This window comes from Paraplanobispora siamensis (genome assembly GCF_016863175.1).
Taxonomy (GTDB): Bacteria; Actinomycetota; Actinomycetes; order Streptosporangiales; family Streptosporangiaceae; genus Planobispora; species Planobispora siamensis.
The window spans coordinates 1-57,671 of sequence record NZ_BOOJ01000078.1 but is presented as its reverse complement, the minus strand read 5'-3'; the positions used below and the strand labels follow the sequence as shown (position 1 = coordinate 57,671).

General features: G+C 73.0%; 53 protein-coding genes, 1 pseudogene and 1 riboswitch. Of the genes and pseudogenes, 39 read left to right on the top strand and 15 right to left on the bottom strand.

The window, feature by feature from the left end:
• Positions 1-91: 91 nt before the first annotated feature.
• The 7 genes from Psi01_RS38960 (at position 92) to alc (ending at position 7,814) form a co-directional block, all read left to right on the top strand.
• On the top strand, positions 92-508 hold the full coding sequence (locus Psi01_RS38960; protein ID WP_204069201.1) for an allophanate hydrolase-related protein: 417 nt from the start codon (positions 92-94) through the stop codon (positions 506-508).
• Positions 505-1,296 (top strand): hydroxypyruvate isomerase family protein, encoded by a 792-nt coding sequence (locus Psi01_RS38955; RefSeq protein ID WP_204069200.1) that lies wholly within the window; start codon positions 505-507, stop codon positions 1,294-1,296. Before Psi01_RS38960 ends, Psi01_RS38955 begins: the two co-directional genes overlap by 4 nt.
• A gap of 59 nt (positions 1,297-1,355) precedes the next feature.
• Entirely contained in the window at positions 1,356-2,228 is an 873-nt protein-coding gene (locus tag Psi01_RS38950; RefSeq protein ID WP_204069199.1) for an NAD(P)-dependent oxidoreductase, read from the top strand.
• Positions 2,229-3,947: a glyoxylate carboligase gene (gene gcl / locus Psi01_RS38945; protein ID WP_204069198.1), complete on the top strand. Its 1,719-nt coding sequence runs from the start codon at positions 2,229-2,231 to the stop codon at positions 3,945-3,947.
• A 96-nt stretch (positions 3,948-4,043) separates the two neighbouring features.
• On the top strand, positions 4,044-5,396 hold the full coding sequence (locus Psi01_RS38940; RefSeq protein ID WP_444980733.1) for a glycerate kinase: 1,353 nt from the start codon (positions 4,044-4,046) through the stop codon (positions 5,394-5,396).
• A gap of 18 nt (positions 5,397-5,414) precedes the next feature.
• The gene (allB, locus tag Psi01_RS38935; protein WP_204069197.1) at positions 5,415-6,737 is read left to right on the top strand and encodes an allantoinase AllB; all 1,323 of its coding nucleotides are present in this window, start codon (positions 5,415-5,417) and stop codon (positions 6,735-6,737) included.
• 123 nt (positions 6,738-6,860) lie between these two features.
• Positions 6,861-7,814: an allantoicase gene (alc, locus tag Psi01_RS38930; RefSeq protein ID WP_204069196.1), complete on the top strand. Its 954-nt coding sequence runs from the start codon at positions 6,861-6,863 to the stop codon at positions 7,812-7,814.
• Positions 7,815-8,095: 281 nt separating this feature from the next.
• Here the strand turns inward: alc and Psi01_RS38925 are convergent, their stop codons facing one another.
• Positions 8,096-8,851, bottom strand: a complete 756-nt coding sequence (locus tag Psi01_RS38925) for a class I SAM-dependent methyltransferase (RefSeq protein WP_204069195.1) — start codon at positions 8,849-8,851, stop codon at positions 8,096-8,098.
• A gap of 71 nt (positions 8,852-8,922) precedes the next feature.
• Between Psi01_RS38925 and Psi01_RS38920 the strand changes: the two genes are divergently transcribed.
• Positions 8,923-9,492, top strand: a complete 570-nt coding sequence (locus tag Psi01_RS38920) for a CGNR zinc finger domain-containing protein (protein ID WP_204069194.1) — start codon at positions 8,923-8,925, stop codon at positions 9,490-9,492.
• 178 nt (positions 9,493-9,670) lie between these two features.
• On the opposite strand, the gene pgeF is transcribed toward Psi01_RS38920, so the two are convergent.
• From pgeF to Psi01_RS38895, 5 genes are all read right to left on the bottom strand, one after another.
• Positions 9,671-10,396 (bottom strand): peptidoglycan editing factor PgeF, encoded by a 726-nt coding sequence (gene pgeF, locus Psi01_RS38915; RefSeq protein WP_373872542.1) that lies wholly within the window; start codon positions 10,394-10,396, stop codon positions 9,671-9,673.
• Positions 10,397-10,446: 50 nt separating this feature from the next.
• Complete coding sequence (pknB, locus tag Psi01_RS38910) at positions 10,447-12,387, bottom strand: Stk1 family PASTA domain-containing Ser/Thr kinase (protein WP_204069193.1); 1,941 nt, start codon at positions 12,385-12,387, stop codon at positions 10,447-10,449.
• Positions 12,388-12,461: 74 nt separating this feature from the next.
• Positions 12,462-13,220, bottom strand: a complete 759-nt coding sequence (locus tag Psi01_RS38905; RefSeq protein WP_204069192.1) for a thiazole synthase — start codon at positions 13,218-13,220, stop codon at positions 12,462-12,464.
• Position 13,221: 1 nt separating this feature from the next.
• Entirely contained in the window at positions 13,222-13,422 is a 201-nt protein-coding gene (thiS, locus tag Psi01_RS38900; protein WP_204069191.1) for a sulfur carrier protein ThiS, read from the bottom strand.
• Entirely contained in the window at positions 13,419-14,798 is a 1,380-nt protein-coding gene (locus Psi01_RS38895; protein WP_239128367.1) for an FAD-dependent oxidoreductase, read from the bottom strand. The genes thiS and Psi01_RS38895 overlap by 4 nt, the downstream gene beginning before the upstream one ends.
• Positions 14,793-14,906: riboswitch (TPP riboswitch) on the bottom strand. (Overlaps the previous gene by 6 nt.)
• Positions 14,907-15,167: 261 nt before the next feature.
• Here Psi01_RS38895 and Psi01_RS38890 point away from each other — a divergent pair.
• The 4 genes from Psi01_RS38890 to thiE all read left to right on the top strand — a co-directional run bounded on the left by Psi01_RS38890 (position 15,168) and on the right by thiE (position 18,317).
• Entirely contained in the window at positions 15,168-15,998 is an 831-nt protein-coding gene (locus tag Psi01_RS38890) for an SDR family NAD(P)-dependent oxidoreductase (RefSeq protein ID WP_204069190.1), read from the top strand.
• Positions 15,999-16,092: 94 nt separating this feature from the next.
• Positions 16,093-17,265, top strand: a complete 1,173-nt coding sequence (locus Psi01_RS38885) for an NAD(P)/FAD-dependent oxidoreductase (RefSeq protein ID WP_204069189.1) — start codon at positions 16,093-16,095, stop codon at positions 17,263-17,265.
• Between the two features lie 49 nt (positions 17,266-17,314).
• Positions 17,315-17,689 (top strand): Rv2175c family DNA-binding protein, encoded by a 375-nt coding sequence (locus Psi01_RS38880; protein WP_204069188.1) that lies wholly within the window; start codon positions 17,315-17,317, stop codon positions 17,687-17,689.
• The gene (gene thiE / locus Psi01_RS38875; protein ID WP_204069187.1) at positions 17,667-18,317 is read left to right on the top strand and encodes a thiamine phosphate synthase; all 651 of its coding nucleotides are present in this window, start codon (positions 17,667-17,669) and stop codon (positions 18,315-18,317) included. Before Psi01_RS38880 ends, thiE begins: the two co-directional genes overlap by 23 nt.
• Before the next feature lie 146 nt (positions 18,318-18,463).
• Here thiE and Psi01_RS38870 read toward each other — a convergent pair whose 3' ends face one another.
• The gene (locus Psi01_RS38870) at positions 18,464-19,531 is read right to left on the bottom strand and encodes a polyprenyl synthetase family protein (RefSeq protein ID WP_204069186.1); all 1,068 of its coding nucleotides are present in this window, start codon (positions 19,529-19,531) and stop codon (positions 18,464-18,466) included.
• Positions 19,532-19,651: 120 nt separating this feature from the next.
• Here Psi01_RS38870 and metF point away from each other — a divergent pair, with 120 nt between their 5' ends.
• Positions 19,652-20,584 (top strand): methylenetetrahydrofolate reductase [NAD(P)H], encoded by a 933-nt coding sequence (gene metF, locus Psi01_RS38865; protein WP_204069185.1) that lies wholly within the window; start codon positions 19,652-19,654, stop codon positions 20,582-20,584.
• 33 nt (positions 20,585-20,617) lie between these two features.
• Here the strand turns inward: metF and Psi01_RS38860 are convergent, their stop codons facing one another.
• The 3 genes from Psi01_RS38860 to Psi01_RS38850 all read right to left on the bottom strand — a co-directional run bounded on the left by Psi01_RS38860 (position 20,618) and on the right by Psi01_RS38850 (position 22,805).
• Positions 20,618-21,193 (bottom strand): GNAT family N-acetyltransferase, encoded by a 576-nt coding sequence (locus Psi01_RS38860; protein ID WP_239128366.1) that lies wholly within the window; start codon positions 21,191-21,193, stop codon positions 20,618-20,620.
• A 117-nt stretch (positions 21,194-21,310) separates the two neighbouring features.
• Positions 21,311-21,757, bottom strand: coding sequence for an SAV_6107 family HEPN domain-containing protein (locus Psi01_RS38855; protein WP_204069184.1), 447 nt, complete (start codon positions 21,755-21,757; stop codon positions 21,311-21,313).
• Between the two features lie 325 nt (positions 21,758-22,082).
• Positions 22,083-22,805, bottom strand: a complete 723-nt coding sequence (locus Psi01_RS38850; RefSeq protein ID WP_239128365.1) for a L,D-transpeptidase family protein — start codon at positions 22,803-22,805, stop codon at positions 22,083-22,085.
• Between the two features lie 204 nt (positions 22,806-23,009).
• On the opposite strand from Psi01_RS38850, the gene Psi01_RS38845 reads away from it, so the two are divergent.
• The 3 genes from Psi01_RS38845 to Psi01_RS38835 all read left to right on the top strand — a co-directional run bounded on the left by Psi01_RS38845 (position 23,010) and on the right by Psi01_RS38835 (position 25,115).
• Entirely contained in the window at positions 23,010-23,486 is a 477-nt protein-coding gene (locus Psi01_RS38845) for a YbaK/EbsC family protein (RefSeq protein WP_239128364.1), read from the top strand.
• Positions 23,483-23,833 carry an arsenate reductase family protein gene (locus Psi01_RS38840; protein ID WP_204069182.1) on the top strand — a complete coding sequence of 117 codons (351 nt, stop codon included), beginning with the start codon at positions 23,483-23,485 and terminating at the stop codon, positions 23,831-23,833. The genes Psi01_RS38845 and Psi01_RS38840 overlap by 4 nt, the downstream gene beginning before the upstream one ends.
• Positions 23,834-24,032: 199 nt before the next feature.
• Entirely contained in the window at positions 24,033-25,115 is a 1,083-nt protein-coding gene (locus Psi01_RS38835) for a DUF2332 domain-containing protein (RefSeq protein WP_239128363.1), read from the top strand.
• Positions 25,116-25,667: 552 nt separating this feature from the next.
• Here the strand turns inward: Psi01_RS38835 and Psi01_RS38830 are convergent.
• A complete protein-coding gene (locus tag Psi01_RS38830) occupies positions 25,668-26,798 on the bottom strand; it encodes a PP2C family protein-serine/threonine phosphatase (protein ID WP_239128362.1) in 1,131 nt (376 codons plus the stop codon).
• A 258-nt stretch (positions 26,799-27,056) separates the two neighbouring features.
• Positions 27,057-27,551, bottom strand: coding sequence for a transcriptional regulator BldD (bldD, locus tag Psi01_RS38825; RefSeq protein WP_068894204.1), 495 nt, complete (start codon positions 27,549-27,551; stop codon positions 27,057-27,059).
• Positions 27,552-28,070: 519 nt separating this feature from the next.
• Here bldD and pyrR point away from each other — a divergent pair.
• From pyrR to metK, 14 genes are all read left to right on the top strand, one after another.
• Entirely contained in the window at positions 28,071-28,640 is a 570-nt protein-coding gene (gene pyrR / locus Psi01_RS38820) for a bifunctional pyr operon transcriptional regulator/uracil phosphoribosyltransferase PyrR (RefSeq protein ID WP_239128361.1), read from the top strand.
• On the top strand, positions 28,637-29,569 hold the full coding sequence (locus Psi01_RS38815; protein ID WP_204069179.1) for an aspartate carbamoyltransferase catalytic subunit: 933 nt from the start codon (positions 28,637-28,639) through the stop codon (positions 29,567-29,569). The genes pyrR and Psi01_RS38815 overlap by 4 nt, the downstream gene beginning before the upstream one ends.
• Entirely contained in the window at positions 29,566-30,882 is a 1,317-nt protein-coding gene (locus Psi01_RS38810) for a dihydroorotase (protein ID WP_239128360.1), read from the top strand. The genes Psi01_RS38815 and Psi01_RS38810 overlap by 4 nt, the downstream gene beginning before the upstream one ends.
• A 102-nt stretch (positions 30,883-30,984) precedes the next feature.
• A complete protein-coding gene (gene carA / locus Psi01_RS38805; protein ID WP_239128359.1) occupies positions 30,985-32,133 on the top strand; it encodes a glutamine-hydrolyzing carbamoyl-phosphate synthase small subunit in 1,149 nt (382 codons plus the stop codon).
• Entirely contained in the window at positions 32,126-35,446 is a 3,321-nt protein-coding gene (gene carB, locus Psi01_RS38800) for a carbamoyl-phosphate synthase large subunit (RefSeq protein WP_204069178.1), read from the top strand. The genes carA and carB overlap by 8 nt, the downstream gene beginning before the upstream one ends.
• 77 nt (positions 35,447-35,523) lie before the next feature.
• Entirely contained in the window at positions 35,524-36,399 is an 876-nt protein-coding gene (locus Psi01_RS38795; RefSeq protein WP_204069177.1) for a dihydroorotate dehydrogenase electron transfer subunit, read from the top strand.
• The gene (locus Psi01_RS38790) at positions 36,389-37,363 is read left to right on the top strand and encodes a dihydroorotate dehydrogenase (protein WP_204069176.1); all 975 of its coding nucleotides are present in this window, start codon (positions 36,389-36,391) and stop codon (positions 37,361-37,363) included. Before Psi01_RS38795 ends, Psi01_RS38790 begins: the two co-directional genes overlap by 11 nt.
• A complete protein-coding gene (pyrF, locus tag Psi01_RS38785; protein WP_204069175.1) occupies positions 37,360-38,073 on the top strand; it encodes an orotidine-5'-phosphate decarboxylase in 714 nt (237 codons plus the stop codon). The genes Psi01_RS38790 and pyrF overlap by 4 nt, the downstream gene beginning before the upstream one ends.
• A gap of 186 nt (positions 38,074-38,259) precedes the next feature.
• Positions 38,260-38,583, top strand: coding sequence for an integration host factor, actinobacterial type (gene mihF, locus Psi01_RS38780; RefSeq protein WP_203879174.1), 324 nt, complete (start codon positions 38,260-38,262; stop codon positions 38,581-38,583).
• Between the two features lie 188 nt (positions 38,584-38,771).
• The gene (gene gmk / locus Psi01_RS38775) at positions 38,772-39,344 is read left to right on the top strand and encodes a guanylate kinase (protein ID WP_239128370.1); all 573 of its coding nucleotides are present in this window, start codon (positions 38,772-38,774) and stop codon (positions 39,342-39,344) included.
• Between the two features lie 13 nt (positions 39,345-39,357).
• Positions 39,358-39,621: a DNA-directed RNA polymerase subunit omega gene (gene rpoZ / locus Psi01_RS38770; RefSeq protein WP_204069173.1), complete on the top strand. Its 264-nt coding sequence runs from the start codon at positions 39,358-39,360 to the stop codon at positions 39,619-39,621.
• A gap of 8 nt (positions 39,622-39,629) precedes the next feature.
• Positions 39,630-40,868, top strand: coding sequence for a bifunctional phosphopantothenoylcysteine decarboxylase/phosphopantothenate--cysteine ligase CoaBC (coaBC, locus tag Psi01_RS38765; protein WP_204069172.1), 1,239 nt, complete (start codon positions 39,630-39,632; stop codon positions 40,866-40,868).
• A 285-nt stretch (positions 40,869-41,153) separates the two neighbouring features.
• Positions 41,154-41,522 (top strand): hypothetical protein, encoded by a 369-nt coding sequence (locus tag Psi01_RS38760; RefSeq protein ID WP_204069171.1) that lies wholly within the window; start codon positions 41,154-41,156, stop codon positions 41,520-41,522.
• A gap of 197 nt (positions 41,523-41,719) precedes the next feature.
• Positions 41,720-42,907, top strand: coding sequence for a methionine adenosyltransferase (gene metK, locus Psi01_RS38755; RefSeq protein ID WP_204069170.1), 1,188 nt, complete (start codon positions 41,720-41,722; stop codon positions 42,905-42,907).
• A 64-nt stretch (positions 42,908-42,971) separates the two neighbouring features.
• On the opposite strand, the gene Psi01_RS38750 is transcribed toward metK, so the two are convergent.
• Complete coding sequence (locus Psi01_RS38750) at positions 42,972-44,321, bottom strand: M14 family zinc carboxypeptidase (RefSeq protein ID WP_204069169.1); 1,350 nt, start codon at positions 44,319-44,321, stop codon at positions 42,972-42,974.
• Positions 44,322-44,385: 64 nt separating this feature from the next.
• Here Psi01_RS38750 and Psi01_RS38745 point away from each other — a divergent pair, with 64 nt between their 5' ends.
• The 7 genes and pseudogenes from Psi01_RS38745 to Psi01_RS38715 form a co-directional block, all read left to right on the top strand.
• The gene (locus Psi01_RS38745; protein ID WP_204069168.1) at positions 44,386-45,828 is read left to right on the top strand and encodes an amidohydrolase; all 1,443 of its coding nucleotides are present in this window, start codon (positions 44,386-44,388) and stop codon (positions 45,826-45,828) included.
• A 193-nt stretch (positions 45,829-46,021) separates the two neighbouring features.
• The gene (locus Psi01_RS38740; RefSeq protein WP_204069167.1) at positions 46,022-48,127 is read left to right on the top strand and encodes a primosomal protein N'; all 2,106 of its coding nucleotides are present in this window, start codon (positions 46,022-46,024) and stop codon (positions 48,125-48,127) included.
• 64 nt (positions 48,128-48,191) lie between these two features.
• Positions 48,192-49,823 carry a hypothetical protein gene (locus tag Psi01_RS38735; RefSeq protein ID WP_239128357.1) on the top strand — a complete coding sequence of 544 codons (1,632 nt, stop codon included), beginning with the start codon at positions 48,192-48,194 and terminating at the stop codon, positions 49,821-49,823.
• Positions 49,824-49,863: 40 nt separating this feature from the next.
• Entirely contained in the window at positions 49,864-51,264 is a 1,401-nt protein-coding gene (locus tag Psi01_RS38730; protein ID WP_204069166.1) for a hypothetical protein, read from the top strand.
• Between the two features lie 19 nt (positions 51,265-51,283).
• Positions 51,284-51,832, top strand: coding sequence for a peptide deformylase (def, locus tag Psi01_RS38725; protein WP_204069165.1), 549 nt, complete (start codon positions 51,284-51,286; stop codon positions 51,830-51,832).
• Between the two features lie 5 nt (positions 51,833-51,837).
• On the top strand, positions 51,838-52,767 hold the full coding sequence (gene fmt / locus Psi01_RS38720; protein WP_204069164.1) for a methionyl-tRNA formyltransferase: 930 nt from the start codon (positions 51,838-51,840) through the stop codon (positions 52,765-52,767).
• Positions 52,768-53,043: 276 nt separating this feature from the next.
• A pseudogene (locus Psi01_RS38715) lies at positions 53,044-54,492 on the top strand (RsmB/NOP family class I SAM-dependent RNA methyltransferase); the annotation flags it as partial.
• A 582-nt stretch (positions 54,493-55,074) separates the two neighbouring features.
• On the opposite strand, the gene Psi01_RS38710 reads toward Psi01_RS38715, so the two are convergent.
• Positions 55,075-55,374, bottom strand: a complete 300-nt coding sequence (locus Psi01_RS38710) for a methyltransferase domain-containing protein (RefSeq protein ID WP_204069162.1) — start codon at positions 55,372-55,374, stop codon at positions 55,075-55,077.
• Positions 55,375-55,710: 336 nt separating this feature from the next.
• Between Psi01_RS38710 and Psi01_RS38705 the strand changes: the two genes are divergently transcribed.
• Together Psi01_RS38705 and Psi01_RS38700 are read left to right on the top strand one after the other, a co-directional pair.
• The gene (locus Psi01_RS38705) at positions 55,711-56,331 is read left to right on the top strand and encodes a TetR/AcrR family transcriptional regulator (RefSeq protein WP_239128356.1); all 621 of its coding nucleotides are present in this window, start codon (positions 55,711-55,713) and stop codon (positions 56,329-56,331) included.
• Complete coding sequence (locus tag Psi01_RS38700) at positions 56,328-56,702, top strand: VOC family protein (protein WP_204069161.1); 375 nt, start codon at positions 56,328-56,330, stop codon at positions 56,700-56,702. The genes Psi01_RS38705 and Psi01_RS38700 overlap by 4 nt, the downstream gene beginning before the upstream one ends.
• 29 nt (positions 56,703-56,731) lie before the next feature.
• Here Psi01_RS38700 and Psi01_RS38695 read toward each other — a convergent pair whose 3' ends face one another.
• Positions 56,732-57,226, bottom strand: coding sequence for a MerR family transcriptional regulator (locus tag Psi01_RS38695; RefSeq protein ID WP_239128355.1), 495 nt, complete (start codon positions 57,224-57,226; stop codon positions 56,732-56,734).
• Positions 57,227-57,671: the final 445 nt, after the last annotated feature.

The following is a 57,671-nucleotide window of genomic DNA, read 5'->3' as shown; positions in this document are numbered from 1 at the left end:
GAGCCGGAGCGAGGAGGTACCGCGCTGCCGCATCCGGCAGACCTACGGGCCCCACCCCACCGGATCGATCCGACCCCGGGAGGAGCCTGCGATGGCCTTGATGTTCCTCAACGGCGGCGCCATGCGTGGCGGTCCGCTGCACCACCTGCTCGACGGCGCCCCCCTGGTGGCCGAGACCACCACGGCGCCCAAGTACCGCTTCTACTCGGTGGGCGACCGCTGCCCCGGCCTGGCGCCGGTGGCGCACGGCGGGGCCGCCATCGAGGGCGAGCTCTACGACGTCCCGATGGACGTCCTGCGCGACCGGCTGATGCCGGCCGAACCGCCCGAGCTGGAGCTCGGCGTGATCGAGCTGGCGGACGGCACGTCCTCGTTCGCGATGCTCCTGCGCCGCCCCTGCACCTCCCACGCCGAGCTGTACGACATCACCGAGTCCGGCGGCTGGAAGGTCTACATGGACATGGACGCCCGCGCGGACGTCCGCACAGACAGGGAGAAGACGTCATGACGCGGTTCGACGTCAACGCCTCGATCCTCTTCACCGACCTGCCGCTGCTGGAGCGCCCCGCCGCGGTGAAGGCCGCCGGGTTCGACGGCGTCGAGTTCTGGTGGCCGTTCGCCGAGGCCGTACCGTCCGACAAGGACGTCGACGCCTTCGTCGGCGCGGTCCGGGACGCGGGCGTGCGGCTCGTCGGCCTCAACTTCGCCGACGACATCCCCGACGGCGGGCGCGGGCTCGTCTCCAGGCCCGCCGACAGCGCGCGCTTCCGCGACAACGTCGACGTCGCGGTGGGCATCGCCGGACGGCTCGGCTGCAAGGCGCTCAACGCGCTGTACGGCAACCGCGTGGCCGGGCTGCCGGCGGCGGAACAGGACGAGCTGGCCGCCGAGAACCTCGCGATCGCCGCCGGGGCCGCCGCCGGGATCGGCGCGACGGTGCTGGTGGAGGCGCTCAACGCCTACGAGTCCCCGTCCTACCCGCTGGTCTCGGCCAAGGCCGCGATCGAGGTGATCGACCGGGTGGGGGAGCCGAACGTGGCGTTCCTGTGCGACCTGTACCACCTGGCCCGGATGGGCGAGGACCTGGACGCGGTGATCACCGAGCACGCGGCCCGGATCGGTCACGTGCAGATCGCCGACGCTCCCGGCCGGGGCCGCCCCGGCACCGGCGGGCTGGACTTCCGCCACCTGCTGAAGGTGCTCGCCGAGCACGGCTACGACGGCTGGATCGGCCTGGAGTACAAGGACCCGGCGCCGGACTTCGGCTGGCTGCGGGAACTGGACCGGCTCGCATGACGAGACCCCCGAACGCAACCCCCGGACACCCCCGGCCGGGCGCCGGGCGAGGAGAGCAAATGAGCAGGATCGCATTCATCGGGCTCGGCGTCATGGGCTCGCCCATGGCCGGGCACCTGGTCAGGGCGGGGCACGAGGTCACCGGCTTCGACCTCGGCCAGGAGGCCATGGCCCGGCTCCGGGCAGCCGGCGGCGCGAGCGCGGCGGGCGTCGCCGAGGCCGTCAAGGGCGCGGAGATCGTCATCACCATGCTCCCGGCCGACCCGCAGGTCGAGGCCGTCTTCCCGGAGATCCTCGGCAGCGCCGAGCCCGGGGCGCTCTACGTCGACTTCTCCACCATCACCCCGCAGACCTCGCAGAAGCTCGCCCGCGAGGGCGCGGCCCGGGGGCTGCGCGTGCTGGACGCCCCGGTCTCCGGCGGCGAGAAGGGCGCCGTCGACGCGGTCCTGTCCATCATGGTCGGCGGCTCGCGGGAGGACTTCGAGGCCGCGACGCCGGTCTTCGAGGCCGTCGGCAGGACGTTCAAGCTGGTCGGCCCCGCGGGCGCCGGGCAGTACGTCAAGGCCGCCAACCAGCTCGTCGTCGGCGGCACCTACGCCCTCGTCGCCGAGGCCATCGTGCTGATGGAGGCGGCCGGGGTGGACGCCGCCGCCGGGCTCGACGTGCTCGCCGGCGGCCTGGCCGCCAGCCGCATCCTCGACATCAAGCGCGAGTCGATGCTCGCCCGCGACTTCCGGCCGGGCTTCCGCATCGACCTGCACCACAAGGACATGGGCATCATCCTCGACGCCGCCCGCGGCGCGGATGTGGCCGTCCCCATGGGCGCGCTCACCGCCCAGCTCATCGCCGCCGCCCGCGCCCGGGGCCACGGCGGCCTCGACCACTCCGCGCTCCTCAAGGTCACCGAGAGCCTCTCGGGAAGGGACAGCTAGATGGCGAAGATCCCCGCGATGAACGCGGTCGTCGAGGTCCTCAAGTCCGAGGGCGTCGACACGGCGTTCGGCTGCCCCGGCGCGGCCATCCTGCCCCTGTACAAGGCGCTGGAGGAGGTCGGCGGCATCGAGCACCTGACCGTCCGGCACGAGGAGGGCGCCACCCACATGGCCGACGGCTGGGCCCGTACCAACGGCAGGGTGGGCGTGGCCATCGGCACCTCCGGCCCGGCCGGCACCAACATGATCACGGGCCTGTACACCGCGCTCGCCGACTCGATCCCGATCCTGTGCATCACCGGCCAGGCGGCCACCGCGCTGCTCGACAAGGAGGGCTTCCAGGCGGTCGACATCGTGGAGATCGCCAAGCCCGTCACCAAGTGGGCGGTGCAGATCAAGGAGGCCGCCACCGCCCCCTGGATCTTCCGCGAGGCGTTCCGGGTCGCCCGCTCCGGCCGTCCGGGGCCTGTCCTGGTGGACATCCCGGTGGACGTGGCCAGGGAGCTCATCGAGTACGACCCCGCGCTGGACGCCCCGCTCCCGGTCGCGGCCGTCGAGCCGCACCCGCCGCGCGTGGAGAGGGCCCTGGACCTGCTGCTGGCCGCCGAGCGGCCGCTGATCCTCGCCGGCGGCGGCGTGATCATCGCCGAGGCCGCCGACGAACTGCGCGAGCTGGCCGAGTACCTCAACATCCCGGTCCAGGTCACCCTGATGGGCAAGGGCGCCGTCGACGAGGACCACGGGCTTTTCTGCGGCATCACCGGCGTGCAGACCTCCCAGCGGTACGGCAACGCCTCCTTCCTGGAGTCCGACCTGGTGCTGGCCGTGGGCGCGCGCTTCGGCGACCGGCACACCGGGCGGCTCGACGTCTACCGGGGTGAGCGGAAGTTCATCCACGTCGACATCGAGCCGACCCAGATCGGCCGGGTCTTCGAACCGGACCTCGGCGTCGTCTCCGACGCCAAGCTGTTCCTCCAGGCCCTGCTCAGGGTCGCCAGGGAGCGCGGGGCGGGCCGCGGGCCCGGCGCCTGGGTGGACCGGGTCCGGCACCTGAAGGCGACCCTGGGCCGCCGCGAGGACTTCGACACGATCCCGATCAAGGCGCCCCGGGTCTACAAGGAGATCAACGAGGTCTTCGGCGAGGACACCTACTTCGTCACCGCCATCGGCCTCTACCAGATCTGGGGCGGACAGCACCAGAAGGCGTACAAGCCGCGGCACTATCAGATCTGCGGCCAGGCCGGCCCGCTGGGCTGGGAGATCCCGGCGGCGATCGGGGTCAAGAAGGCGCTCAAGCACACCGACCCGGACGCCGAGGTCGTGGGCGTGGTCGGCGACTATGGCTTCCAGTACATGGTGGAGGAACTGGCGGTCGGCGCCCAGTACAACGTGCCGTTCGTGCTCATCATGATCAACAACGAGTATCTGGGCCTCATCCGCCAGGCCTCGATCCCGTACGACATGAACTACCAGGTGGACATCCACTACGACGAGTACGGCACCGACAACGTCAAGATCATGGAGGCGTACGGCTGCTCGGGGCGCCGGGTCCTCGACCCCGCCGACATCCGCGACGCGCTCGAATGGGCGCGCAAGGAGGCGCGGGCGACCGGCCGCCCGGTGCTCGTCGAGATCATGATCGAGCGCGAGGCGAACACCCCCCACGGCCCGTCGATCGACGCGGTAAGGGAGTTCGAACCCGTTCCCGGACAAGTGTGATGATGGAGCGCCATCACACCGGGTGCCGGCACGCGCCCCTGCCCGCTCGCACCGGGCAGGGGCGCGTGTCCGCCCATTCTCCACCAGGGAGCAGGGTTGTCTGATTCGCCGCGCGACCTCATGCCGGGCGCCGAAGGCCTCCGTCCGGACGCCGGGGCTGCCGGGTCGTCCGGGCACGTCGTCATCGCGCCGGACAAGTTCAAGGGATCGCTGACCGCCGCCGAGGTGGCCGCCCGCGTCGCGGCGGGCCTCGGCCCGGACGTCGCCACCGTCGCGCTGCCGGTCGCCGACGGCGGCGACGGCACCGTGGCGGCCGTCGTCGCCTGCGGGTTCGAGCCCGTCGAGGTCGAGGTCACCGGCCCCGTCGGCGAGCCGGTCCGCGCCGTCTACGCCTGGCGCGACGCCGGGACGGGGACCTCCCCGTCCGGCGCCGGAGCGGCGGACGTGCCGACCGCCGTCATCGAGCTCGCCGAGGCCTCCGGCCTGCGGCGGCTCCCGGCCGCCGCGGCCGCCTCCCCCCAGGCGTCCGAGGGTTCCGAGAACTCCGAGGGCGCCGGGCCGGGACCGGCCGCGCACGGCGGGGTCGAGCTGGCCCCGCTCACCGCGACCAGCCGGGGCACCGGCGAGCTGATCGCCCACGCCGTACGGCGCGGCGCCCGCCGCGTCGTCCTCGGCCTGGGCGGCAGCGCCTGCACCGACGGCGGCACCGGGATGATGGGCGCCCTGGGCGTGCGCTTCCTCGACGCTGGGGGCGCCGAGCTGCCGCCCGGCGGCGGCGCCCTGCGCGCCCTCGAGAAGATCGACACCTCCGGTCTCCTGGAGATCGGCGGCGTCGAGTTCGTCGTCGCCAGCGACGTGGACAACCCGCTGCTGGGGCCGTACGGCGCCGCCGCCGTCTACGGCCCGCAGAAGGGCGCCTCGCCCGAGGAGGTCGAGCTGCTCGACGGCGCGCTGGCCCGCCTGGCCGCCGTCGCCGCGCACACCCACGGCCTGGTCGGGGCGATCGAGCACGACGACGTCGTGCGCCCCATGGGGGTGGCCGGGCAGCCGGGCGCCGGGGCCGCCGGGGGAGTGGGCTTCGCCGCCCTGGCCTTCCTGCGGGCCGAGATCCGCCCCGGCATCGAGTACCTGCTCGACCTGCTCGGCTTCCGGGACCTGCTCGACGGCGCCCGGCTGGTGATCACCGGCGAGGGTTCCCTGGACGAGCAGACGCTGCGCGGCAAGGCCCCCGCCGGGGTCGCCGCGGCCGCGGTCAAGGCCGGCGTCCCGGTCGTGGCCGTCTGCGGCCGCCGCGCCCTCGGCGACGAGGAGCTGCGCGCGGCCGGCATCGAGGCCGCCTACGCGCTCACCGACATCGAGCCCGACCCCGAGCGCTGCATCGCCGAGGCCGGTCCGCTGCTCGAACGCGTCGCCGCCCGGCTCGGGGCCGACCGGCTGCAGGTGTCGTAGGGAGACGAGGAGTCGCACATGCACGATCTGGTCATCACCTCCCGCAGGGCCGTACTGCCCGGGGGGGAGCGGCCCGCGGCGGTCGCCGTACGGGACGGCAGGATCACCGGGATCCACGCGCCGGAGGCCGCCCCCGAGGCGGCCGAGCGGGTGGACCTCGGCGACGTCGCGCTGCTGCCCGGCCTCGTGGACAGCCACGTCCACGTCAACGAGCCCGGCCGCACCCACTGGGAGGGTTTCGCCTCCGCCACCCGGGCCGCCGCCGCGGGCGGGGTGACCACGATCGTGGACATGCCGCTCAACTCGCTGCCGCCGACCGTGGACGTGCCCGCGCTGGAGGTCAAGCGGGCCGCCGCGGCCGGCCGGTGCGCGGTCGACGTCGCCTTCTGGGGCGGCGCGATCCCGGGCAACCTCAAGCACCTGCGCCCCCTGCGCGAGGCGGGCGTGCGCGGCTTCAAGTGCTTCCTGTCCCCGTCGGGGGTGGAGGAGTTCCCGCCCCTGGACGCGGCGGAGCTGCGGGCGGTCATGACCGAGATCGCCTCCTTCGACGGCCTGCTGATCGTGCACGCCGAGGACCCCGAGCTGCTCGCCGACCCCGCCGGGCCCGGATACGCCGAGTTCCTCGGCTCCCGGCCCGGCGAGTCGGAGCGGCGCGCCGTCGAGCGGGTCATCACGCTGGCCCGGGAGACCGGGGTGCGGGCGCACATCCTGCACGTGTCGTCCGCGCTGTGCCTGGAGCCGCTGGCCGAGGCCCGGCGCGAGGGCGTGCGGATCACCGCCGAGACCTGTCCGCACTATCTGACGCTGGCCGCCGAGCAGGTGCCCGAGGGCGCCACCCAGTTCAAGTGCTGCCCGCCGATCCGCGGCGAGGCCAACCGCGACGAGCTGTGGGCGGGCCTGGCCGCGGGGGTGCTCGACTGCGTCGTCTCCGACCACTCCCCGTCCACCCCCGACCTGAAGGTGCCCGACTTCGCCGCGGCCTGGGGCGGGATCTCCTCCCTCCAGCTCGGCCTGTCCGCCATCTGGACCGAGGCGTCCCGGCGCGGGCACGGCCTGGGCGACGTGGTGCGCTGGATGGCCGGGGCCCCGGCGGCCCTGGCCGGGCTGGACGGCAAGGGCGCCGGCGCCGGGACGGGCGGCAAGGGAAGCATCGCCGTGGGCAACGACGCCGACCTGGTCGCCTTCGACACGGGCGCGGCCCAGACCGTGGACGCCGCCGCCCTGCACCACCGCAACCCGGTCACGCCGTACCACGGCAGGACGCTCTCCGGCGTCGTGCGCACGACCTGGCTGCGCGGCCGGGCCGTACGGGACGACGCCCCGCACGGCACCCTGCTCTGACCGGTCCGGTCACCGGCGGCCGCCGGGCCCTCGCGTGCGAGGCCGGCTCCGCGAACCAGATCTCTTCCGCATGCGGGGACCGTACCCGCGAATGATCTCCCGCCTACCCAGAAAGGCTCTCCCGTGAGCGAGTTCACCCGCCTTCCCGACCTGGCCCTGCGCACCTTCGGCGGGTCCGTCGTCGCGGCCAACGACGAGTCCTTCGCCGAGAAGGAGAGCCTGATCCGTCCGGGCCGTCCCGACTTCGCGGCGGAGACCTTCGGCGCCAAGGGCCAGGTCTACGACGGCTGGGAGACCCGCCGCCGCCGCGAGCCCGGTCACGACTGGGCGATGGTGCGGCTGGGCCTGCCCGGCGTGATCCGCGGCGTCGTGATCGACACCGCCTGGTTCAAGGGCAACTACCCGCCGCACGCCTCCGTGGAGGCGACGGCGGTCGAGGGCTACCCGACGCCCGCGGAGCTCCGGGCCGCCGAGTGGACGGAGATCGTCCCCAAGAGCGACCTCAAGGGCGACGCCGAGCGCTTCTTCGAGGTGTCCGACGAGCGCCGCTACACGCACGTCCGGCTGAACATGTTCCCCGACGGCGGCATCGCCCGCCTGCGCGTGCACGGCGAGGTCCGCCCCGACCTGGCGCTCTACGACGGCCTCAGCCTCGACCTGGCCGCCCTGGAGAACGGCGCGCTGGTCACCGGCTGCTCCAACGAGTTCTACTCCTCGCCCAACAACGTCATCGCCCCGGGCCTGGCCCGCCACCAGGCCGAGGGCTGGGAGACCGCGCGCCGCCGCGACGGCGGCAACGACTGGCTGACCATCCGCCTGGCGGGTACGGGCGTCGTCAAGCTCGCCGAGATCGACACCAGGAACCTGCTGTTCAACGCCCCCGGCTGGGCCTCGCTCACCGGCATCGACGCCTCCGGCGAGGAGTTCGAGCTGCTGCCCAAGACCCGCCTGCAGCCCGACACCCCGCACCGCTTCCGCATCGAGAACGCCCGCCCCGCCACCCACGTCCGGGTCGACATCCACCCCGACGGCGGCCTGGCCCGCGTCCGCCTGCACGGCCTCCTCGCCGGGGGCTGAGCGATCGTGCCCGGGGCCGCGAAGCCGGTTGAGGGCGACATGGACGGGTTCCCGGGGAGAACGATCGAGGCTTCAAATCATTTCGTCCATCCGGCCGCCTTCCTTGTTCGGCGACCCCCCATTCTGAGTGCGTCTTCCAGGGACTCTCCAGCGGCGCGGGCAAGAGCTTCAATCGCTACTCGCCGGCGAACGGGGTCTCTTGTATCCGGGGCGAGAATTAACAGCTCGGACAGCAGGTGGACCGGTTCGCCGCGTAGTCCAGTGACGCTGCGCCGGCCGGGTCAGGCGCGGACGGCGCACAGGATCCGGTTGTGGCCGCGCTGCCACAGGGTGCCCACCTCGGCGAAGCCCGCGTCGCGCAGGGCGCCGACGTGCTCGGAGAGCAGGGGCGATTCGGAGCCGTGGTGACCGGCGCCCGCGGTGGTCCGGGCGGCGTGGAGGTCGGCGAAGGCGGGGTCGGCGGCGACGGCCTCCCACCACTGGCGCCAGTCCTCGGGGCGCTCTCCGGCGAACCTGCGCTCGGTCTCGCGGTCGTGCACGGCGCGCTCGAGGCGGGCGATGACCGGGGTGGCGTCGTCGGTCTCCAGGTGGTCGCCGTTGAGCAGGAGCCCGCCGGGCCGCAGCACGGTGGCCAGCTCGGCGTACATCTTCGACAGCTCCGGTCCGGAGATCCAGTGCAGCGCGGTGGTGCTCACCGCGGCGTCGGCAGGGCGCTCCAGGCCCAGGGCGTCGGTCCACCCCGGCGTGCGCAGGTCGAGGGCGACGAACCTGAGGTGGGGGTAGGCGGCCCGGCCGAGACCGAGCAGCAGCGGATCCGCGTCGACCGAGACCACCGTGGCCCCGGGCAGCCGCTCCAGGATGCGGGCGGACAGCGAGCCCGGCCCGCAGCCGAGGTCGACGACCAGCGGGTCGGGGCGGTTCAGCGCCTCGACGGCGTCGATCAGCGCGGTGAAGCGCTCCTCGCGGTCGGGCAGGTAGCCCTCCTGCTGACGGTCCCAGCGTGCGATCCACTCGAGCGCGGCGTCATGGGTCAGCACGACGACCTCCTTGTAACTGTCGCTTAAGCTTTTGTGCGTTACACGCTAGACGTGAGGATGTAACTGGTCAAGTGGACTTCAACAGTCACACCGATGCGATCGTCCGGGTGGCGGCAGGCCTGGTCAACGAACTGACCCCCGGAGAGAGACGGGGCCGTCCCTTCCCGCCCCCGCCCGATCTCGCCGCCGCCGCCACCGAGGGCCTGCGGACCGGCTATCCCGGCCACCGGGAGGTCACCGAGGAGGAGGCCGGCGAGCTCGCCGGGATCGCGGTGCGGCTGCGCGCGGTCTTCACCGCCGTCGCGGCGGAGGACATCGACGCGGCGGCCGATGAGGTGAACAGGCTCCTGGAGGACACCCGCGCGCGCCCGATGCTCCAGCGGCACGACGGGGAGCCGTGGCACCTGCACTTCCACGGCCCCGGCGGCACCATGGCCGGCGACTGGGCGGCCAGCTGCGCCACCGGGCTGGCGATCGTCCTGGGGACCGAGTTCCACGACCGTCTCGGCGTGTGCACGGCGCCGCACTGCGACCGGGTGTACGTGGACGTCTCCCGCAACGGCACCCGCCGGTTCTGCTCCACCACATGCCAGAACCGCGTCAAGACCGCGGCCTTCCGCGCCAGGGGCAAAGGCGCATGAGCGGGCGTACCGGCCGGACGCCCCGGCGGACCCACAGACCGGGACGCCGCGCGGCGGGCTGACCGAGCCGACGCAGGGCGTCGCCCGCCTCTGAGGGCCCGGGCCGGGCACGGCGACCGGCTCGGCCCCGCGAGCCCGCGTCCGCCTCCGCGGAAGCCGGGTCCGGAACCGGTTGCGCTCAGCCCTCCAGCCAGACGTATCCGGCGAAGCGGCCGGTCGGGCGCTCCCGGCGGTGGGAGAACAGTTCGGGGGACTCGATGGTGCAGCGCGCGTCGTGCCGGACGTCGCCGACGCCCGCGCGGGCGAGCTGCGCGGTGATCGCCGCCCGCAGGTCCACCGCGGGCGTGCCCGCCCGGGTGGTCGCCCAGGCCTCCGGGACCGCCTCGGCCACCTCGTCCCGCATCGCGGCCGGGACCTCGTAGCACAGCCCGCACGCGGCAGGCCCGACCAGCGCGACCAGCCTGGCCGGGTCGGCGCCGCGCTCCGCCATCGCCGCGACCAGCGCGGGGACCACGCCCGCCATGGTGCCGGGCCGTCCCGAATGCGCGCCGCCGACGAGCCGGGCCACCGGATCGGCCAGCAGCACCGGGGCGCAGTCGGCCACCAGCACGCTCAGCGCCAGCCCGGGGACGTCGGTGCAGATCGCGTCGAGCTCGGGCAGGTCGTCTCCGAAGGGCTCGGTGACGTAGCGGACCCCGGCGCCGTGCACCTGCCGCATCATGACCACCCGGGCCGGGTCCACCCCGAGGTCGGCGGCGGTCTTGTCCCGGTTGCGGGAGACCGCTCCGGGATCGTCGCCCACGCCCCCGCCGAGGTTGCGGCTGCCGTACGGCGGGGCGCTCACCCCGCCGTGCCGGTCGGTGAAGGCGGCGTGGATCCCGTCGGCGAGCTGAATGCGGTTCACCGGGGGAGGCTACCAAGCCCGGGCCCTCCGGCGGTCCGGCGTCGGAGGGCTCAGTGCCAGATGGTGACCTCGGTGCCGGGCGGGGTCTGCTGACCGCCGGGCGGGCGCTGGGCCAGCACCCGGCCCCGGTTCACGGGATTCCTGACCTTCACCTTGAACCCGGCCGCGCGCAGCTCGTCGCGCGCGGCCCGCACGTCCTTGAACATCACGTTGGGGATCTGGATGACGTTGCCGTCCTCGGTGACGTTCTCGCCGTTGTTCTCCCAGGGCCAGTGCCACTCGCCGTTGTTGCACGCCGACAGCGTCAGCCGTACCACCTGACCCTTGTCGACCTCCCGGCCGGGCCGGGGGTCCTGGGCGATGATCGTGCACGGCTGCGCGGAGTCGGTCTGCTCGATGAACTCGGGGGTGAACCCGGAGCTGCTCAGCAGGTTCGCCGCCTCGTCGCGCGGCATGCCCATGACGTCGGGCATCAGCAGGCCGGCGCTCATGATCAGGTCGACCTTGGTGCCCTCCTTGACCGGGTTGCCCACGGCCGGGCTGGTCCGCATCACCTGGCCGCGCGGCACGGTCTCGCTGGCCTGCTTCTTGACGTCGTCGACGACCAGCTTCGACTCGGCCAGCTTCGCGCGGGCCTCGGCCTCGCTGAGACCCACCACGTTCGGCACGTTCACGCGCTTGGGGCCGGCCGAGGCGACGATGACCAGCTTGGAGCCGGGCTCCACCTCGGTGCCGGGTATGGGGTCGATCCGCAGCACGTTGCCCTTGGTGACCTTCTCGTCGTGCTCCGCCTCGCCCATCTCGACGGAGAAGCCCTCCTGCTTGGCCTGGGCCGCCGCGAGGGTGACGTTCTTGCCGAGCAGGTCGGGCACCTTGACCGTGGTGGTCTGGGAGAACAGCCAGCCGGTCACGCCGACCGCGATGATCATCACCACGGCCAGGGCGATCAGGAACCAGTTCGGCCGGAACCTCCGGCGCGCCGGTGTCTCGGGGGCCGCCATGCCGGCGGCCGGGCCGGTGAGCAGCTCGGCGCGCGGCTGGACCAGGGTGGGGTTGGGCGCCGCGGCCGGGGACGGCGACACGCCCGGCACCGGGCCGCTCGGGTAGGAGGGGACCGGTCCCGACGGGATCGGCCCGCTGTCCCTGGGCAGCATCCGGTGCGCGTCCACCGCGGCCACCAGCAGCGCCGTGGCGTCCGCCGGACGGGTCGCGGGCTCGCGGGCGGTCGCCTGGGCCACCAGCGTGTCCAGCAGCGGGGGACAGTCCGGCACCAGCGACGAGGGGGGCGGCACGGTGTCGTGCACGTGCCGGTAGGCCACCGACATCGGGGTCTCGCCCTCGTACGGCTGGCGGCCGGTGAGGAGCTCGAACAGCATGATCCCGGCCGCGTAGACGTCGCTGCGCGCGTCGGCGGTGCCGGAGGCCACCTGCTCGGGGGACATGTAGCCGATCGTGCCGATCATGACGCCGGTGCGGGTCTGGTTGGTCGACTCGATGGCGCGAGCCAGGCCGAAGTCCACGACCTTGACCCGGCCGTCATCGCTGAGCAGCACGTTCTCCGGCTTGACGTCCCGGTGGATCAGCCCCGTCTGGTGCGCGGCGCCCAGCGCGGCGAGCACCGGGATCATGACCTCCAGCGCCTCGCGGGCGGGGAGCCTGCCCCGCTCGCGCAGCACGTCCCGGAGCGTGCGCCCGGGCACGTACTCCATCGAGAGATAGACGTTGTCCCCGTCGGTCCCCTGGTCGAAGACGTGCACCACGTTCGGGTGGGAGAGGCTCGCCACCGACTTGGCCTCGCCGATGAACCGCCGCACGAAGGCGGGGTCCTCGGCGAGGGAGCGATGCATCACCTTGACGGCGACCGTGCGGTCGAGCCGGACGTCCAGGGCCAGGTAGACGGTCGCCATGCCACCCCGGGCGATCCGGGACTCAACGCGGTAACGCCCGTCGAGGAGTTTCCCGACAAGGGGGTCGGTTAGCGTCGTGTCCACCTGCCCGAGTTTACGGGCGTTTTGCCATTCCCCGGTGGCGGCGGCCCAAACCGATGCCGATACGTGGTCTTCGATCAGGGGTTCATGGGGGACGAGGCCTCCGCGTACCGGCGGCGCGGGATCCGTCCGGCCAGCCTCGCCAGCCGCCCGGCCCGCACCGCCGAGCGCATCGCCTCGGCCATCATGTCCGGCCGCTGGGCCCTGGTCACCGCCGTGGCCAGCAGCACCGCGTCGCAGCCCAGCTCCATGGCCAGCGCGGCGTCGCTGGCCGTGCCGATCCCCGCGTCCAGGATCACCGGCACACCGGCGGCCTCGACGATGAGCTCGATGTTGTGCGGGTTGCGGATGCCCAGCCCGGACCCGATCGGCGCGCCCAGCGGCATCACCGCCGCGCAGCCCGCCTGCTCCAGCCGCCGCGCCAGGGCCGGGTCGTCACCGATGTAGGGCAGGACCACGAACCCGTCGGCCACCAGCCGCTCGGCCGCGTCGAAGGTCTCGATCGGGTCGGGCAGCAGGGTGCGCTCGTCGGAGATGACCTCCAGCTTGACCCAGTTCGTCTCCAGGGCCTCTCTGGCCAGCCTGGCCGTCAGGACGGCCTCCCCGGCGGTGAAGCAGCCCGCGGTGTTCGGCAGCACCTTGATCCCGCGGGTGCGGAGCACGTCCAGCACCGAGCCCCGGGCGGAGGGGTCCAGCCGCCGCATCGCGACGGTGGTCAGCTCGGTGCCCGAGGCGACGAGCGCCTGGTCCAGCACCTCCAGGGAGGGGGCCCCGCCGGTGCCCATGATGAGCCGGGAGGAGAACTTCTCCCCGCCGATGATCAGATCGTCGTCCATGTCACCCTCCCTGGACCGCGGTCAGGACCTCGACCCGGTCGGCTTCGGCCAGCGCCGTGGAGTCCCACGCGCCCCGTGAGACGACCTCGTCGTTCACGGCGACGGCGACACCGCTCGTGGCCTCGGTCAGCTTCCGTACGGCCTGCGTCACGGTGGCCCCGGAGGGCAGTTCGTGCGCGGTGCCGTTTATCGTCACGTTCATCGCTGCTCCTGGAAGCGGAGGGGCGAGCAGAGCGCCGCCAGTCCTTCGTCGTCGCCCGCCTCGTCCACGAGGAGGGCCGCGGTGAGCGGGGCCAGCAGCACGCCGCCCCGGTGATGGCCGGTGGCCATGGACAGACCCGGCGGGGACGCCGGGCCGACCAGCGGCAGGTTGTCCGGGGTCCCGGGGCGCAGCCCCGCCACCACGTCGGCCACCTCCAGCTCGGTCACCCCCGGGACCAGCTCCCGGGCGTCGCGCAGCAGCTCCCACAGGCCCCCGGCGGTCACCCGGGTGTCGAAGCCCAGCTCCTCCTGGGTGGCCCCGACCACCAGCTCCCCGTCGCCGCGCGGCACCAGGTAGACGGACGAGCCGTGCACCACCCCGCGCACGCACCGCCGCAGGATCGGCTCGGGGGAACGCAGCCGCATGATCTGGCCCTTGACCGGCCGGACCGGCGGGAGCGCCCGCGGCGGCAGCCCTTCCAGTACCCCCGACCACGCCCCGGCCGCCAGGATCACCCGCCGGGCGGGGACCACCCGTCCGGCGGGATCGGCGCCGGGGGAACCGGAGGCGGGTCCGGAAGCCGGGCTCCCGGGGGCCAGCCGTACGCCGGTGACCGCCTCGCCGGAGTGCTCCAGCCCGGCCGCCCGGGCGTGGATCATGGTGACGTCCAGCCGCTCCAGCGCGGACAGCAGGGCCCGGGTGACCCGCCGGGGATCCACCCAGGCGTCCCCCGGGGCGAGCAGGCCGCCGCGGACGGCGGGGGCGAGCATGGGCTCCAGCCGGCGGCACTCGCGGCCGGTCAGCCGCTCGAACGGCAGCCCGAGCTTGCCCATGAAGGCTGCGAGCTCGTCCAGGGCCGCCAGGTCGTCGGCGCCGAAGGCGACGTCCAGCGTGCCCTCGGCGCGGTAGTCGAGGTCGTGGCCGCTGTCGGCGGCGAGCTCGGCGGCGAAGGCGGGCCAGCGCGCCAGCGACGCCAGGCCCAGCCGCAGCAGCGGCTCCTCGGTGTAGGTCACCTCGCTCACCGGCGCGAGCATCCCGGCGGCGGCGTGCGAGGCCCCGCCGGCGGGCGCCGGATCCACCACCGCCACCCGCAGCCCGCGCCGCGCCGCCCGCCAGGCGACCGACAGCCCGATGATCCCCCCGCCGACCAGCAGGACGTCGTACGGCGCGTCCGGCGCGGGGCCGTGACGGCGGGCGGATGCGAGCGGACCGGGGATGCCGTCCGGGACATCGGGTACGGCTGAGCCGTACCCGGAGAGGGCGTCACGGGAGGGACCCGGTGCGGCTCCGGAGGGGGTGCCGTCCGGGGGATCGGGTACGGCTGAGCCGTCCCCCGCGGGGACGGGAACGTCGTGGTGGGGGACCGTGTGAGACATAGTCGCTCCGCTCCCTTCGCCGGCATGACCCGGATCAGGTCGGTGGCGGTCGAGGGCCCGCAGCCCTCCTCTCAGCCCGGTGCACGCCGGGCTCCCGCGCGTCTAACGTCTCCACCTTAGAGCCTGTCGCGGACCACGCTTTCCCGCAGTCCCGCCCCGGCGCCGCCCCGACACCGTCCCGGTGCCGCCCCGTCGCGCCGCCGGCGGTCGTCGCAGCTCCGCCGGGCTCTCCCCTCGCGGCTCGCGGTGCGTCCATCCATCCCGGCTCCGGTGGAAGACGGTCCGCGGAGCCGAGCCATGCGCCGGCGGCATGGCTGCCGTGCGGGATGCTCGCTTGTCCCGCGCGGAGGGCGGGCCTACGCTCCCGGCATGAGCAAGATCGCACTGGTCACGGGGGCCAACCAGGGCCTGGGCTTCGCCCTGGTCGAAGGGCTCGCCCGGCGGCTCGGTCCCGGTGATGTGGTCTATCTCACCGGCCGGGACGCCGCCCGCGTCGCCGAGGCGCGCGAGCGCGTGACCGGCGCGCGGGCCGAGGTCCGGACGCGCCTGCTCGACGTCCGCGACGGCGGCGCGGTCAACGCCCTGGCCCGTGAGCTGCACGCCGGCCACGGCGGCGTGGACGTCGTCCTGTCCAACCACTATCTCCGCACCGTCCCCGGGGACACGCCCGCCGAAGTGATCGGCCCCTACGTGGACGCCAACAACCTCGGCACGACGCGGATGCTGCGCGCCTTCCTGCCCGTCCTGCGTCCGGGCGGGCGCTACATCGTCGTCTCCAGCGCCCTGGGCCGGCTCCGTCAGCTGCCGCCGGAGCTGCACCCGCGCTTCGACGCGGCCGGGACGCTCGAGGAGATCGACGCGACGATGCTGGCCTGGCGCGACGCCGTACTGTCCGGAGAGGCGGCGGGGGAGGGCTGGCCGGAGTTCGTCAACATCCCCTCCAAGGTCGGTCAGGTCGCCGCCGTGCGCGTCCTCGCCCGGCAGCGGCGTACCGAGGACCTGGCGAACGGCCGCCTGCTCGTCGCGACCTGCCCCGGGATGATCGACACCGCGTCGTCACGGCCGTGGTTCGACATGACCGGCGCGCAGACGCCGCAGGAGGCGGCCGTGGCGCTGCTGGACCTGGCGCTCGACCCGGACGTCGACCCGGCCCTCTACGGTGAGCTCGTGCAGTTCGGGAAGGTGCTGTCCTGGCCGTGACGGCCGGGCCCGCGGTCCCCGCAGGTCGTTTCGTTATCCGAGAGATCCGGGCGCGGTTGGCCGGAGACAGGTTTGGCCGCTTAGGGTCTCTGGTGTGAACCGTGTCGTGGTGGTCGGCGCCGGCCTTGCCGGCGTTCGGAGTGTCGAGGCGTTGCGCGCTCATGGGTACGGCGGTGCGATCACGCTGATCGGAGAGGAGCCGCACCGGCCCTACGACCGTCCGCCCTTGTCCAAGGCCGTCCTGATGGGCCAGGCCGACTCCACGCTCGTCGACTCCGACCTGGACGTCCTGCGGGTGGACTTCCGTCCCGGCGTGGCCGCCAAGGGACTGCGCGAGGGGGTGGTGGAGACCACCGAGGGCGAGCTGGCCTGCGACGGGCTGGTCATCGCCACCGGCGCGAGTCCGATCCGGCTGCGCGGCGAGGGGCCGCAGCACGTGCTGCGCACCATCGACGACGCGCTCACGCTGCGCGCCCGTCTCACCCCGGAGACCAGGGTCGCCGTCGTCGGCGCGGGCTGGATCGGCGCCGAGGTCGCCACCGCCGCCCGCAAGGCCGGATGCCCCGTCACCGTCGTCGAGGCCGCCGAGCACCCCCTGGCCGCCGCGCTCGGCCCCGTGGGCGCCCACACGGCCGCCTGGTACGACCAGGCGGGCGTGGAACTGCGCCTGGGCGTCGCGGTCGCCTCCGTCGACCACGGCGGGCTCACCCTCGCCGACGGCTCCGCAGTCGAGGCCGACGTCGTCGTCACCGGCGTCGGCGTGCGTCCCTCGGTGGGATGGCTTGCCGGTTCGGGGATCGAGCTGGACGACGGCGTCGCCGTCGACGAGCACCTGCGCGCCTCCATGCCCGGCGTGGTCGCCGTGGGCGACTGCGCGGCCTGGTGGTCGCGCCGGTACGGCCGCCGCCTGCGGGTCGAGCACTGGGACACCGCGCTGGGCGCCCCGGACGCGGCGGTGGCGTCCCTGCTGGGCGAGGAGGCCCTCTACGACCCGGTCCCGTACTTCTGGTCGGAGCAGTTCGGCCACATGGTGCAGTACGCCGGACGGCACGAGGGGGCCCGGCTCATCCTGCGCGGAGACCCGGCCGGAGGGGGCCGGTGGGCGGCCTGCTGGGTTACCGGCGACGACACGCTCGCCGCCGTCCTCGCCGTGGACCGGCCGCGCGACCTGTTGCAGGGCCGCCGCCTCATCGAGGGAGGTCAGCGCATCGATGTCGATCGTCTGCCCGACCCTGCGATAGCGTTGCGCGACTGCACGGCGGCGTAACCTCGCCGCCGGTGTTTGCCGAAGGACGCGATGTGGTAATGGTGGATTCGTGACGCTTTCTGTTGCGCAGATCGACCGGGAGACAGACGAACTGGTGGGTGAATGGCTCACCCTCAGCGAGGTGGCCAGGCGGCTCAACCTCAGCGCCGGTCGCGCGAAGCAACTCCTCAAGGACCGCAAGCTCATCGGAGTCCGCAGGGGAGGTGGCGAGCCCCAGGTCCCCGCGGTCTTCCTCTCCGGAAACGACGTCGTCAAGGGCCTTCCGGGCACGCTGACCGTGCTGCTCGATGCCGGATACGACGACATCGAGTCGCTCCGGTGGCTGTTCACCCCCGATGACACCTTTCCCGGGTCGCCGATGGACGTGATCCGTGCGGGCCGCCACACGGAGGTCAAGCGGCGTGCCCAGGCCCTCGGTTTCTGACGCCCGCCTGTACCTGTGCACCGACGGTCGTCGCGACCGGGGAGACCTCGCCGACTTCCTCGACGCCGCTCTGGCGGGCGGCGTCGACATCGTGCAGCTGCGCGAGAAGGGGCTGGAGGCGCGCGAGGAGCTCGCGCTCCTGGAGGTCTTCCGCGACGCCTGCGACCGGCACGGGAGGCTCCTGGCCGTCAACGACAGGGCGGACATCGCCTACGCGGCCCGTCCCGACGTCCTCCACCTCGGCCAGGACGACCTGCCGGTGCGCGTGGCGCGCGATCTCCTCGGTGACGACATCCTCATCGGGCGTTCCACCCACAGCCCGGCGGAGGCCTCCGCCGCCGCCGCCGAGCCCGGGGTCGACTACTTCTGCTGCGGTCCGGTCTGGCCGACGCCCACCAAGCCCGGACGCCACGCGCCCGGGCCGGGCCTGCTGGAGCACGCCGCCGCGCTGGAGACCGACCGCCCGTGGTTCGGCATCGGCGGCATCGACCTGGCCAACCTGGACGAGGTCATCTCCTACGGCGTACGCCGGGTCGTGGTCGTGCGGGCCATCACCGAGGCCGACGACCCCAAGGCGGCCGCCGCGGAGTTCCGCCGCAGGCTGACCGAGGCGGCCCGGGCGGACTGACGGCCCCGGCCGCGCGGGACGACGGATCCGGACCTCCGGGATCCGGATCCGGGAGCCCCGCGCTCCTGAGCCGTGCGGTCAGGTCCGGCGGAGGTCCCGTGTTCTCCCGGGCACGCGGTCAGATGCCGCGCTCGCGTGCCGTGCGGTCAGGTCCGGCGGGAGGTGGCGGCCACGGCCAGGTCGGCCAGGGCCGAGCGGGCCTCCGGTGTGATCGGCGCGTCGTCCAGCGAGTTCAGGGCGTCATCGAGGTAGTTCTTGATCATCTCCTCGCAGGCCCCGAGCGCGCCGGTCTCCCGGATGATGCCGCGCAGCCGGTCGACGCCCTGCGCGTCCAGGTCGGGGTCGCCGAGCGTCAGGCGCACCTGCCGGGCCTGCTCCGGCGAGGCGGCGGCGAGCGTGCGGGCGATGAGCATCGTGCGCTTGCCCTCGCGCAGGTCGTCCCCGGCGGGCTTGCCCGTCTCGGCGGGGTCGCCGAACACCCCGAGGATGTCGTCGCGCAGCTGGAAGGCGATGCCGACGTTGCGGCCGTACCCCTCGCACAGGCGGTCGATCCACGGCTCCAGGCCCTGGGCCGCCAGCACCAGGCCCAGCCGCAGGGGGTGCTCCACGGAGTACTTCCCGCTCTTGAACAGCGCGACCCGCAGCGCGCTCTCGAAGGTGTTCTCGCCGTGCGCCTGCTCCAGCAGGTCCAGATACTGGCCGCACATCAGCTCGGTGCGCATGTAGTCGTAGACCGGCTGGGCGGCGGCCAGCGCGGCCGGGGGCAGGCCGCTGGTCCGCCACATCTCGCCGGACCAGACCAGCAGCAGGTTGCCCAGCAGGATGGCGGCGCCCTCACCGAACTGCTCGGCCGAGCCGTGCCAGCCCGCCTTCTCGTGGATCGCCTGGAAACGCCGGTGCGCCGAGGGCATGCCCCGGCGCAGGTCGCTGGCGTCCATCACGTCGTCGTGCGCCAGGGCGCTGGCCTGCAGCAGTTCGAGGGAGGCCGCCGCGGTGAAGAAGGCGGGGTCGTCGTCGCCTCCGGCGCCGCGCCAGCCCCAGTAGCAGAAGGCGGGCCGGAGCCGTTTGCCGCCGCTCAGGAAGTCCTCGGTGGCGGAGACGAGGGGGGCGAGCTCGGGGGCGCTGACCAGCGGACGCTGCCGGTCGAGGAACCTTCTGATCGAACGGTCCACTTCGGAACGAACGGTGTCCAGCCTGGCTGCGGAAGCGGTCATGCACAGAGATTAACGTTTGCGAACACGATCCCGATCTCGTGGGGTGGATGCGGCACGAGAGGAGAGACGACGATCCGCCGTGCCCCCGCCCGGGGTCGTCCCTGCCAGTACCCTAGGACCATGGCTCTGGGTCGCCCCTCAATTCTTCCCGATCGTGTGCCCACCGTCCGCGAGCTGCTCGCGGCCGGCGGCCGGTCGTTCTCCTTCGAGTTCTTCCCGCCGAAGACCGACGAGGGCGAGCGGCAGCTCTGGCGTGCCATCCGGGAGCTGGAGGCGTTGCGCCCCACCTTCGTCTCGGTGACCTACGGCGCCGGCGGAGGCACCCGGGACCGCACGGTCGAGATCGTGGAGCGGCTGGCCCACGAGACCACGCTGACCCCGGTCGCGCACTTCACGGCCGTCAACCACTCGATCCGCGAGCTGCGCCACCTGGTGGGCCGCTTCGCCGGGGCGGGCGTGCGCAACATCCTCGCGGTGCGGGGCGACCCGCCCGGCGACCCGATGGGCGAGTGGGTGCGCCACCCCGAGGGCGTGCTCTACGCCGAGGAGCTGGTCCGGCTGATCCGCCAGTCCGGCGACTTCTGCGTGGGCGTGGCCGCCTTCCCCTACAAGCACCCGCGCTCGGTCTCGGTGGAGTCCGACACCGAGTACTTCGTGCGCAAGTGCCGCGCCGGCGCCGACTACGCCATCACGCAGATGTTCTTCCGGGCGGAGGACTATCTGCGGCTGCGCGACCGGGTCGCGGCCAAGGGCTGCGACACCCCGATCATCCCCGGCATCATGCCCGTGACCCAGATGAGCACGATCGCCAGGTCCGAGCAGCTGTCCGGCGCGCCGTTCCCGCCCGAGGTGGCCGCCCGCTTCGAGGCCGTCGCCGACGACCCCGTCGCGGTGCGCCGGCTCGGCGTCGAGCATGCCGCGGAGCTCTGCCAGACCCTGCTCGACGAGGGCGCGCCCGGCATCCACTTCATCACCTTCAACCGGTCGAGCGCGACCCGCGAGGTCTTCCAGGCCCTCGACGCCGCGCGCGAGACCGCCCCGCTGACCGCCTAGCCGGACCGGTCCCGGACACCGGTCCCGGATCGGCTAGGCGGGCGGCGCCGTGCCGTTCGGCCTCTCCGACAGCGGCAGTACGGCTCCCGCGATGGCGTAGTGCTCGTAGCCGCCGGGGAAGACGAACCAGGTGAGCAAGTCGGCGAAGCCGAGGCTGCGGTAGAGGTGCCTGGCCGCGGTGGGCTGGTCGCGGGTGGACAGCACGGCGGTGCGCTCACGGCGGCCGGCGCACAGGGCCGTGACCAGCGCGCGGCCGATGCCCTTGCCCTGGTGGTCGGGATGGACGTGGACCTCGGCGATCTCCAGGGCGTCGCCGAACCAGTCGTAGGCCTTCCGCTGGCCGAGCTGGTCGGTGACCGCCTGGTACACCACGTCGTGCCACCACTGGCCGGGCACACCGTGGAAACCGTAGGCGACGCCCACGGGCACACCGTCGGAGGTCTCGGCGAACAGGCAGGCGAAACCGGGGTGGGTGGCGTGGTTTCCCATGATGGTCTGGCGGCCGGTGAGCTGGTCGGGGGGCGGCTTCATCGCAGCCGTGTAGATCTCCAGCACGGAATCCAGGCGGTTGCTGAACTCGTCGGGGCCGACGCGCCGCAGTGCGATCACTTGTCGCACCCTAGCAGGGCGTGACCTGGCGAATCAGATGAAGGTGGCAAAAGCGATGTTCAGTATTTTCTGCGAAATATTGACGTCGTAGTTACCCGGTTTCCGGGTCCGGCCGTCCTATCCGGCCAGGGGGACGTGGGTGGGCAAGGCGGGCTGGGAAGGCAGGCCGAGCATCGCCTCCACCGTGAGAACGAACCGCTCGGCCTCGGACATCAACTCCTCCGCGTCACGGGGTGCGACGGAGGTGGTCATGCCCGCTTCGATCGCGGCTCGCCGGGCCGCACTCACTTCGAAATATGGCGCCCAGTCGGCCAGCCGCGGCTCGGCCTCGGGGAGAAGCTCCCATGCGCTGCGGAGCCTGCGCCTGCGGCCGTCCATCGGCCGGGGGCGTGCGGCCAGGACGGCGGCGGCCGCCCGCAGTGCCGCGAGGTGCGCCGCGACGTAGCGCGCAGCCGATGTGCGCGCGCGGGCCGCCTCCTCCAGGCAGTCGCGCGCGTCGGCCAGGCGTGCCCGGACCGTTGGCGAGAGCCGGGGCCCGCCGGAATCGCCGAGCCGAGGGGTCATTGCTTCAGCCTCCTTTCGGGAGCGGCTCCCGGCGTTCTCGCCGGTGAAGCCACATTCGCAGACCCCACCGACAATTGCGCCGGACGGCCGGACGAGGAGCTTCCCCTCTCCCCGTCCGCCCCGGCCTTGTCCTGTCGTCTCTCTGACACCAGGAGGTCGGCCAACCGCCCTGAACGTGAGCCGCGAGTCCCACGTCATCACATCGAACATAAATTCGATCATCGATACTGTCAAGTAAATCGACGAACAAAAGTTCGATCATTAGAGCGATAAGAAAGCCCCGGAAGATACAGATCTTCCGGGGCTCTCGTGGAGCGGGCCGCGACTACCGCACGAACTTCCCCCGGACGTGGACCGGGACGCCGGTGCCGACCAGGTCGGGCAGGATCTCGGCCACGTGCATCGGCAGCCGCACGCATCCGTGCGAGGCCGGGGTGAGCGGCACCGACAGCGCGCCGTGGAAGGCGATGCCGCCGTTGAAGAAGATCGGGTTGTACAGCTCGCCCAGATAGGACTTGTGCCACCCGTCCCGGCGCCAGGTCGTCTTGTAGTCACCCGTCGGCGTGCGGGCGCTGCCGCAGAACTGCTGCTTCCTGCCCTGCCAGACCGCCGTCTCGCAGTAGGGGATGCCGCTGCCGGAGGAGGTGTGGCTGATCAGCCTCACCTGTCCGCCGACGTAGAGCACCATCACCTGCTTGGTGAGGTTCATCTCGATCCGGGTGGGCTTGCCCCGGGGCACCAGCACCTTCGGCGGGCGCGGACTCTCTAGAGCGTTCCAGGTCCTGCGGGCGACGGTGCTGGTCGGCCGGATGCCGTTGACCTTCTGGAAGGCCCACACGGCGGCCAGGGTCGCCCCGCCGTACCGCCCGTCGATCCTGCCCGGGTCGTAGCCGAGCTCCTTGAGCCTCGTCTGGAGCGTCTTGACCGCCGCACCCTTGGCGCCCAGCTTGAGGGTCTTGCCCGGAGCCGCGAACGGGACCGCCTCCGCCTGCGCCGCGACCTGCGCCACGGCGGCCGGGGGCGCGGGCGCCGCGCTCGCCGTGCCCACGGTTCCGAAGGATGCCAGGAGTACGGCTCCCGCCGTCGTCAGCGCGGCCGCTGTGAGCCGCCGTCCAACCTCCACGTAACCTCGTCCCCTCATATCGGTAATAGCCGGATCAACGGACCATAGCGCACGGGTCGTCGTCCCCATAGGCGGTTGGCGGTCGGTTATGAAGCGGTGACCGGACGATGTTTTGTCTAAAGTGGCCGGGTGTCAGAAAAGCTGCATCCCAACGTCGAGAAGGTCGCCGCAGCCCTGCGCGAGCACGGCGTCACCGGCGAGATCGTGGTCTTCTCCGAGGCGACGCCGACGGCCGCCACCGCCGCCGCCCAGCTCGGCTGCGAGGTCGGGGCCATCGCCAACAGCCTGATCTTCGACGCCGACGGCTCGCCCCTCCTGGTCCTGACCAGCGGGGCCCACCGGGTGAACACCGAGCTGATCGCCCGGACGATCGGCGCCGCCAAGGTCAAGAGGGCCACCCCGGAGTTCGTCCGCGCGGCCACCGGCCAGGTCATCGGCGGCGTCGCCCCCCTCGGCCACCCGTCGCCCATCCGGACCCTCGTCGACCCCTGGCTCGGCCGTCACGAGGTCGTCTGGGCCGCGGCCGGCCATCCGCACACGATCTTCCCCACCACCTACGAGGAACTGATCCGCATCACCGGCGGCACCCCTGCGGAGGTCGAATGACCACCGTCTGGCACAACCCCCGCTGCTCCAAGAGCCGCACCGCCCTGTGCGCCCTGACCGACTCCGGCCAGGACGTGGTCGTGCGCCGCTATCTCGACGATCCGCCGACGGCCGCCGAACTCTCGGAGGTCCTCGACCGCCTCGGCCTCGAACCCTGGGACATCACCCGCCTGGGCGAGCCCCGGGCCAAGGAGCTCGGCCTGGCCGACCACCCCCGCGACCGATCCGAATGGATCGCCATCCTGGCCGCCAACCCGGTCCTGATCCAGCGCCCGATCATCCTGACCGAAGACGGCCGCGCAGTGGTCGCCCGCGACGAGGAGTCCGTGAGGTCCCTGCTCGAATAACGCCGGGTCCGGCGCCGGTACGGCGAGACGCTGGACGGTTTGGGGCGGGGCGCCGTTGCTGAAGCCATGGTGCGGAAAGGAGCGCACGGCCGACCGCTGTGGGGGTGGGGCGGGGGAGAGGAGAGCGTACGCATATCGTCTGGTTTGACTGGCGGTTGGCGTTTGTTGGTGGGGGTGATCGTTTATGGGGGAGTCCGCGTTGCGTGAGCGGGCCGCTGTGATGGTCGAGCGGCAGGCGAAGGCGTGTGCGGCGTTGGGTTCGCCGCTGTATGCGGCTCTGCTCGGACGGGTGGCGCAGGACGTCCGGGACGGTGGTCCCTGCGCCGAGGCGCTGGCCGGGTATGAGAATGCCCCCGAGGACGACGTCGTGGCCCTGCGGCTGCTCGGCGGGGTTCACGCCCTCGCGCTCGCCGGCCGTGCACCCGGCCTGGCCGCGCACTACCCCAGCACGGGAGGGACCTTCGACCCGGAGCGGCCGGACGCCTGCTGGCCGGCTTTCCGGGAGGCAGTCGCGGACGAGCTGGAATGGGTGCGCGACTGGATGACCCGGCCGCCGCAGACCAACGAGGTCGGACGGGCGAGTCTTCTGATCACCGGATTGCTGGCGGCCGCACGGGCCGTCCCGCTGCCCGTCAGGCTGTTCGAGCTGGGCTCCAGCGCCGGGCTCAATCTGCGCGCCGATCACTTCCGGTACGTCTCCGATGACTTCTCGTGGGGGCCGGCGGACTCCGAGGTGGTCCTGGAGGACCTCTGGCGGGAAGCGCCGCCGCGGTGGCTGGTGAAGACGGCTCAGGACCACCCGGCTCTGACGGTCCTCGAAAGGCGAGGCTGCGATCCGACGCCCCTCGACCCCCTGTCGCCAGAAGGACGGTTGATCCTGCGGGCGTATGTCTGGCCGGACCAGAGCCATCGAGCGGCCCGGCTCGACGGCGCCCTGCGGCTGGCCGCCCGGGTTCCGGCGGAGGTCGGCGCCCTCGGCGCTGCGGACTTCCTCTCCGGTGTCCGGCTGGAGCCCGGCACGCTCACCGTCGTGTGGCATTCGATCATGAGCCAGTACGTCCCCGCCGACGAATGGGCCCGCGTCGAAGGCGAGCTGGAACGGCTCGCCGCCGACAGCACTCCGGACGCGGGTTTCGCCCACATCTCCTTCGAGCCACGCGGAGTCGGCGAACAGCACCGCTTCAGCCTGACCGTCCGACTCGCAGGCGCCGAAGAACTCACCCTGGCCGCAGCGCACCCTCACGGCCTCCCCGCCTACGAGATCCCCCCGACCGCCCCCTGAGCGTCCTCTGTCGGTTCTACGGCCGTACAGCCCAGTCGTCCCGTCACCTCTACAGCGGTCGGCCGTGCGCTCCTTTCCGCACCATGGCTTCAGCAACGGCGCCCCGCCCCGAACGGCCCCGCACCCGCGCTTCAGCCACCCACAGCACACCGGTCGTCCGGGAAAGGCCCGCACCATACGGCCCGCATGAGTACGGCGGGCCACAAGGAGTGCGGCACGGGCGAGTGTGCAGGCCGGCGTAGAAAAAGGACCGCACCCCCCGCGCCCGGGCAGGCCGAAGGCCTGAACGCACCAGAGCCCCGCTGAGACGGCCGGCCGGAACACCCGCCCGCACAGCACGACCATGCCCCCCCACCCCAGCCCCGACAGACCGCACCCGCCCACCCCGGCCCGCCCGCCGTACAACGGCGCCGACCACCACCGTCCAGCGTCTCGCCATACCGGCGCCGGAGCCCTGGCCCGCACCAGCACCGCCGGCGCCAACCCCGTACAAGAACCGGTGCCCGAGCCTGAACCCGCACCGCCGGCGCCAACCCCGTGCCCGGCTCGGGCCTAGGCGGCGTTGCGGGTGGGGCGGGCGGCGCGGTGGCGGAGGAGGAGCATGGCGGCGTCGTCGGCCAGGGGGCGGCCGACGTGGCGGAGGAGGTCGGCGCGGAGGGCGTCGAGGGCGAGTTGGGGGTCGGTGTCGCCGAGCAGGTGGACGCGGGAGGCCAGGGGGTAGAAGCGGCCGGTTCCGTCGCGGGCCTCGATGACGCCGTCGGTGTAGAACAGCACCTGGTCGCCGGGCTCGAACGGCAGGTGGTGGGGCACCGGGTCGGAGGCCTTCAGGGAGCCCATCCCGAGAGGCAGGGCCTCCTCGGGCGGGTCGGCGAAGCGGTGCTCGCCGGCGGCGGTGAGGACCAGGGGCGGCGGGTGGCCGCAGTTCAGGATGGTCAGGGAGTCGCCGCCGGTGAGCTCGGCGAGCACGGCGGTGACGAACTGCTCGCCGGACAGCTCGCGGGTCAGCGCGTTCTCCAGGCGGGTGACCACGCCCTGGAGGCCGGGCTCGTCGTAGGCGGCCTCCCGGAAGGCGCCCAGGACCACCGCGGCGGTCTCCACGGCCTCCAGGCCCTTGCCCTGGACGTCTCCCACGATGACGCGGACGCCGTGCGGGGTGGTGACCACCTCGTACAGGTCGCCGCCGATGCGGGCCTCGGCCGTGGCGGAGGTGTAGGAGACGGCCACGCCGATCCCCGGCCCCGCCCGGCGCGGCACCGGGCGCAGCAGCACCCGCTGGGCGGCCTCGGCCACCGAGCGGACGTCGGCCAGCTGCCGCTCGTGGCGGATCCGTCCCGCGCCGGCCAGGATCGCGGCCACCGTCACGCCGAGGATGGCCATGGCCGTGATGTTGGTGCGCGGGGCCCAGAGGTCGTCGTTGTACAGGCCGAGGCCGAGGCAGAGCACAAGGGCGACGGCCCCGACCACCGCGGTTCGGGCCGGGCCGCACGCCACGCTGGCGAAGGCGGGGCCCAGGGCGAGCAGGGGGAGCAGGCCGTAGTTCGGGCCGGAGGCGAGGTCGAGCAGCGCCACCACGGCCATCACGATGAACGGCAGCAGCCGCAGGACGGCCTGGATCTCGGTCGTCTCGACGGAGGACAGGAGCCTGGCGAAAGCGGGGGCCAGCGCCGAGCGCGCAGACGTCACGAGCGTGCGGACGCGTGTTTTCCGGCGCGGCGGAGATTGCTCGCGAGAATCCTCTCTCCTGGGCATCTCCACCACGTCTCGTTAAACGACATGTTTGTTTTTTCCTACCACAGCGATCGACTACGGTGGCGGATTACCGGAGATGTTTGACGGAGAGCGCGTTTTTCCTGCGGGTTTCCCGCAGGCTTCCCCGAAGGTCCTGCCACGGGCGGGCGCGCCGGGGGCCCGGCACGCCCGCCGGCGGGCGTCGGGACGGCGTCAGAACGAGTCGACGGCGCGGCGAGCCTCGGGGTCGAGGACGCCCCAGTTGATGAGCTCCTCGGTGAGCTCGCTGGGGGACTTGTCGTAGATCACGGCGAGGGAGCGCAGGTCCTCCTGGCGGATGGACAGCACCTTGCCGTTGTAGTCGCCACGCTGGCTCTGGATCGTGGCCGCGTAGCGGGCGAGCGCGCCGGCCTTCTCCTTGGGGAGCTGGGAAAGACGCTCAAGGTCGATCACAAGCTTGGGCGTCGGGCCCAGCGGGCTCGGCGCCGCGCCCCCGGGCAGCAACTCCGAGACCGGAACCCCGTAGAAATCGGCCAGTTCGGCAAGCTTCTGCACGGTGACGGCCCGGTCGCCACGCTCGTAGGAGCCGACGACGACCGCCTTCCACCGTCCACGGGACTTCTCTTCGACTCCGTGCAGGGACAGACCCTGCTGGGTGCGGATGGCGCGGAGTCGTGCACCCAGCGACTTGGCGTACTCAGACGGCATCGTTTGGCCCCCCGGCTTCTCTTATGTACTGCTTTCAATTGATTGTGCTACCTCGCGACCACTGCGCCGTCCACCGGGGCGGCACCCGGGGCAGGCACCTTCGGTGACCGGAGCGTCGGGGTTCGCCCCATAACGCCGCGACGTGTGGTTACGGACAGTGACGGTAAAGCCGCGGGCGCCGAAGGTCAAGCTGATTGGAAAAAAGATGCCGAATCCGGTCCGGCGTGGTCCGTCTCAAACGCCTTATTTGTTCCCTCGCGTACGGCGAATTATCACCATCGTCCGTAGAGGATCGGTCATCTGCTCTCTCAGAGGGCGATTCATCGCGTCCGGACGGCCCGCTCCGGCGGCCGTTCCCGCCGCGGCCCGCCCCGCCGGGAAGCGTGCCGCCCGGCGGGGGAGTCCGTCCAGGTCGCGCGGGCCGTCGCCCGGTTCGGAACGGCTCGGCCGCGGCTGATACCGTGAAGACGTCGACTTCCTTTAAGACCCGTCCCGTGAGGCGGGAAAGGTGGTGTTCTCTTGGCCGAGGCCATTCCGCATGCCCATGCCCAGGCGCACGCGGTCCTCGAAGGCCCCGACATCAACCGGGCGCTGATCCGCATCTCCCACGAGATCCTGGAGAGGACCAAGGGCGGCGAGAACGTCGTCCTGCTGGGCATCCCCACCCGGGGCGTCCATCTGGCCCGCCGTCTGGCCGGCCACATCAGGCAGTTCGAGGGGCGGCCCGTCCCGGTCGGCTCGCTCGACATCACGATGTACCGCGACGACCTGCGCACCAAGCCCGCGCGCCCGCTGGGCCGCACCGAGCTGCCCTCCGACGGCATCGACGACAGGACGGTCGTCCTGGTCGACGACGTCCTCTACTCCGGACGCACCGTCCGGGCCGCGCTGGACGCCCTCAACGACCTGGGCCGCCCGCGCGCCGTCCAGCTCGCCGCCCTGGTGGACCGCGGACACCGCGAGCTCCCCATCAGGGCCGACTACGTGGGCAAGAACCTGCCGACCTCGAAGTCCGAGATCGTCAAGGTCTACCTGGAGGAGAACGACGGCCGCGACGCGGTCCTGCTGCTGAAGGAAGACAGCGAATGAAGCGGCACCTGATCTCGGCGGCCGACCTGAGCCGCGACGATGCCCTGCTGATCCTGGACACCGCCGAGGAACTGGCGAAGATCTCGGACCGATCCATCAAGAAGCTGCCGACCCTGCGGGGCCGTACGGTCGTGAACCTCTTCTTCGAGGACTCCACCCGCACCCGCATCTCCTTCGAGGCCGCGGCCAAGCGCCTGTCGGCCGACGTCATCAACTTCTCCGCCAAGGGCTCCAGCGTCTCCAAGGGCGAGTCCCTCAAGGACACCGCGCTGACCCTGGAGGCGATGGGCGCCGACGGCGTCGTCATCAGGCACAGCGCCTCGGGCGCGCCGTACCGCCTGGCCGGATGGGTGCGCGGCAGCGTGGTCAACGCCGGGGACGGCACGCACGAGCACCCGACCCAGGCCCTGCTCGACGCCTACACGATGCGCCGGCGCCTGGGCTCGCTGGAGGGCAGGAGGGTCACCATCGTCGGTGACGTCCTGCACAGCCGGGTGGCCCGCTCCAACGTGCTGCTGCTCAGCACGCTCGGCGCCGAGGTGACCCTGGTCGCCCCGCCGACCCTGCTGCCGGTGAGCGTCGCCTCCTGGCCCTGCGAGGTCTCCTACGACCTCGACACCGTGCTGCCCAAGTCCGACGTGGTCATGATGCTGCGCGTGCAGCGCGAGCGGATGAACGCCGCCTTCTTCCCCACCGAGCGGGAGTACAGCCGGCGCTACGGGCTCGACCGTGAGCGCTTCGCCCGGCTGAAGGACGACGCCGTCGTGATGCACCCCGGGCCGATGAACCGGGGCATGGAGATCGCGGCCGAGGTGGCCGACTCGCCGCGCTCGACGATCGTCGAGCAGGTCGCCAACGGTGTGACCACCCGCATGGCCGTTCTGTACCTGCTGCTCGGCGGCGCCGACCTCGGAGGAGGAGACCAGTGAGCCCAGTGAGTCCCAACCCGGCGAGCATCGTCATCGGGGGCGCCTCGATCCTCGGCGGCGAGACCGCCGACATCCTGATCAGGGACGGGGTCATCGCCGGGATCGGCCAGGACCTGTCCGGGGACGAGACCGTCGACGCCCGGGGCCTGATCGCGCTGCCCGGCCTGGTGGACCTGCACACCCACCTGCGCGAGCCCGGCCGCGAGGACGCCGAGACCGTCGAGAGCGGCACCCGCGCCGCGGCGCTCGGCGGCTACACCGCCGTGCACGCCATGGCCAACACCTCCCCGGTCGCCGACACCGCCGGCGTCGTGGAGCAGGTCTGGCGGCTGGGGCAGGAGGCCGGTCACTGCGACGTGCAGCCGGTGGGCGCCGTCACCGAGGGCCTGGCCGGCGAGCGGCTGGCCGAGCTGGGCGCGATGGCCGACTCCGCCGCCCGGGTCCGGGTCTTCTCCGACGACGGCAAGTGCGTCTCCGACGCGGTGCTGATGCGCCGGGCCCTGGAGTACGTCAAGGCCTTCGACGGCGTCGTGGCCCAGCACGCCCAGGAGCCCCGGCTGACCGCCGACGCGCAGATGAACGAGGGCGCGGTCTCCGGCAGGCTCGGCCTGACCGGCTGGCCCGCGGTGGCCGAGGAGGCGATCATCGCCCGCGACTGCCTGCTCGCCGCGCACGTCGGCTCCCGCCTGCACATCTGCCACGTCTCCACGGCGGGCTCGGTGGAGATCATCCGCTGGGCCAAGTCCAAGGGCTGGGACGTCACTGCCGAGGTGACCCCGCACCACCTGCTGCTGACCGACGACCTCGTCGAGGACTCCCCGGTCGGCGCCTACAACCCGATCTACAAGGTGAACCCGCCGCTGCGCACGCGCGAGGACGTCCACGCCCTGCGCGAGGCGCTGGCCGACGGCACGATCGACGTCGTGGCCACCGACCACGCCCCCCACCCGGTCGAGGACAAGGAGACCGAGTGGGCCGCGGCGGCCATGGGCATGATCGGCCTGGAGACGGCCCTGTCCGTGGTCCAGGAGGCCATGGTGGAGACCGGCCTGCTCGACTGGGCGGGCGTGGCCGAGCGCATGTCGTACGCCCCGGCGCGGATCGGCCGCCTGGCCGGGCACGGCCTGCCCCTGACGGTGGGCTCCCCGGCCAACATCACCCTCTACGACGCCTCCGTACGCCGTGAGGTGGACCCGTGGTCCTACGCCTCCAAGAGCCGCAACACCCCCTACGAGGGCCGCGCCCTGCCCGGCCGCGTGGTGGCCACCTTCCTGCGCGGCCGTCCGACGGTGCTGGACGGCAAGCTCGCATGATCCCCGGCGCGCGGGCGTCCCACATCGTGGAGACGCCCGTCGCCCATGCGCCGGATATTTCATACTTTGATAAGCGATGACCGAGATGATCGGGATGTTTCTGTGACTCAGCGAAGCGAGCGGGACGGCGGCCACGCCGCGACCGCGGTCCTCGTGCTGGAGGACGGCCGCGTCTTCCACGGCACCCCATACGGCGCCGAGGGCGAGACCTTCGGCGAGATGGTCTTCAACACCGGCATGACCGGCTACCAGGAGACCCTCACCGACCCCTCCTACCACCGCCAGATCGTCGCGATGACGGCGCCCCACATCGGCAACACCGGCGTCAACGACGAGGACCCCGAGTCCTCCCGGGTCTGGGTCGCCGGATACGTGGTCAGGGAGCCCGCCCGCGTCTCGTCCAACTGGCGGGCGAACCGCTCCCTGGACGACTATCTGAAGGAGCACGGCGTCGTCGGGATCGCGACCCCCGGCACCCGCGCCCTCACCCGTCACCTGCGCGAGCGCGGCGCCATGCGCGCCGGCATCTTCTCCGGCGAGGCCCTGGCCCCGGTCGAGGAGCTCGTGGAGCGGGTGCGGCGGAGCCCCGCGATGGAGGGCTCCGACCTGGCCGGGCAGGTCTCGGCCGCCGAGCCGTACGTGATCCCCGCCCTGGGCGAGAAGAAGTACACCGTGGCGGCCGTGGACCTGGGCATCAAGTCCATGACCCCGCACCGGATGGCCGAGCGCGGCTGCGAGGTGCACGTGCTGCCCGCCACCGCCACCGCCGAGGACATCCTCTCGCTCGACCCCGACGGCGTGTTCTTCTCCAACGGCCCCGGCGACCCGGCCACCGCCGACGACGCGGTGGCGGCGCTGCGGGGCGTGCTGGACGCCGGAAAGCCGTTCTTCGGCATCTGCTTCGGCAACCAGATCTTCGGCCGGGCCCTGGGCCTGGGCACCTACAAGCTGCGCTACGGGCACCGCGGGGTCAACCAGCCGGTCCAGGACCGCCGCACCGGCAAGGTGGAGATCTCCGCGCACAACCACGGCTTCGCCGTACGGGCGCCGCTGGAGGGGACCTTCGAGACGCCGTACGGCCCCGCGGAGGTCAGCCACGTCAACCTCAACGACGACTGCGTCGAGGGCCTGCGGCTGATCGACCGGCCCGCCTTCAGCGTGCAGTACCACCCCGAGGCCGCGGCCGGCCCGCACGACTCGGCGAGCCTGTTCGACGACTTCTGCAAGCTGATGGAGGGCGAGCGTGCCTAAGCGTACGGACATCCAGTCGGTCATGGTGATCGGCTCCGGGCCGATCGTGATCGGGCAGGCCTGCGAGTTCGACTACTCCGGCACCCAGGCCTGCCGCGTGCTGCGCGCCGAGGGCTTCCGGGTGATCCTCGTCAACAGCAACCCCGCGACGATCATGACGGACCCCGAGTTCGCCGACGCCACCTACGTCGAGCCGATCACCCCGGAGATCGTCGAGAAGATCATCGCCAAGGAGCGGCCCGACGCGCTGCTGCCCACCCTGGGCGGCCAGACCGCGCTCAACACCGCGATCGCCCTGCACGAGGCGGGCGTGCTGGCCCGCTACGACGTCGAGCTGATCGGCGCCGACGTGGACGCCATCCAGGCGGGCGAGAACCGCGAGCGGTTCAAGGAGATCGTCGCCAAGGTCGCCGCCGAGCACGGCCTCAACGCCGAGTCGGCCAAGTCGATCATCTGCCACACCATGGACGAGTGCCTGGCCGCGGCGGGGGAGCTGGGCTACCCGCTGGTCGTGCGGCCCTCCTTCACCATGGGCGGCGTCGGCTCCGGCTTCGCGCACGACGAGGAGGACCTGCGCCGCATCGCCGGGGCGGGCCTGGACGCCTCGCCGACCACCGAGGTGCTCCTGGAGGAGTCCATCCTCGGCTGGAAGGAGTACGAGCTGGAGGTCATGCGCGACAAGGCCGACAACGTCGTCATCGTCTGCTCCATCGAGAACCTCGACCCGATGGGCGTGCACACCGGCGACAGCGTCACCGTGGCCCCCGCGCTGACCCTCACCGACCGCGAGTACCAGAACATGCGCGACGTCGCCATCGCGGTCATCCGCGAGGTCGGCGTGGACACCGGCGGCTGCAACATCCAGTTCGCGGTCAACCCGCGCACCGGCCGCATGATCGTCATCGAGATGAACCCGCGCGTGTCGCGCTCCAGCGCGCTGGCCTCCAAGGCCACCGGCTTCCCGATCGCCAAGATCGCGGCCAAGCTCGCCATCGGCTACACCCTCGACGAGATCCCCAACGACATCACCCGCGAGACCCCGGCGTCCTTCGAGCCCGCGCTCGACTACATCGTGGTCAAGGTGCCGCGCTTCGCCTTCGAGAAGTTCGCCGGGGCCGACCGGACGCTGACGACCCACATGAAGTCGGTCGGCGAGGCCATGGCCATCGGCCGGTCCTTCCCCGAGGCCCTGCAGAAGGCGCTGCGCTCGCTGGAGAAGAAGGACGCCGCCTTCTCCTGGGCCGGCGAGCCCGGCGACAAGGACGGGCTGCTGGCAGCCTGCCGCACGCCGCACGACGGCCGCCTGCGCACCATGCAGCAGGCCATCCGCGCCGGGGCGACCCCGCAGGAGCTGTTCGAGGCCACCTCGGTCGACCCGTGGTTCCTGGACCAGCTGTTCGCGATCGACGAGGTGGCCGCGGAGCTGGGCGAGGCGTCCCAGCTCGACGCCGGGACGCTCACCAGGGCCAAGCGGTACGGCTTCAGCGACGTGCAGATCGCCGAGATCCGCGGCATGGACGAGGCCCGCGTGCGCGACCTGCGCCACGCGCTGGGCGTGCGCCCGGTCTACAACACGGTCGACACCTGCGCCGCCGAGTTCGCCGCGCAGACGCCGTACCTGTACTCCACCTACGACGAGGAGACCGAGGTCCCGTACGGCGAGCGCCCGAAGGTCCTCATCCTCGGCTCTGGGCCCAACCGGATCGGCCAGGGCATCGAGTTCGACTACGCGTGCGTGCACGCCTCCTTCGAGCTGTCGGCCGCGGGCTACGAGACCGTCATGGTCAACTGCAACCCCGAGACGGTCTCCACCGACTACGACACCTCCGACCGGCTCTACTTCGAGCCGCTCACCCTGGAGGACGTGCTGGAGGTCGTCCACGCCGAGCAGCAGACCGGCCCGGTGGCGGGCGTGATCGTCCAGCTGGGCGGTCAGACCCCGCTCGGCCTGGCGCAGGCGCTCAAGGACGCCGGGGTGCCGATCGTCGGCACCTCGCCGGAGTCGATCCACCTGGCCGAGGAGCGCGGCGCGTTCGGCCGCGTGCTGGCCGAGGCCGGGCTGCCGGCGCCCAAGCACGGCACCGCGGTGACCGAGCAGGAGGCGCTGGAGATCGCCGCGGAGATCGGCTACCCGGTGCTGGTGCGCCCCAGCTACGTGCTGGGCGGCGCGGGCATGGCGATCGTCTACGACGACGAGACCCTCGTCACCTACATGGCCCGGGCGGGCGCGACCCCCGAGCGCCCGGTGCTGGTGGACAAGTTCCTCGACGAGGCCGTCGAGATCGACGTGGACGCCCTGTTCGACGGCGAGGAGCTCTATCTCGGCGGCGTGATGGAGCACATCGAGGAGGCCGGCATCCACTCCGGCGACTCGGCGTGCTCGCTGCCGCCCATGACGCTCGGCGGCTACGACATCAAGCGCATCCGCGCCGCCACCGAGGCCATCGCCCGCGGGGTGGGCGTGCGCGGCCTGCTCAACGTGCAGTACGCCATGTCGGCCAACATCCTGTACGTGCTGGAGGCCAACCCGCGCGCCAGCCGTACCGTGCCGTTCGTCTCCAAGGCCACGGCGGTGCCGCTGGCCAAGGCGGCGGCCCGGGTGATGATGGGCGCCACGGTCGCGCAGCTGCGCGCCGAGGGCATGCTCCCGGCCGAGGGCGACGGCGGCACCCTGCCGCTGGACGCGCCCATCGCGGTCAAGGAGGCGGTGCTGCCGTTCAACCGCTTCCGCGGGGTGGACATCGTGCTCAGCCCGGAGATGCGCTCCACCGGCGAGGTCATGGGCATCGACGAGTTCTTCGGCACGGCCTACGCCAAGTCGCAGGACGCCGCCTACGGCGCGCTGCCGACCAAGGGACGGGCTTTCGTCTCGGTGGCGAACCGGGACAAGCGGGCAATGATCTTCCCGGTGAAGGCCCTGGCCGACCTCGGTTTTGAGATTCTGGCGACCGAGGGCACGGCCGAGGTGCTGCGCCGCAACGGCGTCCGTGCCAAGATCGTGCGCAAGCAGAGTGACGGTACGGGGCCCGACGGTGAGCCGACGATCGTCCGGCGCATCCTGGACGGCGAGGTGGATCTCATCGTGAACACGCCCTTCGGCAGCCCCGGTCAGTCCGGGCCGCGGCTGGACGGCTACGAGATCCGCACCGCGGCCGTGCTGCGGGGGATCCCCTGCATCACGACCGTTCAGGGACTCGCCGCGGCCGTCCAGGGCATTCAGGCCATCGTGCGCGGTGACATCGGCGTACGGTCGCTCCAGGAGCACGCGGAGCGGTTGAGGCGAGGAGCGAGCGGAGCGGGCGGCGAAGGATGAGCCGGCCGCGGAGTGAACGACGAACCGAACGCGACCATGGGCACAGCGGTTGAGAGGATGACGCCCCCCAGGCGGAGGTGAGGGAGACGCCTGTTACCCCGGTACAGGTCACGGGCACGGTGCTGACGACGCGTCAGGTGGACGCCTACCACGCGCTGACCGTCGTCGCGCCCGGAATCGTCGAGCGGTTCCGCCCCGGCCACTTCGTGGGAGTGGCCGTCGGCGGGCCGCACACGTCCATGCTGACGCGCCGCGCCTTCTCCATCCACGACGTCAAGCCCGACTACGGCGGCACCGTGGAGTTCGTCTTCGCCGTCAACGGCCCCGGCACGGCCTGGCTGGCCGGGCGCCGTGCCCGCGACACGCTGGACCTGGTCGGCCCGCTCGGCCGGCCGTTCCCGCTGCCGCGGGACCCGGTCAACTGCGTCATGGTCGGCGGCGAGTACGGCTCCGCCATGCTCTTCGCCGTCGCCGACGCCCTCCAGCAGCGCGGCTGCCGCGTCGACTTCGTGCTCGGCGCGGCCTCGGCCGACCGGGTGTTCGGCGCGATGCGCGCCCGCAGGATGGGGGAGAGCACCACCCTCACCACCGAGGACGGCTCGCTGGGCATGCGCGGCAGGGTGACCGACGTGCTGCCCGGCGTGATCGCCGACGTGCGGGCCGACGTCGTCTACGCCTGCGGGCCGATGGAGACGCTGCGCGGGGTGACCGCCGTGGCGGTCGAGTTCGACATCCCGGTCCAGGTTGCCGTGGAGGAGCGGATGGCCTGCGGGATCGGCGTGTGCATGACGTGCGTGCTGCCGGTCATCGGCGACGACGGGGTCACCCGGATGGTGCGCTCGTGCGTGGAGGGCCCGGTCTTCCGGGGTGAGCGTGTCCGCTTCGACGATGTGGGAACGATCCCGTTCGACGCGCTCGGAGCGCCCGGCGGAGGATCGCGGAATGTCGGTTGACATGCGGACGTACCTGGGGCACGTGGAGCTGGCCAACCCGGTCGTGACCGCCGCGGGCTGCGCCGGGTCGGGCGCCGAGCTCGCCCAGTTCTTCGACCTGGGCAGGATCGGCGCGCTGACCACCCGGTCGATCACGATGGCCCCCAGGGCGGGCCGGCCGACCCCCAGGATGGCCGAGACGCCCTCCGGGCTGCTGAACGCCGTGGGGCTGCAGGGGCCCGGCGTGGACGCCTTCCTGGCGCGCGAGCTGCCCTGGCTGGCCCAGCGCAACATCAGGACCGTGGTCTCCATCGGCGGCGGCACCGTGGCCGAGTACACCGCGCTGGCCCGCAGGCTCAACGACGCGCCCGGCGTGACGGCCGTGGAGGTCAACCTGTCGTGTCCCAACATCGAGGACCGGGGGCGGGTCTTCGCGCGCGACGGCGCGGCCTCGGCCGAGGTGATCGCCTCGGTGCGCGCGGTGATGCGCTACGACGTGCCGGTGGTGGCCAAGCTCTCCCCGGACACGGCCGACATCGTGACCGTCGCCCGCGCGTGCGTGGACGGCGGCGCCGACGCGCTGTCGATGATCAACAATCCGCTCGGCATGAGCATCGACACCGAGACCATGCTCCCCTCGCTCGCCGCGGGCACCGGCGGGCTGTCGGGACCGGCCGTCCGCCCGCTGGCCGTACGCTGCGTGTGGCAGGTCCGCGCCGCGCTGCCGACGGTGCCCATCATCGGCATGGGGGGCGTGCTGACGGGCAGGGACGCCTTCGAGTTCATCCTCGCCGGGGCCTGCGCCGTCGCTGTGGGCACCGCGCTGTTCAACGACCCCTACGCCTGCCTGCGCATCCTGCGCGAGCTGGAGGAGCTCGTGGCGGCACGGGGGTACACCCGGCTGGCCGACGTGATCGGCCTGGCCCACCGCCCGCCGGGGGCGACCACCCGGCACCGCACGGATTTCGAGGAGAGCTCGCTGTGACTCCCGCCCCCATCGCCGTCGCCCTGGACGCGCCCGACCTGGAGACCGCGGCCCGCTGGGCGAGCCTGGTGACCCCGCACGTCAGCACCGTCAAGGTGGGGCTGGAGCTGTACCTGCGCTACGGGCCGGACGTGATCGCCTCGGTGCGCGGGGCGAGCGGCGTGCAGGTGTTCCTCGACCTGAAGCTGCACGACATCCCCAACACCGTGGCCGGCGCGGCCAAGGCCGTGGCGCGGCTCAAGCCCGCCATCCTGACCGTCCACGCGGCCGGAGGGCCGGCCATGATCCGCGCGGCGGTGGAGGCGGCCCCCGCCACCCGGATCGCGGCGGTGACGGTCCTGACGTCGCTGTCGGAGGCCGACATGGAGCGCACGGGCCTGGCGGGGCCGCCCGGCGACGCCGTACGCCGCCTGGCGGTCCTGGCCGTGGAGGCGGGCGCCCAGGCGCTCGTCTGCTCGCCCCAGGAGGTCGCCGCGGTGCGCGCGGAGGTCGGCCGGGACATCATTTTGATCACTCCCGGCGTCCGCCCGGCCGGGAGCGAGAGTCAGGACCAGGCGAGGGTGGCGACCCCGGAGCGCGCCTTCGCCGACGGGGCCGACCTTCTGGTGATCGGCCGCCCGATCACCGGCTCGGCGGACCCCGGCGCGACGGCCGCGGGCATCGCCGCGGCGCTCCGCCGGGTCTCCGCGGCGGCTCGCCCGGGTGTGTGATCTAGGTCGCTGTGAACGCTGAGTTGAACGTCATTTGATCCACAGGTGGCGACACGGCGGACACACAGCGTGAAGAACTGGGATTTTCCTGGGAAGAAATGGGCCTTGACGTTGCTTGAAGCGCCATGACCAGCTAGTTTCCCTTCCCGTCCGAGTACATCGACAGGAAATTCGAGGTGACCCGGCGTGGCTCTTCCTCCCCTTACCCCTGAGCAGCGCGCCGCAGCCCTAGAGAAGGCTGCAAAGGCCCGCCGAGAGCGTGCCGAGGTCAAGAACCGCCTGAAGCACGGTGCGGTCTCTCTGGCCGAGGTGCTCAAGGATGGGCAGGCCGACGACGTCATCGGCAAGATGAAGGTTTCGGCCCTTCTGGAGTCGCTCCCCGGCGTGGGCAAGGTCCGCGCCAAGCAGCTCATGGAGCGACTGGGCATCGCAGAGTCCCGTCGCGTGCGGGGTCTGGGCGCCAACCAGCGTGCCTCCCTTGAGCGTGAGTTCGGCGGAGCCGAGAGCTAGTCTCGGTTCCGTACCAGCACGTTCGCCCGCATCGCGGGGAAGAAACACGGGGGTTCGGAGTGACCGGAACGTCGCGGCCCGACGAGAGTCGGGCTCCGCAGAAGACAGCGGCGAGCGGATCCGGTGGCTTCCCTCCTCCGGCCGGAGACCCGGAGAAGGCCTCGGCCTTCACCGGGCCCGGCAGGCGCCTGACGGTCCTGTCCGGGCCGTCGGGCGTCGGCAAGTCCACGGTCGTCGCCGAGCTTCGGCGGGCACACCCCGAGGTGTGGCTGTCGGTCTCGGTGACCACCAGGAAGCCCCGCCCGGGGGAGACCCACGGGGTCGAGTACTTCTTCGCCGACAACGAGGAGTTCGACGGCCTCATCGCCTCCGGGGGGCTCCTGGAGTGGGCCGAGTTCGCCGGCAACCGCTACGGCACGCCGCGCACGCCGGTCCTGGACAAGCTCGCCGCCGGGGTGCCCACGCTGCTGGAGATCGACCTGCAGGGGGCGCGCCAGGTCCGCGCCACCATGCCGGAGGCGCTGCTGGTCTTCCTGGCCCCGCCGAGCTGGGAGGAGCTGGAGAAGCGCCTGCGCGGACGCGGCACCGAGCCGGAGGACGTCATCGCCCGGCGCCTGGCCGCGGGCCGGATCGAGATGGCCGCCGAGCAGGAGTTCGACCTCACCCTGGTGAACACGTCCGTCCAGGACGTATGCCATCGGCTGATAGCCTTGATGGCCGATGCTCCCGAGGCCTCGCGCCCCGGACGTTCACCTAGCTAGGGGAAAACACAACGTGGCAAGCAACGCCGCCTACGCAGAAGGCATCACCAACCCGTCGATCGACTCGCTGCTGGAGATCGTCGACAGCAAGTACAGCCTTGTGATCTTCGGATCCAAGCGCGCCCGCCAGATCAACGCCTACTACTCCCAGCTCGGCGAGGGCCTGCTGGAGTACGTCGGCCCGCTGGTGGAGACCCACGCGCAGGAGAAGCCGCTGTCCATCGCGCTGCGCGAGGTCGCCGAGGGCCTGCTCACCTCCGAGCCGATCGAGGGCTAGTCCCGCCGATGGGCTCCACCGACGGCGACACGCCCGGGAAGCCGAACGTCGTCCTCGGCGTGAGCGGGGGCATCGCCGCCTACAAGGCATGTGAGCTGCTGCGCCTGTTCACCGAGTCCGGGCACGACGTCAGGGTCGTGCCGACCGCCCAGGCGCTCCGCTTCGTGGGCGAGCCCACCTGGGCCGCCCTGTCCGGCAATCCGGTCAGCGCCGACGTGTGGGACGACGTGCACGAGGTGCCGCACGTCCGCATCGGCCAGGGCGCCGACCTGGTGGTGGTGGCCCCCGCCACCGCCGACGTGCTGGCCAAGGCCGCCCACGGGCTGGCCGGCGACCTGCTGACCAACACCCTGCTCACGGCCCGCTGCCCGGTGGTGTTCGCCCCGGCGATGCACACCGAGATGTGGGAGCACCCGGCGACCCAGGCCAACGTGGCCACCCTGCGCGAGCGCGGCTCCATCGTCCTGGACCCCGCCGTGGGCCGGCTGACCGGCGCGGACACCGGCCGGGGACGGCTGCCCGACCCGGTGGAGATCTTCGAGGTGTGCCGCCGCGTCCTGGCCGGACGCGCTCTCGACCTCGCCGGCCGCCACGTGGTCGTCTCCGCGGGGGGCACCCGCGAGGCCATCGACCCGGTCAGGTTCATCGGCAACCGCTCCTCGGGTCTGCAGGGATACGCCCTGGCCCGTACGGCCGCGGCCCGCGGCGCCCGGGTCACCCTTGTCGCCGCCAACGTCGCGCTGCCCGACCCCGCCGGGGTCGAGGTGGTCAGGGTCGAGTCGGCCCTGCAGTTGCGCGAGGCCGTGACGGAGGCGGTCCAGGACGCCGACGCCGTGGTCATGGCCGCCGCCGTCGCCGACTTCCGGCCCGCGGCCCGGAGCGACTCGAAGATCAAGAAGACCTCGGCCGAGCCCGACGCCATCCACCTGGTGAAGAACCCGGACATCCTGGCCGAACTGGGGGAGCGCCGCCGCGACGGCGCGAAGCCGTACCCCGAGGTGATCGTGGGGTTCGCCGCCGAGACCGACGACGTCCTGGCCAACGGCCGGGCCAAGCTCGCCCGCAAGGGCTGCGACCTGCTCGTCGTCAACCAGGTGGGCGAGAACCTCGCCTTCGGCACCCCGGACAACGCGGCCGTGGTGCTGGTCGCGGACGGGGACCCGGTGGAGATCCCGCGCGGGCCCAAGGAGATGCTGGCCGACGTGGTCTGGGACCTGGTCGCCGCCCGCTTCGACCGCCGGGCCTGACGGTCTCTTCCTCCCGGGCGCCCGCACGGCGGGCCCGCCCGGAGTGTCTCCCCGGACGCCGGTGGCCGGGTGACGTGACGGCCCGCCCGGAGGGTCCCCCTCTGAGCGCTGTCCGGTTCGAGCGCTGTCCGGTTCCGGTCATCCGCCCGGCGGGTTTCCCCCGGTCCGGAGGTTTCCGCAGCGGAGAGATCCCCGATACGCGCTCCTGATCCGCTTGCCGGAGATCCCCCGCCGACGGATACTGCGTGCGGAGTGACCTGGAACGTTGTACCAGGGGGTCTGATCATGCCGGTTCCGGGTGCCGTCTGGGCGCGTTGCCGCGCCATCCTCCCGCCAGGACAGGAGATCCGCTACATCCTGCCCGCGCTGTCGGTGGGCTCGCCGGGGATGGCGACCTTCCTGATCGTGGTCACCGACCAGGCGATCTCCGTGCTGTCGACCAAGTTCTTCGACCGCGACGTGCCCACGTCCATCTACGCCACGCACGCCCGGCGGACCCGCCTGGGCCCGGTGGAGTTCTCCACCGGCGCGGCGATCGACCTCGGCGGCATGGTGTTCGAGATCGACGACGAGTACGGCGCGGTGGTGCGCGCGGCCGACGCGGAGGTCTTCGCCCCGGAGACGCTGCCGGCCGATCCGCTTCCGGACCTGTGATCGCGTCTGCCGGGGCGCCTGCGCGGATGCCTCCGCGGACGCCTTCGGGGACGCCTTCGGGGACGCCTTCGAGGGTGCGGGAATTCGAGACGGTTTCGCAACGCCGCTCCTGGTGGGGCTAGACTTCGGCGGAACGCTGCCGTGTCCCCGCACCGCAGCCCCCAGTCGCCAGCAGCCGCTGCATGAGGAGCCCTGACTTGTCCCGTCGCCTTTTCACCTCCGAGTCGGTCACCGAGGGCCACCCGGACAAGATCGCCGACCAGATCAGTGATGCGATTCTCGACGCCATGCTCAAGGGCGACCCCAAGAGCCGGGTCGCGGTCGAGACGCTCATCACCACCGGTCAGGTCCACGTCGCCGGTGAGGTGACGACGGAGACCTACGTCGACATCCCCGGCATCATCCGGGAGAAGATCCTCGAGATCGGCTACGACGCCTCGCACAAGGGCTTCGACGGCGCGTCCTGCGGTGTCTCGGTGTCCATCGGCGCCCAGTCGCCCGACATCGCCCAGGGCGTCGACGACGCCTACGAGCACCGCGAGGAGGGCGACGACGACGAGCTCGACCGCCAGGGCGCCGGTGACCAGGGCCTGATGTTCGGCTACGCGACGAACGAGACCCCCGAGCTGATGCCGCTGCCGATCCAGCTCGCGCACCGCCTGGCCGAGCGCCTGTCGCAGGTCCGCAAGGACGGCACCGTCCCCTACCTGCGCCCCGACGGCAAGACCCAGGTCACCATCGAGTACGACGGCGACAAGCCGGTCCGCCTCGACACGGTGGTCGTCTCCACCCAGCACGCGGCCGAGATCGACCTCAAGGAGATGCTCGCGCCCGACATCAAGGAGCACGTGGTCGACCCGGTGCTCGCGGGCGTCGAGCTGGACACCGAGGGCTACCGCCTGCTGGTCAACCCGACCGGCCGCTTCGAGATCGGCGGCCCGATGGGCGACGCCGGCCTGACCGGCCGCAAGATCATCGTCGACACCTACGGCGGCATGGCCCGCCACGGCGGCGGCGCCTTCTCCGGCAAGGACCCGTCCAAGGTCGACCGCTCGGCCGCCTACGCGATGCGCTGGGTCGCCAAGAACATCGTGGCGGCCGGCCTGGCCGACCGCGCCGAGGTCCAGGTCGCCTACGCCATCGGCAAGGCCCACCCGGTCGGCGTGTTCGTCGAGACCTTCGGCACCGAGAAGATCTCGGTCCTGCAGATCCAGGAGGCCGTGCTCAAGGTCTTCGACCTGCGCCCCGCCGCGATCATCCGCGACCTCGACCTGCTGCGCCCGATCTACTCGGCGACCTCCGCCTACGGCCACTTCGGCCGCAAGGACTTCGCCTGGGAGGCCACCGACCGCGCCGACGCCCTGCGCGAGGCCGCCGGTCTCTGACCCGTCACGGGTTTTCCGTCCCCGCGGGCACCGCGCACGACCGTGACGCGGTGCCCGCGGGGCCTCAGGCGTGCGCGGCGCCCGCCAGGACGGCTCCGTACTGGATGGCCACCAGGTCGCGGATGGGGATCGTCTCCCCGGGAGTCTCCGCGTCGGCCTCGGCGCACCAGGCCGCGTAGACCTCGGCCAGCCTCCGGGTGCACCTGCGCACCGCCGCGGTGCCGTTGCCGATGGCCAGTTCGCCCTCCAGCGCGCGCAGCAGCATGCCGCCGAACCTGAGGCGGGCGCTGTGCGTGGTCTCCCGGCACGACTGGCGCTCGGCCACGGTCGCGGGCCGGTCGTTGCCCGGCTCCTCGGCGCGGTGCTCGGCCGCCGCGGCCATCTCGGCGACCAGGGGGACGAAGAACCTGCTGGCCCGGATGAACGGCGAGCGGGCCGTCAGGTCGCCCGCCACCGCGCTCATCGTCCCGTCGAGCACGGCGAAGGTCTCGCGCAGGTGCGCGGCCTGGGCGCGGATCAGCTCGTCGTAGGCGACGCCCGCCGGCGAGCGGTCGCCGGCCGCGGGGTCGCGCCAGTAGGGCAGCTCGGCGGTCAGGGAGAGCGTGCCGTACCGGGCGGCGTAGGAGTCGCTGGCCCCGCCGCCGATCTGCTCGGCCGCGTCCTGCCCCAGCGCCTCGACGTAGTCGTAGAAATCCTCCATGCGCGGGGTCAGATAGACGGCCTCGTCTAGCTCCCGCACCGAGGGGTGCTCGGGCTCGCCCGCGTGCAGCGGCACGCCGTACCGGCCGGGCAGGGCCCGCAGCACGGCGTGCAGCGCGGGCACCGGGCGGCTGAGATAGAAGAACGCCCCGCCCATCTCGCTGTTGTGCAGGGTGGTCATGAACGACGGGCGGGTCTCGTCGATCAGCCGCATCAGCGCCAGCGTCTCGGGCATCACCCGGTCGAAGTAGGCGCGCTTGTAGGCGAAGGGGAAGGTCCACTCGACCTGCTCGTCGCCCGCGGGCCGGTAGAAGTGCCGGCCGTAGTGGGTCTTGGTGAACGGCCCGGCGAACCACCCCTCGTTGAGCCGCGTCCCGTCCGGGTCCAGGCATCCCACGATGTGCCAGGTGTGCCCGGTGGAGCGCAGCAGCGCGGGGTCCTGGCACAGCCGGGTGGCCAGATGGACGACGGTGAGGCCGCCGATCGGCTCGTTGGGATGCGGCATGGCGCCGACCAGCGCGTGACGCGGCCCGTCGCCCGCCGTCAGGCAGAGGATGGGCTCGCCCAGCCGGGAGGTGCCCACGCGGCGCAGCGAGGCGATGCGGGGGTGGCCGGCGGCCAGCCGGGTGAGGGCGGCCGAGATCTCGTCCACCGTGGCGAACCGGTCGTAGCCGGGGACGGAGTCGAGCTCCTCCCGGAGTGCGGGATCGATCACCCTCCCAGTGTGCCGACCGCCCCTCGCTGATCCGCTGCCTGCCCCCGGATCTAGGGTCGGGGCCATGGCTTCCTTGCTGCTGCGCAACGCGCGGATGGGTCCCGGCGGGCCGGTCCGCCACGTCCTGATCGACGGCGGGCGGATCGCGGGGGTGAGCCCCGAGCCGCCGGACTGCGACGAGTCGGTGGACGTCGAGGGGGGCACCGTGCTGCCCGGCCTGTGGGACGCGCACGTGCACTCCCGGCAGTGGGCCCAGGCCCGGCGCAGGATCGACCTGAGCTCCGCCCGCTCGGCGCGGCAGGCGGCCGAACTGGTGGCCTCGCGCGCCGACCCGTCCGGGATCACGACCGGGTACGGCTTCCGCGACGCCCTGTGGCCCGACACGCCGGACAAGGAGCTGCTGGAGGCGGTGGCGCCCGGCAGGGCGATGGTCCTGATCAGCAATGATCTGCACACCGCTTGGTTCAGCCCCGCCGCGCTGGCCGTGGTCGGCCGCGGCGGGCATCCCACCGGGGTGCTGCGGGAGCAGGACTGCTACAGCGCGATGGCGGAGCTGCCCCCGCCGCCGCGGGAGGAGCTGGACCGCTGGGTGGCCGAGGCCGCCACGGCCGCGGCGGCCAGGGGCGTGGTGGGCCTGCTGGACTTCGAGTTCGCCGACAACGTCACCGAGTGGGCCCGGCTGGCGGGGGAGCGGCGGATCGACGTGCGGGTGCGCTGCTCGATCCCGAAGGACCGGCTGGAGGAGGCGATCGGCCGCGGGCTGCGCACGGGCGACCCGGTCGGCGGGTCCGGGGGCCCGCTGGAGGTCGGGCCGGTGAAGATCTTCGCCGACGGATCCCTGAACACCAGGACCGCCTACTGCGAGGACCCCTACCCCGGCATCGGGACCCGGGGACTGCTGGAGATCCCGCCGGAGGAGCTGCGCTCCACGATGGCCCTGGCCTGGCGGCACGGGATCGTCCCCGCCGTGCACGCCATCGGGGACCTGGCGGTGGGCATCGCGCTGGACGCCTTCGAGCGGGTCGGCTGCCCCGGCAGGATCGAGCACGCCCAGCTCGTCCGCCCGGAGGACTTCCCGCGCTTCGCCCGGCCCGGGCTGGTGGCGGGCGTGCAGCCGGCGCACGCGCCCGACGACCGGGAGGTGGCCGACCGGCACTGGCACGGCAGGACCGGCCGGGCCTTCGCCTACGCGGGCCTGCTGGCGGCCGGCGCCACCCTGGAGCTGGGCTCCGACGCCCCCGTGGCGCCCCTCGACCCGTGGGACGGGATCGCCGCCGCCGTCGAGCGGACCGACGACGACCGGCCGCCGTGGCATCCCGAGCAGGCGATCCCGCTGACCGAGGCCCTGGCGGCGGCGGCCGGGGGCAGGCGCGGGGTGCGGCCGGGCGACCCGGCGGACCTGGTGATCACCGAGGACGACCCGGCCCGCCTGGAGGGCGAGGCGCTGCGCCGCGTGCCGATCTTCGGCACCCTGCTCGCCGGCCGGTGGACCCACCGGAGGCCGTGACGACGGGCGGGGCGCCGGACCCCTGAGGGGTACGGCGGGCGTGCGGGGAGGTGTGGCGTGCGGGAGGTGCGGCGGGCTCCTGGAAGGTGTGGCGGGGGTTTTCGGGGGGTCCGGGCTTTTTGCGGATGGGGGCGGCCCCAGGCCGCCGCCCGGTCGGGCGAGACCTGCTCCCGGCATCTGGTAGGACAAGTGGGTGACCCATACGAACCCCTCGGCGGATGACGGCGCCCTGCTGCCGCTGGACGCCGTCCGCGAGAGGTCCGTGCCCCCCGCGAGGACCGCGCCCGCCAAGGGCGTGCCGGAGCCGGCCGCCACGCTGCCCGTCGCCCGGGTCGTGGTGGACACCCCGCTGCCCCACCTGGACCGGCTGTTCGACTATCTCGTCCCGGCCCCCATGGACGCCGACGCCGTGCCGGGCTGCCGGGTCCGCGTCCGGTTCGCGGGCAAGCTCACCGACGGGTTCCTGCTGGAGCGGGCCGAGACCACCGAGCACGAGGGCAGGCTGACGCGCCTGGAGAGGGTCGTCTCGCCCGAGCCGGTGCTCGCCCCCGAGATCGCCCTGCTGGCCCGCGCCGTCGCCGACCGCTACGCGGGGACCCTCGCCGACGTCCTGCGCCTGGCCGTACCGCCGCGCCACGCCAGGGTCGAGGCCGAGGACGCGGCCGGTTCCGGCGCGAACGGCACCGGGCCGGAGGCGGCCGCCGGCGACCCGGTGGGGGAGGCGGCCGGGGACCCGGGGCCGTGGGCCGGATACGGCGACGGTGAGGCCTTCCTGGCGGCCCTGGCGCAGGGGCGCTCGCCGCGGGCGGTGTGGACCGCTCTGCCGGGGATCGGCGAGGCCGGGCCCGAATGGCCCCGGGCGGTGGCGGTGGCCGTCAGGGAGACGCTGCGCGGCGGCAGGGGCGCCGTGGTGGTGGTCCCCGACGGCAAGGACGTGGTGCAGGCCGACGCGGCGCTGGCCGCGGTCCTGGGGCCGGGCAGGCACGTGTCGCTGACGGCGGACCTGGGGCCCGCCGAGCGCTACAGACGGTGGCTGAAGGTCTCCAGGGGAGAGGTCCGGGTGGCCGTCGGCACCCGGGGGGCGGCCTTCGCGCCGGTCAGGGACCTCGGCCTGGCGGTCGTCTGGGACGACGGCGACGACCTGCACGCCGAGCGGCTGGCGCCGTACCCGCACACCCGCGAGATCCTCGCGCTCCGGGCCCACCAGGGCCGCGCCGGCCTGCTCGTCGGCGGGTACACCCGCACGGCCGAGGCCACCCGGCTGGTGGCCACCGGCTGGGCCGCCCCGATCACCGCGGCCCGCGAGACGGTCAGGGCCAGGGCGCCCAGGGTCCGCCCGGCCGGGGACGACGCCGAGCTGGCCAGGGACGAGGCGGCCAGGGCCGCCCGGCTGCCCAGCCTCGCCTGGCGGACGCTGAAGACGGGGCTGGAGAGCGGTCCGGTGCTGGTGCAGGTGCCCCGGCGGGGATACCTGCCAGCCCTGGCCTGCCAGGGCTGCCGGGCGGCGGCCCGCTGCGGCCACTGCGCGGGGCCGCTCGCGCTGCGCAACGGTCACGCCGCGCCGTACTGCCGCTGGTGCGGGCGGATCGCCGGAGCCTGGCGCTGCCCGGCCTGCGGCGCCCAGCGGGTCCGCGCCCGGGTGGTCGGCGCCCGGCGCACGGCCGAGGAGCTGGGCCGCGCCTTCCCCTCGGTCCCGGTCAAGACCTCCGGCAAGGACGGCGTCCTGGCCACGGTCGGCCCGGGGCGGGCCCTGGTGGTGGCCACCCCGGGGGCCGAGCCGGTGCCCGAGGGCGGTTACGCGGCCGCGGTGCTGCTGGACGGGTGGGCGCTGCTGAGCCGGCCGGACCTGCGGGTCGCCGAGGAGACGCTGCGCCGGTGGATGAACGCCGCGGCCCTGGTGCGCGCCGGGGGCGAGCTCGTCGTGCTCGCCGACTCCTCCCTGCTCCCGGTGCAGGCGCTGCTGCGCTGGGATCCGGTCACCCATGCCGAACGGGAACTGGCCGACAGGACAGAACTCGGTTTCCCCCCGGCGGTGCGGATGGCCACTCTGACCGGGCCTCCGGCGGCGGTCAGAGAGATGTTGAAGGAGACGGCGCTGCCGGAGGGCGCTCAGGTCCTCGGGCCCGTCCCCGTCGAGCCTTCCAGGGGCGATCAGGTGCGGGAACGCGCCATGGTGCGCGTGTCGTGGGGGGCGGGACCGGCGCTCGCCGCCGCGCTGAAAGGGGCCGCCGGGGTGCGTTCGGCACGCAAGGCGGCCGAGGTGGTCAGGGTGTGCATTGACCCCCTGGACGCCATTTGAGTTGTTTCCCCGATTCGCGGTGCTGACAGTAAGCCGTTAATTTCTCCCTGTGTCGATCGAATGGGTGAATCGGGCCGTTGACGATCTGCGTGCGTGGGGACGTGCCAACGACCTGCACGTTGACGCCGACGAAATCCGCCTGCTCTGTGACTACGCGAGCGACTACCTGGATGTGAACGAACTGGGGGATTTCACTCCGGTCACTTTTGAGGATCTGCTGCTCGACATCTATCCGCGCAAGGTCATCGCCCCTCCGGAAAGCGCCGCCGAGACGATCGCCGCCGCCCGCACCCTCGTCGACTTCCTGCTGTCGACCGAGGAGATCGGCGGGAAGATGGCCGCCCGCATGCGCGCCACCCTCGACCGGGTCGAGCCGGAGATGCCTGCGGCCCTGGCCGACACCTCCCGCTTCGGCATGGCCAAGAGCCTGTTCAGCGCGATGGGCGCCGACTCGCTGGAACAGGACACCCAGGTCCCGGCGATGATGGTCGAGAGCGACGCCCCGGGCTGCGACTGCCCCGGCTGCACCCCGCTGCCCCCGGTACGGCTGGCGCCCCCCGAGGTGCTCACCGAGGCCGCCCTGCGGGTGCCGCTGCTGACCGACGCCCGCCGCCTGGCCCAGTGGATGCTGGCCGGCGGGCGCACCCCGACCGCCAAAGGGCGACTGCGCGTGCGCGACGCCGCCGAGGCGACCGCCCAGCTCGACGTGCCCGACCCCGACTTCCTGTGGGACGTGGCGCTGCGGGCCGGGCTGGTTGAGCGGCAGGGCACGGCCATCTTCGACGGCGACGGGGCCGGTCCGCTGGACGTGTGGGCCGCCACGGTGGCCTTCCTCGTCGAGGGGGACACCGGCGGCGTCATCTCGGGCTGGGAGATCTTCGACGGCGAGCTGTACGGCCTGTGCGACATGCTCTACCGGCTGCAGGTGCCGATGGCGATGTCCCTCGTCGAGGAGTACCTCGACGAGATCGGCCTCCTCGAAGAGGAGGAGGACCTCGACCTCGAGGAGGCCGTGCGGCGGCTGACCTACTGCGGGCTGACCGAGCGGGTCCACGACGCGCTGTCGCTGACCCCGCTGGCCGTGTGGGGGCTGCGCGAGCTCTACGTCGGCATGGGCATGGAGGCCCCGGAGGCCGCCGACCTGACCGGCGCCGACGCGCCGGCCCTGATCGAGGGGCTGCTGTCCGGGATGCCGCCGGAGGCGGCCGAGGCGGACATCGAGGGCTGGCTGGACCGCAGGACGCCCGGCGAGGCCGCCGCCGAGCTGCTGACGGCGGTCGCCGGGGCGCCCTCGGTCGCCAGGGGCATCGCGGTGACGATCGTCGACCGGCTCGGCCCCGAGGCCGAGCCGGCCGTCCGCGCCGCGCTGGAGGAGCCCGAGCTGCGCCCGCACGCCATCCACTGGCTGTCCTCGCGGGGCCTGGCCGCCCCGAGCCTCACCGAGGAGGAGGTGCTCTGGATGAGCGTGGACATGCTCGCCCTGGCGCTGCCGGCCGCCGAGGACGATCCCGAGACGTTCGCGGAGAACATGGCGGCCTCCGGCCCTCCGGCGCACGTGATCGAGGAGATGTGGCGGGTGGACCATCCCGACGTCGTGGACGTACTGGAACTGCTCGGTCGCTCTCTGCAGGATCAAAACGTGGCAAAGGCCGCACGCAAGGCGGCTTTCAAGGCACGTTCGCGCGCCATCGGCTGAGCCGTACATCCGCGGGGCTCCTGTGGAGTAAGTTTCACGGGTGGCAAAGAGCGGGAACACCGGCAACGTCTTCGACATCGGCGAGCTGAGGAGGCTGGTCGACGAGCTGGGGGCCGTGCCGCCCGAGGGGCGCGCGGCCGTGCTCGACGGGATCGCCGCCGACGGAGACGACTGCGACTGCCCCGGATGCGGCACCGAGGCGCTGAGCTTCCCGCCGGTCGAGCTCGCCCCCGACGACGAGCTGGCCCGCGCCGTGCCGCAGGTCCCGCTGGTGGCCGACGCCCGGCGGCTGGCCGCCTGGACCGGCACCCGCGAGGTCACCCCCGAGTGCCTGCTGCCCGACCCCTTCCTGGCCGCCGCGGAGCTGGGACTCGCCGGCCCGGACCGGGTCCACCTGCTGTGGGTGGTCGCGGTCAACACCGGCATGCTGCGCATCTCCCGGGGCACGGCCACGCCCGGCCCCCTGAACCTGTCCGGCGGCCTGCCGCCCGCCGCGCTGCTGGAGTTCTGGGACGGGGTCGTCATGGACGTCCTGGACCGCGCCGAGGAGAGCCTGACCGGTTCGGCGGTGATCGACGAGCACCTCGCCGAGATGCTCGCGACGATGTACGCCGTGAACGACGGGCTGTCGCACGCCACCCTGGTCAAGGGCATCCTCCAGTCGCACGAGGTGGCCTGCGAGGCCCGGCCTGCGGAGATGCGGGCGCTGGCCGCCTCCCTGCCCGGCGAGCTGGAGTCCGCGCTGGCGCTGCTGGGCTACTGCGGGCTGGTCGAGCCGACGACGGCGGGCCGGCTCCGGCTGACCCCGCTGGGCCTGTGGGCCGTCCGCCGCGACCTGATGCGCGAGGGGCACGACGCGCCCACCGGCGCCGAGGTCGCGGTCTTCGCCGATCTCGGCGCGGCCGAGCTCGTCGAGGCGATCGCGAAGAAGGCCGCGGCCTCCAGCGCCGTCGCCGTGTGGCTGGAGGCCCGCACGCCCGAGGCCGCCGCCCGTGAGCTGATCAAGGTGGCCTGCTCCGGCGCCGCGGGCCATCGCGGTGTCGTGGGCTCGATCCTGGAGGAGCTCGGGCCCGAGGCCGAGGCCCCCCTCCGCGAGGCGCTCGCCGAGCCCGCCATGTGGCGCTACGCCGCCTCCTGGCTGCACGTGCGCGACCTGACCGCCCCGGCGCTCACGCCGGCCGACAACATCTGGCTCACGGTCGACGCGCTCGCCTCCCGGATCCATCTGGGCCGGATCGCCGAGGGGATGGGCGAGTTCGACGCGCTCGAACCGGGCGAGGACCTGGTCCGCATGGTCGAGGAGATGGCCCTGGCCGACCATCCCGACCGGATCGCGGTGCTCGACATGCTGGGCGCGCACCACTCCGACGCCGCCGTGGCCAAGGCCGCCCGCAAGGCCGTGATGAAGGCCCGATCCCGTCAGGCCCGTAAACTGGGGTGATTCTCTGGAAGGAGCCCCGTTGGCCATTCAGTCGATCCGCCTTTTCGGCGACCCGGTGCTGCGCACTCCCGCGGAGCCGGTGAAAGACTTCGACAAGGAGCTGCACAAGCTCGTCAAAGACCTCACCGACACGATGATGGACGCGCCCGGAGCGGGCCTGGCGGCGCCGCAGATCGGGGTCGGCCTGCGGGTCTTCACCTACTACGTCGACGACCAGCTCGGGCACCTGATCAACCCGAGCCTCGACCTGTCCGACGAGAAGGACGAGGAGGGCGAGGAGGGCTGCCTGTCCTTCCCCGGCCTGACCTACCCGACGCCCCGGGCGATCCGCGCGGTGGCCAAGGGCTTCAACATGCACGGCGAGCCCGTCACGATCGAGGGCACCGACCTGATGGCCCGTTGCTTCCAGCACGAGACCGACCACCTGGACGGCATCCTGTTCATCGACCGGATGGACGCCCAGCAGCGCAAGCTCGCCATGAAGGAGATCCGCCAGGCCGAGTGGAGCGGGCTGGCGGCTCCCACCGTCAAGTTCTCCCCGCACGCCACCCACGGGAAGGCTCTGTAGGAACCTTGCGCCTGGTCTTCGCCGGAACCCCGGACACCGCCCTGCCCGCGCTGCGCGCCCTGCTCGACTCGCCGCGCCACGAGGTCGTGGCCGTCGTGACCCGCCCGGACGCCCCCTCGGGCCGGGGCCGCAGGGTCCACCCCAGCCCCGTGGCCGAACTGGCCGAGGAGGCGGGGCTGGAGGTCCTGCGTCCGCCGAAGGCGGGCGACCCCGCGTTCCTGGAGCGGCTGCGGGAGATCGACCCGGACGCCTGCCCCGTGGTGGCCTACGGCGCGCTGCTGCCCCAGTCGGCGCTCGACATCCCGCGCCACGGCTGGATCAACCTCCATTTCTCGCTGCTGCCCGCGTGGCGGGGCGCCGCCCCCGTGCAGCACGCCGTCCTGCACGGCGACGAGATCACCGGCGCGAGCACCTTCCAGATCGTCAAGGAGCTCGACGCGGGCCCGGTCTACGGCATGGTCACCGAGGAGATCCGCGCCACCGACACCAGCGGCGAGCTGCTGGCCCGGCTGGCCGAGTCGGGCGCCGGGCTGCTGGCGGCCACCATCGACGGGATCGAGGACGGCACCCTGGAGGCCCGCCCGCAGCCCGCGGAGGGAGTGAGCCTCGCCCCGAAGATCAACGTCGAGGACGCCCGGGTCGACTGGTCCGCCCCCGCGATGCGGGTGGACCGCCTGGTCCGCGCCTGCACGCCCGCCCCGGGCCCGTGGACCGAGTTCCGCGGTCAGCGCGTCAAGCTCGGCCCGGTACGGCCCGCCCCCGGCGCCTCCGCCCTCGCCCCCGGCGAGCTGGCGGTGTCCAAGAACTCCGTCCTGGTCGGCACGGCCACCCACCCGGTCGAGCTGGGCGAGGTGCAGCCGCAGGGCAAGCGCCTGATGACCGCGGGGGAGTGGGCCCGCGGAGTGCGGCCCACCGACGAGGATCGGCTGGTCTGACGCATCATGAGTGATCGGGGGAACGGCGCGGGCCGCCCGCAGGGCGGTTCCGGCGGCCGCGGTCAGGGACCGGGCGGATCGGGTGGCCGCGGTCAGGGCTCCGGCGGCCGCGGATCCGGCGGTTCCGGTGGGCGTGGCCAGGGCTCCGGTGGGCGTGGTCAGGGCGGCGGTGGCCGTGGCTCCGAGGGCCGGGGATCCGGGGGACGTGGCCGGGGTCCGGGCGCTTCCCGGGGGCGCGGTGGCGCCGGGGGAGGACGTCCGTCCAGGCCGGTCCACGACGAGGCCCGCAACACCGCCTACGACCTGCTGCGCGCCGTGGATGAGCGGGACGCCTACGCCAACCTGCTGATGCCCGTACTGCTGCGCGAGCGCGGTCTGTCCGGCCGGGACGCGGGGCTGGCCACCGAGCTCGCCTACGGCACCCTGCGAGGACTGGGCACCTACGACGAGATCGTCGCCGCCTGCAGCGACCGGGCTCCGGAGGACCTCGACCCGCCGCTGCTGGACGCCATCCGCCTGGGCGTGCACCAGCTGCTCAAGACCCGCGTGCCCCCGCACGCCGCCGTGGGCACGACCGTCGACCTGGTCAGGCTGAGGGTCGGCGTCGGCCCGTCGAAGTACGCCAACGCGGTGCTGCGCAAGGTCGCCACCCGCTCCCTGGAACAGTGGATCCCGATCGTGGCCCCCGACCCGGCCGACGACCCGATCGGCCACCTGGCGGTCGCGCACAGCCATCCCCGGTGGATCGTCACCGCGCTGCGCGACGCCGTCGGCGGCGACTTCGACGAGACGGCCGACCTGCTGGCCGCCGACAACGAGCGCCCCCGGGTCACCCTGGTGGCCCGGCCCGGCCGCGCCACGGTGGGGGAGCTCCTGGCCTCCGGCGCCGAGCCCGCGGAGTTCTCCCCCTACGCGGCCTATCTCCTGGAGGGCGACCCCGGGACCGTCCCGGCGGTGGCCGAGGCCCGCGCCGCCGTACAGGATGAGGCCAGCCAGCTCGTCGCCCTCGCCCTGACCCGCGTCCCGGTGACCGGCGGCGACACCCGCTGGCTCGACATGTGCGCCGGTCCGGGAGGCAAGGCGGGCCTGCTGGACGCCCTGGCCACCCACGGGGACACCGCCGTCCCGTCCGGCCCGTCCGGTCCCGCTGCGCCGTTCCACCCGGGAGCGTCTCCCGCCGGTGATGCCCCGGGCCCCTCCTCCGAGGGCTCATCCCCGGTGCGCTTCCCCGGCGGGGCCCGTCTCCTGGCCGCCGAACTGCAGTACCACCGCGCCCGCCTGGTACGCCAGGCCACCCGGGAGGCCGGGGTGGCCGTCGCCGACGGCACGATGCCCGCCTGGCGGCCCGGGGCCTTCGACCGGGTCATGGTGGACGCCCCCTGCACGGGTCTGGGCGCTCTGCGCCGCCGCCCGGAGTCCCGCTGGCGCCGCGACCCCCGCAGCCTCCCCGAACTGGGCCGGCTCCAGCGCGCCCTGCTCGCCTCCGCCCTCGACGCGGCCCGCCCCGGCGGAGTGGTCGCCTACGTGACCTGCTCACCCCACCTGGCCGAGACCGCGACCGTGGTCGGCGACGTCCTGCGCGACCGCGACGACGTCGAGACCCTCGACGCCCGCGCCTACCTCCCCGAGGTCAAGGACCTGGGCGACGGCCCGTACGCGCAGTTCTGGCCCCACCGCCACGGCACCGACGCCATGTTCCTCGCCCTCCTCCGCCGCCGGGGCTGACGCCGGGTACGGCGCGGGTTCAAGCCAAGGCACCGGCGCCGGTACGGCCGCTGCCCTCGGGCCCTGCCGTGCCGCGACAACGCCCGCCTGCGCGCTCGCACCGGGCCTGGCTCACACGGCGCCGGTACGGCTTCTGCGCTCCGGCTCCGCGGCGTTGCACCCCTACCTGCCGGCGCTGCTCGTACCGGGCCTGGCTCACACGGCGCCGGTACGGCGAGGGGCCGGACGGCGGTGCTCGGCGCCGTTCTGTACGGCGCGCGGGCCGGGGCGGGACCGGGTCTGAGAGGGGCGGGTGTCGGGTAGCGGGGTGGGTGTGGGGGCATGGTCCTGCTGTGCGGGTGGTTGTTCCGGCGGGCCGTCTCAGCGGGGCTCCGGTGCATTCAGACCTTCGGCCTGCCCGGGCGTACGGGGTGCGGTCCTTTTCCTACGCCGGTTTCCACAACCACCCGCTCCGCACTCCTCGAACACCGCCGTAGGCGGTGCAGGCCGTATGGTGCGGGCCGTATGGTGCGGGCCGTATGGTGCGGGCCTTTCCCGGAGGACCAGTCTTCTGGGGTGGCTGAAACGCGGGCGCGGGGCCGTTCAGGGGCGCTCGCCGTAGCTGAAGCCGCCGTGCGGGAAGGAGCGCAAGGCCGGTCGACGGAGGCGTGCGCGAGGTGAACCCGGTGCGCGGATGCCGGCGGCGTTGCGCCGCCCGGCCTGCCGGACCATGACCTGCGAGCGGTCGATGCCGTACACCCGTCCCCGGGTGGCTCGGCCGGCGAGTTCGGCGACGGCGAGGCCGGGGCCGGGGCCGATCTCGAGCACCCGGTCGGTGGGCTGCACGTCCAGCAGCGACACCACCCACCTGTTGCGCTGCCGGTTGGAACGGCGATGAGCCATGACCCAACCGGCCGCCCGCCCGGCGACGCCCCGGGGATGGCCGAACTGGGGTACCACCGTTCTGATCACCCGTTGCTTGAGAGCCGTACCCGTTGTCGTCACGGTCGCCAGTCAACGACTTCATGTGCGCCTGAAGTCAAGACGAGAACCGATCGCCGGTGTCCAGCCCTCGGCTCTCCTGGAGCGCCGTCTCGGCGTTCTCCGGCAGGGAATGCAGCCGACGCAGGACAGGGGGTCATGGTTGCCTTCCGTGGGCGCGAACGATTCTGCCCTTCCTTCGGAGTGAGTGCTCACTCATAATTGACGGAGTGAGCACTCACTCCGTAGGGTTGGCGTATGACATCACCCTCCCCCCGCCGGCGCGCGCCGGCCATGAGCACCGAGCAGCGCCGAGCGATGATCGTGGCCGCGGCGCTGCCGCTGGTCGCCGAACACGGCGCCGCCGTCACCACCGGCCGGATCGCCCGGGCCGCGGGCATCGGTGAAGGCACCGTCTTCCGCGTCTTCGCCGACAAGGACGAGCTCCTGGACGCCTGCACCGCCGAGGCGACGAACCCCGAGCACGTACTGCGCGAGCTGGCCTCGATCCCCCTGGAAGATCCGCTCGCCGCCCGGCTGGTCCAGGCGGCCGAAGCCATGCGCGCCCACCTGGAGCGCATGGGCGCCGTCACCGGCGCCCTGTACGCCTCCGGTCACCGCCGCGGGCGCGCCTCTGGCGACCGGCCGGCTCCGGGCAGCCGGGAGGCCTCGATGAAGGCGACCCGCGAGGCCGTCGCCGAGCTGATCGAACCCGACCGCGCGGCCCTGCGCCTGGAACCGGAAAAGATCGCCTCGATCTTCCTGGGAATGCTCTTCACCCGTCCCGGCCCGGCCTCCCACGAGGCGGAACCGTCCCCGGAGGAACTCGTCGACGTCCTCCTGTACGGCGCCCTGGCCGGCCCCGGGAGCGCGGCATGACCATCACGCTGAACCACACCATCGTCCCGGCCCTCGACAACCGCCGGGCGGCCCGCTTCTTCGCCTCCGTCATGGGCCTGGAGGAACTGCCGCCCGCCGGCCGGGACGGCCACTTCGCCCCGGTGCGGATCAACGACACGCCGACCCTGGACTTCATGACCGTGGACGATCCCGTCGGCATGCACCTGGCCTTCGATGTGGATCCGGCCACCTTCGATCGGATCCTGACCCGGCTGCGGCAGGCCGGCGTGCCGTACGGCAGCCGCCCCACCGAGCCCGGCAACGGCCGCGTCGACCACCCGCTGTGCCCCCGCGGGCTGTTCTTCGTCGACGCCGCCCGCAACCTGTACGAGGTGATGTCCCCGGCCTGACCGGTCGTCCGCCGGGGACCTCGGAGCCGTCAGCCGGGACCGGCGGAACCGGAGGGGTCCGAGGGGGAGGCGGGTGCGGCCTGCCGGCCGCGCCGCTGCAGATCGGCGGCGAACTCCTCGGCCCACCGCAGCTGGGTGCGCAGACTCTCGCAGCGCTCGCGGGCGGCGCGCTCGAAGCCCTCCAGCCGGTCCAGGAGCGCCCGGCGCTCGGCCTCGGACAGCGGCCCGGCGGGCGTGCGGCCCTCCAGCCGGTCGGTGACGGCCAGCAGCTCGCCCATCTGCTCCAGGGTGAACCCGAGCGGCTTCATCCGGCGGATCACCATCAGCCGTGCCACGTCGGCGTCGGTGTAGAGGCGGAAACCGCCCCGGCTGCGGGCCGAGGCCGGTACCAGGCCGACCTCCTCGTAGTGCCGGATGGTGCGCAGCGACAGCCCGGTGCGCTCGGCCACCTGGCCGATGTGCATGTGGCCTTCGCCGCCGCGTGCGGCAGGCGGGGTGGAGGACGGGGCTGCGGTATCACCCATGGTGTCCACGATCGGGGTGGCCTCACTGCTGAAGGGACGGCTGGAGGGTGGCCCCACCGGGCCCCTCCTCAATCTCTACTCTAACGTTAGGGTAGAGTTGCCGGCGACGGGGAGATTCCTGTCGGCCTGTCCGCTCGCCGCGGGCATCGCGCCGCGATCTGCCCGAGCACGGCGCACCGGCGCGTCGTGTGACGCTCCCGACGCAAAGGACACCGGCCCACGCATGCCCGCCTCGCCCGCCGCCTGCTGCCCGCCGTGACACCTGCGCTCCGCTAGCCGCTCCTCGACCCTTCCGGCGGCTCGTCCGGCGCCTGCCCTCCGAGCTCGCCGACCTCGCCGCCCGCCCGCCCGCCTGAGGCGGGCGCCGCTCTGTCGTGTTCTCCCTGTCGCCGCCCTTGCGGGGCCTGCCTGCGGCCGTACGCCGCACGGCGGCTCCCTCCTGACT

What these genes read in the sequence shown, in the direction of transcription:
- Psi01_RS38960 (WP_204069201.1), top strand. Translation starts at nt 92, where the DNA reads ATGGCCTTGATGTTCCTCAACGGCGGCGCCATGCGTGGCGGTCCGCTG.
- Psi01_RS38955 (WP_204069200.1), top strand. Translation starts at nt 505, where the DNA reads ATGACGCGGTTCGACGTCAACGCCTCGATCCTCTTCACCGACCTGCCG.
- Psi01_RS38950 (WP_204069199.1), top strand. Translation starts at nt 1,356, where the DNA reads ATGAGCAGGATCGCATTCATCGGGCTCGGCGTCATGGGCTCGCCCATG.
- gcl (WP_204069198.1), top strand. Translation starts at nt 2,229, where the DNA reads ATGGCGAAGATCCCCGCGATGAACGCGGTCGTCGAGGTCCTCAAGTCC.
- allB (WP_204069197.1), top strand. Translation starts at nt 5,415, where the DNA reads ATGCACGATCTGGTCATCACCTCCCGCAGGGCCGTACTGCCCGGGGGG.
- Psi01_RS38905 (WP_204069192.1), bottom strand. Translation starts at nt 13,220, where the DNA reads ATGGACGACGATCTGATCATCGGCGGGGAGAAGTTCTCCTCCCGGCTC.
- thiS (WP_204069191.1), bottom strand. Translation starts at nt 13,422, where the DNA reads ATGAACGTGACGATAAACGGCACCGCGCACGAACTGCCCTCCGGGGCC.
- Psi01_RS38895 (WP_239128367.1), bottom strand. Translation starts at nt 14,798, where the DNA reads ATGTCTCACACGGTCCCCCACCACGACGTTCCCGTCCCCGCGGGGGAC.
- Psi01_RS38890 (WP_204069190.1), top strand. Translation starts at nt 15,168, where the DNA reads ATGAGCAAGATCGCACTGGTCACGGGGGCCAACCAGGGCCTGGGCTTC.
- Psi01_RS38870 (WP_204069186.1), bottom strand. Translation starts at nt 19,531, where the DNA reads ATGACCGCTTCCGCAGCCAGGCTGGACACCGTTCGTTCCGAAGTGGAC.
- metF (WP_204069185.1), top strand. Translation starts at nt 19,652, where the DNA reads ATGGCTCTGGGTCGCCCCTCAATTCTTCCCGATCGTGTGCCCACCGTC.
- Psi01_RS38855 (WP_204069184.1), bottom strand. Translation starts at nt 21,757, where the DNA reads ATGACCCCTCGGCTCGGCGATTCCGGCGGGCCCCGGCTCTCGCCAACG.
- Psi01_RS38840 (WP_204069182.1), top strand. Translation starts at nt 23,483, where the DNA reads ATGACCACCGTCTGGCACAACCCCCGCTGCTCCAAGAGCCGCACCGCC.
- bldD (WP_068894204.1), bottom strand. Translation starts at nt 27,551, where the DNA reads ATGCCGTCTGAGTACGCCAAGTCGCTGGGTGCACGACTCCGCGCCATC.
- Psi01_RS38815 (WP_204069179.1), top strand. Translation starts at nt 28,637, where the DNA reads ATGAAGCGGCACCTGATCTCGGCGGCCGACCTGAGCCGCGACGATGCC.
- Psi01_RS38790 (WP_204069176.1), top strand. Translation starts at nt 36,389, where the DNA reads ATGTCGGTTGACATGCGGACGTACCTGGGGCACGTGGAGCTGGCCAAC.
- coaBC (WP_204069172.1), top strand. Translation starts at nt 39,630, where the DNA reads ATGGGCTCCACCGACGGCGACACGCCCGGGAAGCCGAACGTCGTCCTC.
- Psi01_RS38760 (WP_204069171.1), top strand. Translation starts at nt 41,154, where the DNA reads ATGCCGGTTCCGGGTGCCGTCTGGGCGCGTTGCCGCGCCATCCTCCCG.
- Psi01_RS38745 (WP_204069168.1), top strand. Translation starts at nt 44,386, where the DNA reads ATGGCTTCCTTGCTGCTGCGCAACGCGCGGATGGGTCCCGGCGGGCCG.
- Psi01_RS38710 (WP_204069162.1), bottom strand. Translation starts at nt 55,374, where the DNA reads ATGGCTCATCGCCGTTCCAACCGGCAGCGCAACAGGTGGGTGGTGTCG.
- Psi01_RS38705 (WP_239128356.1), top strand. Translation starts at nt 55,711, where the DNA reads ATGACATCACCCTCCCCCCGCCGGCGCGCGCCGGCCATGAGCACCGAG.
- Psi01_RS38700 (WP_204069161.1), top strand. Translation starts at nt 56,328, where the DNA reads ATGACCATCACGCTGAACCACACCATCGTCCCGGCCCTCGACAACCGC.
- Psi01_RS38695 (WP_239128355.1), bottom strand. Translation starts at nt 57,226, where the DNA reads ATGGGTGATACCGCAGCCCCGTCCTCCACCCCGCCTGCCGCACGCGGC.